Genomic DNA, 57,538 nt, shown 5'->3' on the forward strand with positions numbered 1-57,538 from the left:
CGACCAGACAGAGACAGGCATAAAAAGCAAACAGAGCAACCCATTCAGAGGCACCCCGCAGCGGGTGCCCTCTTTCTCTTTCAAACCCTACTGGAGAAAGGAAGCGATTCAAGAAGAGCATGAATACAACAGCCGCCGCTGTTATCGTTGCCGCCGGGGCCAGTCGTCGCATGGGGCGCGACAAGCTCTGGATCCCCCTTGCTGGCCGTATTACTCTTGCCCGCACCCTTGATACCTTTCAGGAGTCCCCTCTGATCAGCACGATTGTCATTGTGACCAGCGAGGAGCGTCTCTATGACGTACAGCAGCTCTGCCAGCAGGAACGCTGGCATAAAGTGATTGCTGTCGTTCCCGGCGGCCAGCGAAGGCAGGATTCCGTGCGCCACGGGCTGGATGCGCTACAAGAACATGTACCCGGCTGTCGCTGGGTAATGATTCATGATGCCGCCCGCCCCTTTGTCACATCTGCTATACTGGAGGAAGGCCTGAAGGCCGCGCAGCAGACGCAAGCCGCTATTGCTGCTGTCCCGGTAAAAGATACGATCAAGCAGGTACGAGAAAATGTGATTGTCGCGACACCCGACCGCTCGCAGCTCTGGTCGGTGCAGACACCTCAGGTCTTCTCTTTCCCGCTGATTTATGAGGCCCATCACGCTCCCGAAGCACAAGACGATATGACCGATGATGCAACTCTGTTGGAGCGTCTGGGACACCAGGTAACGATCTTTCCCGGATCATATACCAACATTAAGATTACAACACAGGAAGATCTCCTCTTCGCCGAAATCCTTGTTCGAGGTCAGGAAAAATGACAATGCGTATTGGTTTTGGTTTCGATGTTCATGCGTTCGTCAAGGATCGTCCGCTGATCCTCGGAGGTGTGACCATCCCTTATGAGTTCGGCCTTTCGGGTCACTCCGATGCAGATGCGGTGCTTCACGCGATTGTAGATGCCATGCTTGGCGCAACCGCTCAGGGCGATATTGGCTCTCACTTTCCCTCAGAAGACCCCCGCTGGAAAGATCAGCCAAGCACCGTCTTTCTGGAATATGCCTATGAGCTGATTCGCAAGCAGAACTGGAGAATCAGCAATATTGATGTCACGATTGTGGCGCAACGCCCGAAAATGGCTCCCCACACGCCCGCGATGCGCCAGCACATCGCCAGTGCCCTGCGGCTTGAGCTCGATCAGGTGAGCGTCAAAGCCACTACGACCGATAACCTCGGCTTCACAGGCCGCGGCGAGGGCATCGCCTGTTACGCCACCCTCCTGGTAGAACGATAGATAGAACCACGAAGAGGCCGTCTCTCCTACCCGGAAGGCGGCTTTTTCTCTTTCCGGGCCTGTGTGCTTCATCCTTCTGCATGCACGACTATAATAGAAGAAGAAAGATTGAAGAAGGAGCTGCAACTTATGGTAGATTTCACAGGACGCGTTCTGGTTCTCGGCGCCAGTGGCGCTACAGGCCGCATTGTTCTCTCCTCACTTCAAGCAAAAGGCATTCACGCTCGCGCTTTTGTACGCAGCCCACAGAAGGCCCGAGGACTGCAATCACCCACCACAGAGATCTTCGTTGCTGATATACTCGATTCCGCAACATTACGGGAGGCAATGGACGGATGCACGGCCGTTATCAGTGTCATTGGCACGCGTTCTATGAGCGATCGCAGGGTGATTGAGGAAACTGAACATGCCCTGCTCGTTCGGGCAATCAATACGGCCAAAGAGGCAGGCATACACCACTTTATCCTCTGCTCCTCAATGGGCACACAACAACCCGAACGCATCCCGCCTCTGGCACATATTCTTCGAGCCAAGCACAAGGCCGAAGAGGCACTGATAAGCAGTGGCCTGACCTATACCATTATTCATCCCGGTGGCCTGACCGATGATCCGGGCGGACAAAGTATTCTGGTTTTTCCTCATCCCCTCCCGACAGATGGTATGATCCCACGCGCCGACCTTGCCGAGGTACTGGTACAGGCGCTCATCCAGCCGGAAGCCGCCAACAAAAGTGTCGATGTGATCATTTGGCCCGATCAGGGACCAGCCACACGCCCACACCTTTTCGCATAACCTGAAACACGTTACCTGCTTGTTCTCTACTGCCGATGCCTCCATACATGGACCCCATCCGTATACTAATAGAGGATTCTATTTCAGGAGGTAGAAAAAAGCGCTATGACAAAACTCAGACATTTGAAGTGTGAGGCCTGCCGCGCCGATGCTCCCAAAGCCACCGACGCTGAAATTGCTGAATATATGAAACAGCTTCCCGATTGGACAGTTATCGAGCAAGACGGGATTCGTCGCCTTGAACGGGTCTTTACCTTCAAAAACTTTGCTCAGGCTCTGGCATTCACCAACAAAGTAGGAGAGCTGGCAGAGGAAGAGGGACATCATCCCTCGATCGCGCTGGAGTGGGGTCGTGTCGGTGTTGTCTGGTGGACACATGCGATCCACGGGCTTCATCGCAATGATTTCATTATGGCCGCGAAAACTGACAAGGTCTATGATTCTATGCATTAAGCATGGGTGCCCTTCCCTCTGGCGGGTTTGATCCGGGAAGGGCAACAAACATTTATCCACATCTATCAAATAGACAGGTATAGTAAGAAGAGAAGGAGGTTTTCTACCATCATACGTCGGAGAGAGCGCTATGCTACCAGAGGCAAAAACTATTCTCGTCGTTGGCGCAACCGGTAAGCAGGGCGGAGCCGTCACGCATCATCTTCTCGCACAGGGCTGGAAGGTACGCGCTCTAGTACGTGATCCCCGCAAACCAACCGCGCGCGAACTCCTTCAACGCGGCGTAGAACTGGTTCCCGGCAACCTTGACCAAACGGAGACGCTAAGCGAAGCCCTCCATGGCGTTTACGGCGTTTTCAGCATGCAGCCAGACACGCTTCAGAATCCCGCGACCGAGATCACCCAGGGCAAGCGACTGGTGAACGCCGCCAGTGCACAGGGCATACAGCACTTTGTCTATAGCTCGATTGGGGGCGCCGACCGCAATACCAACATCCCTCATTTTGAAAGCAAGTGGCAGATTGAACAATATATCCGCGCTCTCAACATTCCCGCAACCATTCTCCGGCCTGTCTTTTTTATGGATAACTTTCACACAATGTTTGGTTCAGCCATTCAAGAGGGTGTCCTTGCCTGGGCACTTCCTGCCGAGCGCCGTCTACAGATGATTGCCGTCGCAGATATCGGTGCGTTCGCGGCTCTGGCATTTGCGCAGCCACAGCGCTTTCTCGGCCAGGCGCTGGAACTTGCGGGTGATGAGCTTTCTATGCTTCAGATTGCCGAAGCCTTTAGCCGCGTGCTTGAAAAAGAGGTACACTATGTAGAAATGTCGCGCACACAGGGTTACAGCCCTGAGATGGTACGCTATCTCGATTGGCTCAGTACCAGTGGTTTCAGGGCAGATATCCCGGCGCTTCGTGCCATTTATCCGGAACTTATGACCTTCGAGCGCTGGCTTCACGTCACCGGATGGGGTAGCAAGAAGGTTCCTCGCAAAGAGCATAGTACGGCGCGTCAGCACTCATCACGCCGCTGACGCCACTAGTGGTATTACTCGGCTGCCTCCTGCGAGGAGAGAGGGCTTATTCCGCTTTTGCGACCTTGACGTCCTGCTCTTTGGTGTCCTTTGGTGAATCAAGGAGTAGCTTCCGTGCGACATCGCGAGGAGATGTGGGCACATCACGCAGATCACCAACAATATCGTCAACTTTCAGGTCGGCCATCAGCTTGTCTTTCATCACCTTTGCCTCGCCGACCACTTTTCCCGCTCCCTTGCCCATCTTCACCAGATGCTTGGGCCCAAATACGGCCAGCAGGAGCAAGATCAGAATAGCCAGATTTAAATAATGCATCAGTATCACCCCCTGTCCGCAAAAAAGACTGTTCCTCGTGTCTGTATTGTATCATACTGACAAGCAAGAATCCGAGTAAGAACAGCACAAAAATTGAGCTGTTTTCCCGTTCATATACATGAGAGTAGAACGCTCTTCTTACCGGCCCAGGTTTTCCCCCATACCCCCTTTTTCTGGGCTCGCCGATCAAGCCTTCCCCAGGGTGATGATCGGTCTCTTTTTGCGCATCCTACCCATTTGGCCTAATAGGGTACAGCACAACCGATAGCGTGATATCATTAGTAATACAATAACAAACAACAACACAATAACATAGATTTTTCTAGAAAATGCAGAATATGTATAACCAACCGAGCAAAGGTCGAAAGAAAGCCATTATCACAGCTCTCTTTCTCTTTTCCCTTGCAGGCTTACTCGCAGGTTTTACATTTGGTGCTGCCGGAAAAGCGCTCTTTCCTGCCGCAAAACCGCAAGCATCACAACCTGTAGCTCAAACAACCGCCACCACGACACCGGTTTCTGGCCCGAAGGTGCCGCTCAACTGCCCCGTTGTTGACGAAACGGCTTACAGCGGTATCGCGAACGGGGCCATCCAATATACCTTCAAGGCCCATGCGGTCGATAAATCGGGAGAATGCGCCAAATCGGGAAACCCCATCGAGTCCGGAGGGATCACCTGTAAGCTCTGGCTTTCCGAGCATAAAAATGGGCGCATCCAGATTCCCAGTAACCTCTGGCCTCCCGACAAGGTCAAGGAGCCACTCCCCGGTGAAATCTCTGGAGCTCTGGTCTTTGATCCCGGCACACCACAAACCCAGATGTGCAACGAAAAGGGGCAAGGTCATTGGAAGTTTGGCGTTTCCGCCAGCACCAAACCGGGCAAATACTTCCTTGTGATTATCACCGACTGGGACGGCACCTATGCAAACTGGAGCTGGGTTGAGTTTACCGTGACCAAAGAGAAGTAGCGCTCAAGCATGCTCTCTTTCCGATTCCCTACCTATTTTGGCTAATGCAAATAGATAAAACTCTTACCTTCCGGCCCACTCATGATATGATGGTAAAAGGTAAGTGGAAAGTTTATTTTGTGCAGGGAATTTCAAGAAGAAAGCGCGTAGAGCATGCAACCAATAGTACCATCACAACCTGGCCCGCATACGCCACCACCTCACGGCTATTCAGGGCAAGCACAACAGAACGGCAAGAGGCCGAATAAACCACAAAGCGCTGTACTCATCGCCCTTATTTTATTTGCGGTTGCTGGCTTACTCAGTGGCTTCACTATTGGTGCGATCAATCGCCCACAGTCAGCAAATCAGGCAAACACAAAATTGACACCGACGCCATCAACCACAACAGTGCCAACGGCAACCGAAACGAAAACAGCGCCAACCCCAACCCCTACTATCGACATTCTGACGACAGGTTTCGGCTGTCCAGCAGGCAAACTTTCATCCTATGGCCTTATGGAAGGCGATCAAACCCAACTGACTGCCGATATGCAAGCACAGAAGAAACCGGTCACAGGGAGCGGCACCTGTAATAGTCCTGAAGAGCTACACACGGCAGGTATCGCCACCCGTCTCTGGCTCACTAAAAAGGACAGCGACTTCAATAAGAAGCTGGTTGAGCTGACAAACGCACCCTGGGCCTCAAATGACCGCATAGGTCAGGCCTTCCCCGAGGAGATAGAGAACGCCCTTGTTTTCGATCCCTCGACCCCACAGGTGCAAAAGACCGACGATCAAGGACATATTCAATGGAAGTACACAGTAGCACCTACGCTGCCCCCGGGCAACTACTATGCCGTTTTCTTTATGAGTTGGGAAGGGAAACGCTTTAACTGGACATATCTTGAATTAATTGTGGCTCCCAAGAAATAAGCAGCAAGCGTGCATCTCTCAGTAAGATGCACGCCTTTTCTTTTCTCACTACTGAAGTCAATCACCTCCCGCCAGGAGGCTTGTGTCTGAACTCCACCGCACCTCAGCCTTTTCACAGGGGCTGCTTTGTCCTCTTTGTCCGACACATCAGGGACAAGTGACACGTGCCCCATTCTCGCCCGGTCCTGTCGGACGGGAAGCGTTCTCCGTTCGATGCGTGTGGCAATTCGATGTGCGACCCGCTCTTGCTACATGCTCTTGATGGCTCCCTCCGAAGAAGAGCGGGTCAATCATTCCGAAGAGATTGTCATATTTGAGAGGAAGACGCTGCTATTCTCGCTTTGGCGCGCTTGAACATTATGAGCCGCTACTGAAGTGAACGGATAATCCCCCGAACCAGCGCGGTAAACTTCGGACGTGCCGCGTTTGCCGCTTCAAGCACCTCCTCGTGGTTGACCTCGGCCTCTTCATCACCCGTGGCCTCATTCGAGATCAGGCTTAACCCGAGCACTCGCATGCGCATATGCCGCGCTACCACCACCTCAGGCACCGTCGACATACCGACAGCATCGGTTCCGATGGTGCGCAAAAAGCGAAGCTCGGCTGAGGTCTCATAGTTCGGGCCCGTCACCATTGTATAGATACCCTCCTGCAAGGTCAGATCGGGCCAGGATTGTGCGACCGTGCGAGCCACCTCACGCAATTCCACATCATAGGCATGGGCCAGCGGCGGGAAGCGTTCACCAAAGCGCTCATCATTGGGACCAATGAGCGGGTTTAATCCGGCCATGCCAGGGAGGAAGATATGATCTTTCAACAGCATAATATCTCCTGTGGCATATGCGGGATTAACCCCGCCTGCGGCATTCGTCACAATCAGGATTTCGGCGCCAAGCAGACGCATCACCCGAATCGGGAATGTAATTACCTCGGGAGAGTAGCCCTCATAGAGATGAAAGCGCCCCTGCATGACAACCACAGGCACGCCTTCCAGCGTCCCAAGTAACAGACGCCCCGCATGTCCAATCACGGTTGAACGGGCAAAATGCGGAATCTCCGCGTATGGAATAGCGGTCGCGTCGACCAGTTCCGCCGCCAGATCACCCAGACCGGAGCCCAGAATCAGAGCCACACGGGGCTTCAAGGTTGTTCGTGCCTGAATAGCACGCACCGCCTCGGCAACATTCTCGTACTGCATCATTGACAACACCTTTCACTACCGAAATACGCGGGAAAGCGAGCCTTCCCATCCAGCCATCATTGTAGCAGGTCTGCCGTTATGGGGACACGCATCAGAAAAGGAGTGCGGCGTCTGAAGCACGCAGGCATATGTCAATCACAGGGAAAGATGCTATAATGAACTTGCTTCTTGATGTTTCAAGTACAAAGGTAGAATGCAGCACACGGATGAGAAGAAACCGTGTCCATGATAAGGAGATTTTGTTAAAATATGGCAAAACTGCACGACATGTTTACACAGGCACGCCGGGCGCAAAGTGGTGCAGGGATGGGCTTTCTGGGCAAGAACAAGCCCGATTCAAAAGCTCATGCCGCAGCGCTTGTGATTGAGTTTCCGCAGATCGTCGCAGGAAACGCCGAGGCAGCCTTAAAAGCCGGAGCTGATGGCCTGCTTTTTACCTGGAACGGTAAAGAGAATGGTACTCTGGAAACAGTAAAGCAAGAGATCGAAGCCGCAAAGTCTTACAATGATGATGTGGTCAGCGGCCTGCGCATCACAGGCGGGTGGGAGCACCTGAACCGTGAAAGCTTTGCCCACATCAAGGAGCAAGGGGTGCAATACGTCGTGCTGCCACTCACGGCCCCTGCCCACCTCCTGACCCTGGAACCGAAAGACATCGAAAAGGTCGTTACAGTTCCGATGCGCTCAGAAGAACTATTCCCGCTCTTCATCAGAACCTTGAGTTCACTCTTTGGCATCACTGCTGTTGACCTGGACTTTAACACAAATGGCACGCTCAGCATTGAAGAGACGCTACGCTATCAGGCTGTCCGTGAGGCAGTTCGTTATCCCTCGTTCCTTCGTGTCTCGGGCGAGCTGGACCGCGAACGCGCATCACTGCTCAAGCTACTCGGCATTCAGGGCGTCATACTGCAAGCTCAGGCCGACGAAGCGGCAACCCGGAAAGAGCTCCAGGCTGTCCGAACGCTGCTTGAACAGCTCTTTGAAGAAGATAAAGACACAGGGACACAGCCTTTTGGTCGCAACACGAAATAAGCGATGAGGGCGGTCGAATGATCGCCCTTTCTTCTCTCTACGAGAGAAATGACTTCCAGTGCTGTTGCTTCTCTTTACTTGGTGATGCCGAGATCGCCGGAAGTCGTGACAGAGTGGGGTGCTTGAAGAAGTGCGGGCGCGGAACACGACGCAAGAGGTCAAGGGTCAACTCCCAAACCCGCTCGGGATTCTCATTGTTGCGCCAGTAGTAATAGCAGGCGACCTCGTCAGGATCTGCACCGAGTAACATCTTAAAAGAGGACTCTAGCTGCTCTTCATCGCCAGCACTGAGATTATAGTTCTGTAACCAGAGCTGGCTCTGCTTCTCATACTGATGCGCGATTGAGACCAGCGTCTGCCCCCACTCGGCCACCTTTGTCACATCCTCATTCAAGAGCTGCCAGAACAAGTGACACCCGATAATATCCAGTTGGGGGATAGCTGAGGCCAGCTCTTCGGCCAGGTCCAGATCTTCGGGAAGCAACACGACAGCCGTCTTTGCCCCGGGCTTTGCCTGCTTGACGGTCGCGAACATTTCTCCAAAGAACTCAATCATCGAGCGACGCCGAAAATGAGGAAGGTCTGCGATATCAGGACAGAGTGCCCGACAGACAGAGCAAAAACAGGTGATATCAGGGCCACGCGGCTCATCAATCAGGATGCCATCAATGGGGTAGTTCTTGAGAAAGTATTCGATCTCTTTGAAGATGAACGAGCGAAATGGCTCATGGTTATAGCAGGTCTCGCCATGATAGCGCCCATGCCGATCTTTGACCCGGGACTCCATATTCCGAAACGTAAACCAGCTTGGAGTATGTGCAGGACCGGCAAACAGATTTCCATAACGCCCGAGGCTCAGGAACACTCGCAACCCAAGATCCCGTGCTATCTGTAACCCGCGCTCCAAATCTCGCGCCCAGCGTTGCTCTTCCTGTTCATGAATAGCATACACAATGTTTGTTGCGCCCGTTGCTCGTATGCGCTCAAAATCGCGCTTCACCGTTTCCGGGTGAAAGAACGGGTGGAAGTATGCAACAGTTATATCCATAAGTCCCACCAACACTCCAGGTATGATTTATACTCTAAAATTCCTACGACGATTGAGGCATCATTTATACATGCATACGTGACAGTATAACACAGGCCAACTACAATCACTGGAGCAGGGGTAAATTCAGGCTATCGAAGCGGCCATTCTTCCCGCAAGAATAGGCAAAATGGGCGATAAAGAAATGAGATCAGTCACCAGGATGGACAGCGTGCTTGACAATTTTTGCATTTCTAATGTATTCTCTCCACACCTTTTCCAAACAGATCAGGATTGCTGCGTGCAATGTTGATCGTCTTCTGGTTGCGCCTCATCAACATCTATGCTGTAATCAGCAATGAGCGCGTATCAGAATAACCCTCACTATAATAAAAAATTATAGCGTAGACATTCAGGTATCATGACGAACACACACCTTTCTGAACAGCGAGCAGGTCAGACCTGTTTTGCCCGGTCGTACGCCAAGATCAATCTGACCCTGGACGTTCTGAGGCGTCGGAGCGATGGTTTCCATGAGCTGCTGACGATTATGCAGACCATTGATCTCTACGATACCATCTGTGTGACCGCCATCGCTGAGGATGCGGTGCGGCTCACCTGCTCACGCCCGGAACTTAACGGCGATGATAATCTTGTGGTGCGAGCGATCCAGGCACTCCGCCAACGGCTGGCACTGCCTTACGGCTTTGAAGTGGAACTCTATAAGCAGATCCCGGTCGCTGCTGGCCTGGGAGGCGGAAGCAGCAATGCAGCAACTGTACTCACCCTGCTGCAACGGGCATGGCAGTTGCCCATCTCAGCAGAAGAACTGCATGAGATCGCGGCCGCTCTGGGCTCCGATGTACCGTTCTTCCTGGAAGGCGGGCTTGCCTATTGTGAAGGTCGCGGAGAAGTGATTACACCTCTGACACCACACTGGCCCGCTTCCATGCGCTGGCTGCTCCTGCTCAAACCAGCTATCAGTGTCTCGACGGCCTCCGTCTTCCGAAACCTGACGCCTGATGACTACTGTGATGGCTCATGGAGCCGGAAACTGCGCACTGCACTGGAACAGCAAACTCCCGTACGACCTGAAGACCTGCATAACAGCCTGCAACGAGGTGTGCTGGAACAGTATCCGGAGGTTGCCCGAGCCAGAGAAGAGATGCTTCGCGCAGGAGCGCCTCACGTCTATTTATCTGGCAGCGGACCAACCCTCTTCACTGCATTTACCACCCTTGATCCCGCTGTACGTGTACAGCATCAGTTGCGCGAAGCAGGATATGAAGTATACCTGACCCGCGCAATTCATCCTCAGCACGAGGATATCAGCTTTTTCAGCTCTTAACGGATAGAAGGAGGTAATAACACTTTGGCAGACCTGTATTATTGCGTGAAATGCAAGAAAAAGACCGAGATTAAAGACGCACAGCGCGTCACGATGAAGAACGGGAAACCCGCGTTGAAAGGTCTCTGTGTCGAGTGCGGCACAAAAGTGAATGCCATTCTTGGCGCGAGCAAGCAATAGGTTTATACCTTCTATACCAGGGCAAAACAGGTCCGAGGACGTCGTCCAGACGACGTCCTCTCTCTTTTGTACTCTCTGGTACTCCTTTCATCGACTTTTCTCGCTCTTCTCGGTTATAATAAAGCCGACTTGATCGAGAGGGAGGGCTTTTACTCTGCGTCAACAGGTTATCAGTGCGGTCTGCAAGGCACTCCGCATCCCATTTACACTGCTGGATACACTGCGCATCGGAAGCGCCAGCAGACAGCCACGCTCTATTGTGGTGATAAAGCCTTGCTGTCTGGGCGACCTGATTATGACAACGCCACTGCTGGAAACGCTTCGTGCCAGCTATCCCAATGCCACCATCACCTATGTCACGGGTTCCTGGTCAAAGGTCATACCAGAGCATCACCCCGCCGTCGATCGTGTGATTGATTGTGGCTCAGTCGGTATTTTTGGCCGGTATAGCCTTAAAGAATATCTGCAACTGGCTCGCAAACTACGAACCTATCGCTTTGACCTTGCCTTTGTGCTGGATCGCTCGCCACTTCTGACGCTGCTTCCCTGGCTGGCTGGCATCCCTCGTCGCGTGGGACCGGATAGTCTGGGACGTGGCTTCTCACTCACTGATCGTGTGCCGGTATCCGGCTCATCCGAACACCTTCAACATGAGGCAGATATCTATCTTGATCTGGCACGTGCCCTGAAACTTCCTATCAGACAACCACGCATGCGCTTTGTCCCGACCGAGGAAGAACGGCGCAGCGCTCGGCATCTGGGTCAACCCCAGATCGCTGTGTTTGTGGGTGGTGGTAGTAATCCCGGCATGGAGTTGACCGCGAAGCGCTGGCCGCTGGAACGCTATCGTGCCCTTGTCGCGAAGCTGGTTCATGAATTGCAGGCCCATGTGCTGCTTATCGGTGGTCAAAGCGATACCGAGCTGACCCGTAGCCTGCTTGATGGACTGGATGTTCCTGAGGGAAGCGTTGTCAATCTCGCCGGCAAAACCAGTATCGGCGAACTGGCGGCGCAGCTTGAGGCCTGTGCTCTCTACATTGGCAATGATAGTAGCCCGATGCATCTTGCCGCCGCTGTTGGTATCCCGGTGATCGGCATTTTCGGTCCCACCAGCCCACAGGAGTACGGCCCCTATCCAACCGATGACCCGAAGCATATCGCCCTCTGGAAACATCCGACCGGTCAGCCCTGCTTCTTCCTGGGGAAAATGAACGCCTGCCAGAACTGCACCTGTATGCAGGCTATCACCGTAGATGATGTGTGGCAGGCAGTCCTGCGCCTGCTTCCGACACAGCAGAATAGCGAGGTCGTCTCATGAAGCACATGCTCCGTATAGCGCTTCTTGAGGCCGTTCGTGTGGCCGGCCTCCCGGGAGCCATCGCCGCCCGGGCAAAAGCACAGCAGCCGCTTCCCGAGCGCCCGCGCATTCTGTTGATCCGCCCTGACCATCTGGGTGATATGGTAATGACCACGCCCGTGCTAGATGCGCTTCGCGCCTACGTGCCCACTGCACAGATCACGATGATGGTCGGTCCCTGGGCGGCTGATATCGTCGCCCGACACCCGGCCATTGATCACCTGCGCACCTGTGCCTTCCCGGGCTTCCGCCGCACGGCCCAATCGGCGCTTGAGCCCTACACGCTGCTTCGCCAGATAGCCCACGAGCTACGCGAGGAGCACTATGACCTTGCCATCAACCTGCGCAATGACTTCTGGTGGGGCGCAGCCCTGATGTATCTGGCAGGCATACCACGCCGAGTCGGCTATGCTCTTGCTCCAGCGGAACCCTTTTTAACGCACGCCCTGCCATTTCGGCCGCATCGACACTCGACTTTCTATAATCTTGAGCTGACCAGCGCCGGACTGGAGGCCCTCGGTCTGCCGGCGCTTGAGCAACCCTTCGCGCCGGAACACTACCCGCTTGTCTTCACGCCAACCACCGACGAACAGTGCTGGCTTCAGACGCAACTTGAACAGGCTGGCATCGATGAGAAGACAGAAGTGCTGGTGATCCACCCCGGAACCGGAGGCGCGGTCAAACTCTGGCGCAATGCCGCCTGGACCCGCAGCGCGAACGCCCTCCTCAATAGATATCCGACAGCGCGTCTGGTGCTGACCGGCAGCCCCGCTGAGCACGAGATGCTGGAAGCAATCGCACAAGGCATCGAGCCACGCCCCCTGCTCTTGAGTCAGATGACGATCGGACAACTGGCAGCGTTGCTCAAACGGGCCAGTCTGGTCCTTGGCGTTGATAACGGGCCGCTCCATCTGGCTGTAGCTCAGGGTACGCCCACCGTGCGCCTGTTCGGCCCGACTGATCCCGCAATCTTTGGCCCGTGGGGCCCTGCGAACCGCCATATCGTTATTACCTCACAGGAAAAATGTCCGTCCTGCCCATGTATCCCTTGCGGTCGCCTGGATTTCCGCCCCGATGAACTGGATGAGCATCCCTGCGTGAAGCGTATCCCCGAACAGGCCATTGAAGAGGCAGCCTGCACCCTTCTGAATACCTTCTGCCGCCAGTAATGGCTGCGTTTCACGATAGTTGGCGTGATATGCTACCATGAGAGTGCAATATTATTCCAGTTTATGAAGGAGTTTACTCGCACAATGACAGATGCGCTAGCGCTTGCTCACCAGAATTTCAAGCAGCATATCCAGAACAACCCGTATCCTGGACGCGGCCTCGTCATCGGACGTTCAGAAGAAGAGAACGGCTGGTTCATTATCTACTGGATCATGGGACGCAGCGAGCAGAGCCGAAATCGCCGCTTTGTGGCTGATCGCAACGTCTTGAGAACTGAACCGGTTGACGCTCGTCTGGTTGAGGATCCCAGCCTGATTATTTATGAGGCCATGCTTGACCTTCCATATCGCTACCTTGTCAGCAACGGAGACCAGACACGCACTATCTTTGAGACCCTGCAAGCGGGAGGCACCTTTGATGAGGCACTGGCGAAACGCGAGCGCGAACCGGATGCCCCTCACTACACGCCGCGCATCAGTGCAATGCTCGATTTGCAGCAGCAAACGGGGAGCGTGTGCTTCAGCATTCTCAAGGCAAGCAAGATTGATCCTGCCTATACAGATCGCTTCACCTATCGCCCGGCTATGCCTGAGGCGGGATTTGGCTTCGGCCTGACCACCTATCAGGGCCCCGGAAATCCACTGCCGAGCTTTAGCGGCGATCCGCTGCTGCTCCCCTGTCAGGGCAAAGCTGAAGATGTGCTAAAAACCTACTGGGAAGCACTGAATGCCGAGAACCGCATCTCGCTGGCAGTCAAAAGCATCAGCCCCAATGGAACAAGCAGGCTTATTCTGCACAATCGTTTTGGGAGCTAGGAACCAGTTGGAACAGCGCGGGCGGGAGAAAGAACAGATCAACTTTCTCTCGCTTCTTGCCGCTCTATAAGCTCTTCTTCCCAGTCAAAGGGCTGCATATTTGCAACTTTACCTCGCACTCTCTATAATGCAGCAAAGAGAGTTAGATTTGAACACCTGAAAATAGAGGAAAATATGTTGCAGCCAGGGATAGATGAATACGGCTACCCGACACGACCGGCTTCACAGCGGAAACTTCGCAATGTGCTTGTTCATAGCATCAGAGACGCGTTACTGAAGACGATCTACAGCGGCCTGAGTGTGGCAGGGCTCGCACTCCGTCTCAAAGAAGCAGGGAAGCGCAAGCAGCCACTCAACCCGGCCACCTTTCACCCCCGACGCATCTTGATCTTACGGCTTGACCTCATCGGGGATCTGGTGATGTCAACAACGGTGCTCCGTCTGCTCAAGCGCACCTATCCAGATGCAGAGATCGATTTGATGGCGACGCCCTCCAGCGCTGCACTGCTACGCAACGACCCGGATATTGCCGATCTGATCTCCTATGATCCCAATATCTGGCGCAGACCACGCTCGCTCTTCCAGCAAAAGAACTGGCAAGAACTGCGCTCATTGCTGAAACGTCTGCGTGATCGTCACTATGATCTTGCAATCAGCGTCTATGGCCCGTGGGCGGCTATCCTGTCCGTGTTGAGCGGCGCACCCAGACGCATCGGGTTCGCGGAAGAAGGATACCCTGGCTTTATGACCGATCCAATCGCAGGAAGACACTGGCGGCCCGGTGATCGCAAACACGAGGTTGATTACTGTCTGCAACTAGGGCGAGCGGCCGGTGCACAGCCCACCGAGGCCGATCGTATTCCACACATTTTTGTAGAAGAACAGGCTCGTCAGGAGGCTCGAGCGCTGTTACAGCAGCATGGATGGAGGCCCGGCACACCCCTGATTGCCTGTCACGTCAGCTCTCATAACGGACAATCCAAGCGCTGGCCTATCCCGTACTGGGCCGCATTGGTCGATCGCCTGATCCACGATGATGGCTATACTGTGGTCTTTACTGGAACGCCACAAGATCAACCGATTATTGAGGCTGTGCTTCAGCGTATGCGCGAACGCCCGCTGAACCTGGCGGGAAAGACCAATCTGATCCAGCTTGCGGCCCTGCTGCAACAGGCTGATATCCTGATTACAGGTGACAGCGGCCCCATGCACATCGGAGCCGCGGTCGGCACAAACGTCATCGCCATTCATGGTCCGACCGATCCCACCCTGAGTGGTCCCATCAGCCCTCGGGCAACCGTACTGACAAGCGATATCTGGTGTCGTCCCTGTTATACCGCCGAAGGACCGGCTGATTGCCGCTTCTTCACTACCCAATGTATGAAAGACATTTCTCCGGCTCGCGTTCGTCATGTCGTACATGCTCGCTTACAGCCAGCCGCGAACGAGGCAAATGCATGAAACCACTTCAAGACACAACCGATTTCACCTTCGCAACCGCCGTTGATGCTATCATCTGTGAGGAGATGGCCGGCTTCGGACGAAGTATGCCAGAAGGTGAGCTCCACGAGACAGCGGAACTCACCTGGCTCTATACCGGAGTGCCTATTCTGAACGCCGTCCTGCAAACGCATATTCTAGACAATGACGAGCGCACCATTTCTGCCTACATCGACAGGATGTCCCGCTACTTCACAGAACGGAATACAGGCTTTGCCTGGGTGCTGGGAGCGGCAACCCGCCCGGTTCACTTCGCCCACTTTCTCAAGCGTCGCCGCTTTGTGCATCTGGTGAACAAGAGCTGTATGGCACTCAACCTTTCCGAGTTCGCCCGGGACGAACCTACACCCGAGGGCCTGACTATCCAGAAAGCACAAGATGCGGAGAGTCTGGCCCCATTACAAAAAATCGAGCAGCAGGGATTTGGCAACCCGCCAGACATCGCAGCACTGTACTATAAGAAGTATCTCTATGAGGGCTTCAACGCTTCGTGGCACCACTATATAGGGTATCAACACGGGGAGCCTGTCGCTATCACCTCCCTGCTGCTGCATGCGGGGTTAGCAGGCATCTTCGGCGTAGCAACCCTTCCTGAGGCGCGGCGACAAGGCATCGCCACGGCAATGGTCCGGCACGCACTGCATGAAGCACACCGCTTTGGCTATCAATATGCAGTGCTCTCTCCGACCTCAATGAGCGAGAAAATATATCGTCGTCTCGGTTTCCGCGACTACAGCACAATCTCTATCTGGAAAAGTTCATGATGCATACAACACAGATTACGTTACCAGAGAATGCCCGCATTCTTGTTGTGAAACTGGCCGGGATTGGCGACCTATTGCTTGCGACTCCGGCCCTTCGTGCGCTGCGTGAGAGCTATCCCAATGCCCGCATTGATCTACTGGTTACACCTGACTCTGCTGGATTGCTCAACGGATGGAATGCAATCGATCATATTATTGTTCTTGATAAATACTTGTTTGACTATCCCAAGCAATTTATCAAGCACCCCGGCAATCTCAAGCGCCTGTTACACCTGTTGCGCCCGCTGAGAGAGGGCAGATATGACGCAGTACTCCTGTTCCACCACCTGACGCTGCTCTTTGGCAGGCTGAAACATCAGGCATTGATGCGCGTGACGGGGGCAAAGTGGCGCGTTGGGCTGGATAACGGTCACGGCTGGTTCCTGAATGTTCGTGTCAAGGATGAGGGCTTTGGCGCGATGCACGAAGCTGACTATAATATGGCGGTTGCCGCAGCCGCTGGCGCAACTATTCGCGATAAGTCGCTGTTTCTTCCATTAAGCGACGAGGAACGGACAGCCGCCCGATTGCTCGTCTATGGTGAGGCGACCGAGGAAACGCTCCAGCGTCCTATCATTGCCATGCACCCGGGCAGTGGTGGCTACAGTACAGCGCGACGCTGGGCCCCGGAAAAATTTGCGCAATTAGCAGATACCCTTTATCATGATGTTGGGGGACAATTACTTCTGATGGGGGGTCCAGAGGAGGCCGAACTGCATCAACAGATCATCAGCCTGATGCGCTCAGAGATGCCGGTGCGTAGTCTGGCAGGGAAGGGAAGTATCAAAGTGACGGCTGCTGCCCTGGAGCTAGTTGATCTCTTCGTCGGCAACGATTCCGGGCTGATGCATCTGGCCGCCGCAGCCAGAACGCCGACCGTTGCTATTTTTGGCCTTTCCAACTATAAAGCCTGGGGGCCATATACCGGCGAACCGCAACCAAAGCGGGCCACCGTTGTACACCTGGATCTTCCCTGTATGCCTTGCTTCTATCGCGAGCATATGCTTGGAACACCGGAAGGCTGTGCCACCCGCGATTGTCTGGCCTTGCTTGGGGTCGATCCGGTCGCGGTTGCAGCTCGCAGGCTGCTCCGTGAAACAGGCAAGGTGCAGCGCTAGCAGCAATCTGTTTGTCGTTGTGATAGAACCAGTGGAAGCAAAGGGATCAGAACATCTTATGAGTCGTGAGAATGAAACATCTTTTATTGCTCTGGCCTCATACTCGCCCGAAGAGTATGCGAAACTCCTGCGTGTCGCAGACGATGCGGATGATATGCACCCGACCTGGAGAGAATGGTACTGGGAATCCCAACGGATGACCGATCAGCTCCGAGGCCAGGGATACGCGGTTCTGCCCATCTTTATTATTGTCGAAGATCTGCTTGAATTCTGCCGCGAACACAATCTCCCGGTCAATTCACAGACCCGTTCGCGCTTCGTTTCGGAGCTTGCCAAACGGCTGCAAGGAGAAGAGCGGCCGAAGAAGCGCAGAACCACTCGAAAGAAAACGCAAGAAGCAGATGGGTAAACTCCTTGCTCACCTGCTTCTTACTTTTGTGCTTATGCTTGTACGCTTGATATCGGTCGTTGAATGGGTCGCGTAAAGTTGCCAAGCTCCACCTCAGGAACCTCGCGCCGTAATACTTCCAGAAATGTTTTCATGCCAAGCGCTTTCCCCATCGAGTCGAGCGCGGGCATCCGCGGCAACAGGACTTCCGGATCAATATTCAGGTTGCGCAACTGGATCAAACACAGCTTTGTCTCACGCACAAACGCAAGCAGAGATTCAACCTCGCGCTCTCGATCAATCATACCCGGGAAACAAAGCAGGTTAATCGACGTATACAGGCCAGCATCTCGCGCCCGAATCAGCGATTCCTTGATATCCTCAAAGGTGTAACCAAGCGGGCGATAATAGGCGGTATAGGTCTCAGGGTGAGCCGAGATCGTACTGACCCGAATGGTATCCAGCCCGGCATCATAGAGCTTCTGGAGCCAGCGGGGCCTGCTTCCATTCGTGTTGATATTAATCACACCTTTATCAGTGCGAGCACGCATTCCCTTGATCGCCTGCTCGATCCGCCGAAACTGTAGCAGCGGCTCCCCTTCGCACCCCTGCCCAAAACTGACAATCGCATCAGGAGCGCTCTCAAGGTGTGGAACCGCAACTTCAACAATCTCCTCAACCGTAGGAATAAAGGTCAGGCGATCCTGTGGCGAGATCAGTTCCTCCTCCTCTTGCTTGGAGATACAACCAACGCAGCGAGCATTACAGCCCGGCGAAACCGCAATTGCCATTTCCCAACGCGAGAAAAACAGGTTACTGGCAGTCGGGCAGGAATAGTCAAGCGCACAATGTGCATGCTGCTTGATCACCCGGTTCTCGGGATATGCGCGTAACTTCTCACGCACCAGCCGCTCCAGCTTGCGCCGGGGGAACGAGCGCGGATGCCACTTATATGGATCATCGGTCTTGACGGCCGCGACATACTGCCGCCCGTTTAGCCCGGCGACGGCGCTATAGCCAAAGAAGGGCAAGGGCTCAGTGTTCGGGATCTTCTCGTACGCGGGGAGAAGCGTCCGAGTATAGCCAATCGGGAGCAGCGCCGCCAGCGCCCACCCACGGGATTGAGGCAATACTTTCCGTTCTCCGTTTTTACGCAAACCAACAGCCAGCCGATCCGGCATCATCGAGAGAGTGACGCCATCGGGAAGCGGGATCAAATCTTCGGCCCGCAAAGGGTGTCCATCAAAGGAAAGCGCCTGTAAGCTACGATCTTCGCGAATTTCACCCTCGGGCGTACAGTACAATACGTATGGAAAAGACATTCTAACCTACACTATCAACGCAACATGCTGCTCAAGCAAAAGGAGTTCAATGCATCGGGGGAGGTGTGACCGGGATCCTCGGGCTGGTCGGACATTCGTCAATCAGATCCTCGTCGTATATTCGCGGCAGCCCACCGGTTACCCCTGTCTGCGCCTGAGTAGCAACACGTTTCTCCAACTCACGTGTGTCCTCATAGACGAAGCTTAGCAGGATATGCTCGCCGCGCATACTCTGGCACATATAACGGATGCGCGGGCGCTCCGCTTCCATCCAGGCGTTGACCAGAGTTTCCAGTGCGGACATACTGTCCCCACATTCTGCACTATCAAAGCCTTTAAACCTATACACATTCCTTTCCTTTCGGTTATTACTGGAAGCATCCTCTATTCCCTGCTATGCTTTGAGCAAAACGCCTTACAATTGTTGGCTATTGTATCACTCCGACAACCATTTTTCCATAGGCCGATACAGCGTTTGCTATAATAGAGTACACACAAGAAAGTCAAGGAAAATATTGACTTTACTGACAAAGACGCAGTGCTCCCCGGGAAAGGAAAGGTGCAAGTAATGAGAACCTGGAATCAGCGCTTCTTCACAAGCACACGCGGACGCATCATCGAAATTCTTCGCCAGGAGAGTTGCACGGTTGATGATCTGGCCCGAAAACTTCAGCTTACCGATAACGCAATTCGTGCCCATCTGACCACACTCGAGCGCGACGGCCTCGTACAGCAGAACGGTGTTCGACGCGGCTCCAGCAAGCCCGCCAGCGTCTACGAGTTGGCCCCGTCTGCCGAGCAGTTCTTCCCCAGAGCTTACGGAACTGTGCTCCATACTTTGATTACTACCCTGGCCGAACAGATGGATGAGGAAGAGTTGATAGCACTCCTTCGACTGACAGGCGAACGCCTTTCGCACCGGCTCGGATTACCTTCAGGCGATGTACCCACCCGCCTGAAGGCAACAGTCCGCATTCTTCAGGAGCTTGGCGGCGCGGCGCATCTTGAGCAGCATGAAGATCACTACTGCATTCAGGGGCAACAGTGTCCATTGGCCGCCGCAATTGAGGCGCACCCGGCTGCCTGCCAACTCGCAGAGGCTTTTGTTTCTGAACTGGTAGGAGTTGCCGTACAGGAACAATGCGAGTTGGATGAAACAAAGCCCCGCTGCCGCTTCCTGATCCCTCTCACCCCTTAATACAGGTTCGCGCCCAGAGCTCGCAACACAGCAAAGAAATGCGGGTAGCTTTTGACAATATGCTCGCCTCCGGTAATCGTCAGCCCGTGGCGACTTCGCATGCCTACGATTGCCAGCGCCATGAGCAGACGATGATCGTTATGCCCATCGACGGTAACACCGCCCTCGATCCCCTCTGGTCGGCCATTCACAATAATGGCATCTTGGCGCGGCTCAACATCACAGCCCGCCCGCTGCAACTCGGCACACAGATCATCAATCCGGTCGGACTCCTTGTAGTGCAGGCTCTCGATATTGAAAAAAACACTTCTCCCCTCGGCAAAGCAGGCAGCCGCCACAAGCACCGGAATGCAGTCAATCACGACGTCGCCATCAAGCTCGATGCCGTGCAAGGGCCGCCCCCCTCGCAGCGTAATCTGCTCACCATCACGGACGAGGTCGGCGCCCATTGCCCGAAACGCGCTCAGCAGCGCCTCCCCGATCTCTTCTCCCGGACGCAAGCGCGTCAGCCGCAGTTCACTGGCTGGATCGGTCGCGACACTGGCCGCAGCAAGCAGTGCAGCCGCCGATGGATAATCGCCAGGAATGACATACTCACGTGGCTGATAACGCTGATTGGGCTGAATCTTGAAGTGACGTAACGCAGCATCATGCTCGATCACAATACCAGCCTCTTGCAACACCTCTAGCGTGGCCCGGGCCAGCGGTTGCGACTTGAGCATATCCACCACCTCGATTTCAACCGGCTCCGTCAGCAGTGGACATAGAAACAGCAGAGCACTGAGATACTGCGAGCTCCGTGCACCTGAAATACGAATGTGCCCTCCGCGCAGGTTGCCACCGTGGAGGGTCAGGGGAACACAGCCCTCAGGTCCGGTCGCCTCGTAGGCCACACCAAGCGATGCCAGTGCTTCCAGCAATTCACGGTTTGGACGTTTGCCCAGCGAGAGAGGATGATCCGTCTCAAATGTCACCTGCGGCAGCAACGCGCCCAGACCGAGGAGCAAGCGCAGAACTGCCCCGGCATTGCCTACCTCTATCGTGACCGGGCCCTGTACCGGAGGCCGTCCACCGATACCCTTGATACGCAGCACGCGCCGTTCAGCATCATCCCAGGCCAGTTGTGCCCCAAGCGCCCGGCATCCTCGAAACAACGCTTCGCTATCATCGCTCTGGGCCGGATAATAGATGACACTCTCTCCATCGGCCAGAGTCGCGGCCAGGACATAGCGCAACGTGTAATACTTTGAAGAGGGAATCTCTGGTTGCCCGCTGATCCGTAGAGAGCCAGCAACAGGTGCAACAGTGAGCGTCTGTCCTGGCACAGGAGACGTGATGAGTGGTTCTTGCATTGCAACTCCTTTGGTTGATGATACGATGCCTCCATTATATGCGATTCAAGGCCACATCGTCAGGTACGCAGGAGGAGGAAGACAGAGCAAATACTTTTCAAATCATAGAGTTCCCTGAACGAACTACAAATATTCTACAAAGTTATTACACTTTCACTACATAAATATATCAAAGATATGCATAGTAAAGTTCAAGGCGTTTCTATACTATAAGAAGCTCTTTCGTTGATTCCAAGTTTATTCTCTGTTATAATCATACCAACTCTTCTATACACAAGAAAGAAAACAGGAGGCAGAGTTACCGTGTTCCGTGAGAGATTTGTCATCGTCGGAGCCGGAATTGTAGGATTGGCGGCAGCATATGCCCTGTTACGACAGGGAAAACGTGAGGTCACGGTGCTGGAACAGGCGACCGTTGCTCATCAGCGTGCTACGTCATCTGGCCTTTCCAGACTTCTGCGTTTTGAATATGGGATGGATACATTCTATCCGCAAATGGTGCAACTGAGCCTGCAACGCTGGCATGAGCTCGAGCATAGTACGGGTCGCACGCTTTACACCAGAACCGGGATGCTCGTTCTGGGACATGAAAACGATCCTTCTTCTGAAGGAAGCTATCATAGCTTAAAAGACCTTGGCCTCCCCATACAGCGTATCAGTTCGCAGACCTGCCGTCAGCGTTTCCCGCAATTTCAGATTGAGCCTTTTTCTTTTCTGACATACAACATCGAAGCAGGCATGCTCTATGCATCGAAATGCTTACATACATTGCGTGATGCCATCCGTGACCTGGGAGGAACCATCGTACCCAATACTCGTGTTACGCATTTTTTCTCAGATCAGCCGCTGCAACCAATTCGTCTGATTACCAATAAGCATGACACTATATATGCAGAAAAGGTCATCCTTGCAACTGGCCCCTGGGTCCAGCACTTACTTGGATCGTTACAGCTCCCTATTCGTATCACACGTCAATATGTTCTGTACTTTACTGGCCTGCCCATTTCTCCCTTTGCGTTGAACTCCTTTCCGGCCTTTATGGCTGATGATCTGTACGGAATGCCAATTCATAACACCTGTCAGGGAGATGGTCCCGCCTGGTTGAAAGCCACCTCTCATAGTTTTGGGACGCCTATTGATCCTGATGAGCCCCCGAATATTGATCCGCTCACGATCGAGCACATTACCACAAAGCTTCAGCACCTGATCCCGCTGCTGCAAAACGCAACACTGGCACACGTTGATACCTGTATGTATGATGTCAGCCCTGATGAGGACTTTATTCTTGACTTTCTTCCCGACGATCCACGTATTGTATTTGCAACAGGTCTGACGGGCCATGGTTTCAAATTCGGCCTGCTTCTGGGCGAGATACTCAGCAATATGGTGCTTGATCGTGAGCCGATCATTCCCCTGCAACGCTTTCAGGTCTCCCGCTTCGCACAACCCCGTGTCCATGCAGGCTTATTGGCCTGAAAAGCGCTCTATCTGTGAGGTATCACCCCTCACAGATAGGTCAGAACATAAATGCCAAGCATCACGCCGATATTGAGCAGCGAAAGCGTACAGCCTATAATCGCCAGCAAAAGACTCCAGCTTGCAAGCTTCTGAAACGCCCCGATACGCCTCCCGAGCAAACTCAGCACCAATCCTGCCAGCGCCATTGGCAAACCACAAACCGGGAAAATAGACGCCGCGATGCTGAAAATACCTAAAACAAGTCCGGTAAAGAGAATATGGTACTGATTGGCATCTGGAGCGACATAGGAGGAACGCACAGGCGGCGTTGCAGGCGCTCTGTTCCACAAGAGATTGTGCACTTCCAGCGGCTCATGTCGAACTGGCTGAATCTGTCGATACGCAGCATGTGGCTTGATTGGTCGTGTTGTCATTCTTCCCTTCTCCTCTCGACCAGAACAAAACCGGGATGCATTTTCACCTCAAGCGAACTCAACGGTCTCTTCGGCATAGCTTCAACGGTAGACAACATGAAAAGCCCACCTTTCCAGCGATCCAGTTTTCAAGCCCCGGACTCACTCCCCGCATCACCGCATCTGGATCTATTTCCAGTATAGAGCTCTTACTGAGCCCAATAGATCTATATATTTCAAGCAATCAGCCCGGCATCACCTGAAAGGAGAGGCAGAACACGCTTCTCCTTCCCTGGCCGTGAACATTCATGTATAGCTTTTTATGGTTGAGATGATTGACAAAATGGCATGATGCTTGTAAAATCCGCATTAATCAATGTGTGTGTGGATTGGATTGTAGAGGAGGTTCATTTTTCATGCCGTCAATCTGTCCTCATTGCTCTCGCGTCAATTTCGATCAGGCTTCCAGTTGCATTCATTGCGGCACAAAACTCCCTATGAGGAGCAAAATGACAGGCTCTTTCGCCAAACTGCCCGCCCTGAAGCGCAATCATTCGCCAGCCCCAAACACGGCCGATCAGTTGCGGTCTAAAGATGCCCTGCTTCATGAGACCACGTCTCCCGTGTCACAGTCTTCAGGCTCTCATCCTACCCTGCCAACGACCCCGCAACCGGGAGCCCCGACCGAACAACCTGCCAACAGAGAGCTTCTCTCGGAGAAGGGCAAGCCAACTACAGCCCGGAGCACGACGAGCAGCCCCGGGATTGTGGTCTCCCATCATTCCTGGCTCGTCAACAAGTCACCGCTTGATACTGTCCCGATCAAACAGGAGATTGTACGAGCGGTCATCACCGAAAAAGTCTATCAGCAACAGCTTGAAGAGACTCGCGTCTCGCTTGAAGAGTACCATCAGAAAGATGGCAGGGAAGAGCGCACGCTGATCACCATCCGCCGGAAAGCAACCAGTGGCTCCATCTATGTGACCACCGTGGGCAACAACCTGTACATCTCGCGCACCATCAGCATCTGTATGCCCTTTAATCCCTTACGCGTTATACTGCTGATCGTGTTGACTGCGCTGGTCCTGCTGGCTCCACTCTATGGCTATATCGTGCTCCAGCAAGCGCTGACCACCTCGTTTACGCAACAGAATTTTGAGCAGTTCTATCAAAGTCTGATCTTTTCCTGGGATCTCTGCTTTATTCTCTCCATTCTCTATGTCCCGCTCCTGTTACTCTTTATTGCAGCGCTTGGTATCATTTGCTCGCACTGGATCAGAGAAAAAGATCCGTTCAGGCTGCTGCGGTCCAGTACGCTCCACCCTTTTCAATATGACGACATCGCGATTCTGGAACACATTATTGATACGCTACTGCATGAATCGCTCGACTATTTAGGGCTCCCCGCTGTCACCATAACACCAGCGCGGCGCATCTATCAGCCTGGACAACGTTTTCCTCTCTTCTGACCTTCATATGGACAGAAAGAAAGGGGGAACGGCTTCTTGCAAGCTTGTTCCCCCTCTCTCTCAGATCTCAGCATCGATTCCATAGTAGCGCACATCCTCACGATAACCACCCTGTCCGTTGCCGAACGGGCGATACGATTGCACCAGTTCGATCGAGCGCAGGTATTTCACCATCTTAAAGCCGAGCGTCGTTTCCACTCGCAGGCGCAGCGGTGCTCCGTGCGGAATCGGTAGCGGTTTCCCGTTCATCTCATACGCCAGAATAGTCTGTGGATGGCAAGCCAATTCTATATCAATGACCTCATAGTATGGGCGCCCCATAGAATCCTCTTCCAGCGAAGTGAAGACCAGATACTTCACATCGGGCAGAGCGCCACAGGTCGCCAGAATCTCGCTCACACAGACGCCCTTCCACTCCGCAACTCCTGTCCAACCCTGGATACAATTATGCAGCGTCCTTTGTTTGGTCACGGGCATACGCTTCAGGTCATCCAGAGAGAAATGCATAGGGTTCGCAACCATCCCTTTCACCTCAAGCCGCCAATCTTTGAAACCTTCCTCAAGAAGCTGCTTGTATTCTTCCGTATCGGGCGGACGGCCATTCACCCAGAAGTAGGGCGTGAGGTCAGCCCGGCTATAATCCTGTGCTGAGGTCACTCGCCGGAGGAACAGTTTTTGCAGTCGATCCACAAAATGGCCCAATGTGTGCTGCACCCCCCGCTTATGGCGCAAGGTGAACCACGATGCCCAGGCGTAAAAGAGTAGCACAAAGGCTAACGCAACAACCGCTATTGCGATCGCAAGGCCAAGACTGCTTTGTGTTGTTCCAAGAACAATATGGCGAATGTTGTCATCAAAATAGACAACCAGCACCAGAAGCGTATGCACAATGGTAAACAACACAAAGATGACCAGCATGATAAAGTGGAGGCTCCGTGCAACCTGTCGATTACCAAAGAGCCTGGGATACCAGGGAAACCGGCCCTCAATCGCCGGTGACATCGCTGCCCCGGTCAGAAGCGATAACGGAGCGACCAGAAACACAATCGCGGCGTAGGCAAGCTGCTGCAAGGGATCATAGGGCTGAAAATCCCCTTTCGGCGGAATATGGAAGGTCAGATAGGTACCCATTGTATGGATAGCTCGCGGGATAATATCCCAGGATGTGGGAATCAGCCGGCTCCACTCGCCCGTTGCAAAGAGTAAGATCACATAGATCAGCCCGTTGAGAAGCCAGAACGTGACCGAGAAGAAGTGCCAGTGCCGCCCCAGTCCCAGATTTTCGCCTCCCGGTAAAGCCAGAAGAGGCGATGCCTTCACCTCTTCATCCATTGAGGTCCACAGCTTGTCGCGAGGGACTTTCTTTTTCGTGAAGCGCAGCCACTCGCTTCCGGGTTTACAGGCGATATTCCAGTATAAACGGGGGTGCGCCGCCAGAATCTGAATGCCACTTCGCATCAATAAACCGATAAAGAGAATATTGATAAAGTGCGTAATCCGAAGCCAGGCCGGAAAACTGACCGCAGCCAGAATCACAGAGATATCCATTGGTATTCCTGCTCCTCGTCTCTCTCGTAATACAGTTTCTGCTTTGATGAGTTTGCCCTACTAAAGACACGAGGAAGCAGGAATCACTGTTTCTCAGCGATTACGCAGCAGGAGTTCAGGGAGCAAGGCGTTCAGCCAGGTAGCGCAACGAAAGCGGATAGCGATACTCGATAGAAGAGTGCGTTCCCTCAAAAAGCTCGAAGAAGACATCCCTGACACCAATCAATTCCAGCGCCTGCCGGAACGCTTCCGCCCCCAGATCAAGGTAGAACTGATCATGCCTGCCGGCGTCAATATAGATGGCCTTCATTGAGCGCAACGCCTTCGCATAGCGTGGTACCATCCGCACCGGGTCCCATTGAAGCCAGCGCTCCCAGATCTCGGGAATCAGCTCGCCTGTTGTCGTATCATAGGGAAGCTTCACCGTGCCATCTTTCTCCGCTGAGTAGCAGGCAGCCATCCCCCAATCATTCAACAGATTAAAATCGCTCTCGCGAGTCAGCGGAACCCGGCTCCGGAAAACCTGCCAGAACTTTTCATAAGAGCCATCATAGTGCTCGCGCAGCGCCCGCACAGAAGCCGGAAACATGGGCAAATAGCACATCTCAAAGAGGGCATCCCCGGCATGGGTAGCAAAGCCTCCCCAGAGATCCGGACGCAACATCGGCGTTATCATCGCGCCATAGCCGCCGCTCGATTTTCCGGCAATGCCCCGATGCTCCCGAGAAGCCAGCGTCCGATAGTGGAGATCAACCCAGGGAACAACCTCATCACACAGGTACGTATGGTAGCGCCCAACCGCGGGAGAATCCAGAAACTGACTGCCACCATACGAGGTCCAGCAATCGACCCAAACCACAATGCAGGGAGGAGTTTCCTGCTTCGTAAAGAGCTCGTCTACCATTTCGGGGAAGTTCTTGCGAAACGCCGTCCGATTCCGCCACATATCCAACTGACCGGTAAAGCCTTGAATCATATAAATAGCCGGATACCGTCGGGCGGGGTCGTCATCATACCCGGGAGGCAGATACACCCAGAGCGGGCGTTCATAGGGGTCATGCAGCGGGTTCCCTTTCAGCACTTCACTCATGAAAACATGCTCTACGAGACGGCCTTTCCACTCGATGGACCAGGGTTGCATAGAAGCTCCTTTCTTTCATCTCTTCCCGGCAAATTGATAGTCGATCATTTGCCTCTCAGAGAGGAACACCAGAGACAGAGTTTTGTACGCTCTTTCAAGTAGTATATCCCATTGCAAACAAAAAGGTCTGATCTATTCGGCCCACCAGCGCCACTCTCACGAGAGAGCGATACAAAAAGCGATACCATCGCACACCTTATTCTCTTTTCACCAATAATAACATTGATTCTTCTGAAATTGCATGTTACAGTAAGCCAGACAATGGAGAGGCGGCTTCCGACTCTGTTTCCGTTCATCTCTGTTTCCTGACATAAAACGTATAAAAGCTACTCTGTCTCTAAAAAGGAGCATATACCTTATGAAGAAGAAACCTATACTGCTTCTCTCACTTATCATAGTGCTGGTACTGGGAATGCTGGCCTCTGTCCTTGCCTTCACCTCCGTTGCGAACCCGTTGCTCGCGTCTTTTGGGCTCCGGAAGGTTCAGGTAACACCAACCATCATGCCACACCCGACGGCTACTCTGACGCCATCACCACCCCCCTCGCCTTCACCTACCCTGGAGATAACACCCACTGTACCATCAAAGCAGAACGCACCAGCCATTCAGGCTGAAGCGGCCTATCTTTTTGAGGTCAACAGCGGTAAGGCACTTTTCCAGCAGAAGAATGATATGCCGCTACCCGTTGCCAGTACGACCAAAATGATGACAGCGGTGCTTGCGCTGGAAAACGGAAACCCCGATCAGCGCATCACGGTGCCAGAAGCAGCAATCGACCATGTGCAGGGAACCGATGCCAGTACTGCACAACTTGTGGCCGGGGACGTGCTGACCCTGCTCGATCTCCTCTACGGATTGATGCTTCCCTCTGGCGCTGATGCCGCCTATACCATCGCGCTGGTGATCGGCGATGGCTCCGTTGATACCTTCATCCAGATGATGAACGCGAAGGCACAGGCGCTCGGCATGACACAAACACACTTCGTCGATGCCGATGGTCTCACTATCGAGGGCGACGTCAGCACATCGACCGCAGACGATCTTGTTACTCTGGCCCGCTACGCGATGACAATTCCACTCTTCGCCGAGATCGCCAAATCTCCCGCATACGAAGTACAAGCAACCAGCACCAATCACAGGTACACCTGGCCAAGCCGGGTCACACTCCTATCGTCCTATGAAGGGCTGCTCGGCATCAAAACAGGCTATACAGGAAGAGCGGGCTACTGCTTTGTCTTTGCAGCCGTTCAGGACGATCACTATATCATTGGAGCAATTCTACACGATACCAGTCTGAGCCAACGCGATATTGACGCCACTGCGCTGCTCAACTGGGGCTTCGCGAAGCTGAAGGGCACCCTGTAGGGCTCGGGCATCGGGCCTCTTAGCTTGCAATCCAGGAGAGCAGTTTGTTACAATGACTGGTGGAACACCCCCGCGTCTGGCGTTCCACCACCCTGCACCCGGGACACCAGAAAGAGACAGCGCCACCCTCCGTCACTCTTTCGTGTCCACGCATTATTTTCCTGGAGGCAATGATGTCTGACAAACCAAAGATCCTGGTCACACAAAAGGTTCCTGACGCTGCCTATCCAATCCTTGAATCCTTCGGGATCGTCGAGGCCAACGAAGAGGAGGGGGTCATCTGGTCGTATGATGAATTACTCCACCGTGCTCCCGGTCATGACTATCTCTTCTGCCTGCTCACAGATACCATCGATGCACGTTTCCTGGAAACCTGTGCAGCCGCCAATCCGCGCCTCAAGATGATCGCGAATATGGCTGTTGGCTTTAACAATATCGATGTTGCCACCGCGACCCGACTTGGCATCGCGGTCAGTAACACCCCTGGAGTGTTGACCGACACCACCGCCGACCTTGCATTTGGCTTGCTTCTGGCAACCGCGCGCCGCATCCCCGAGTCTGAACGCTTCTTACGTGCCGGACGCTTTACCGGTTGGGGACCACTGCTGTTTTGTGGGGCAGAGGTTTACGGCGCGACACTGGGCATTATCGGGGCCGGCAGGATCGGTCAGGCGATGGCCAGGCGTGCCTCGGGCTTTAACATGCGGGTGCTGTATCACAACCGCTCGCGCCTGTCAGCGGAAGAAGAACAGCGCTATAACCTTACCTTTGTCTCGTTCGAGGAGCTGCTGAAGGAGTCCGACTTTATCAGCCTGCATTGCCCCTATACGCAAGAAACACATCATCTGATCGGTGAGCGCGAGTTTGCACTGATGAAGCCCGAAGCCATTCTCATCAATACCGCCAGAGGCGCAATCATCGACGAAAAGGCACTTGTCCGAGCGCTCCAGACAGGCCAAATTGCCAGTGCAGGACTGGACGTATTTGAAAACGAACCGGCGATTGAACCAGAGCTCTTGCAGATGGAACACGTCGTCCTGGCTCCCCATATTGGTAGCGCCTCCCTGAAAACGCGCTCCCTTATGGCAACCACAGCCGCAAACAACCTGCTGGCATTTCAGAAAGGGGAGGTACCGCCCAATATCCTGAATCCTGATGTGCTGGATCAACAATAGCACAATCATCAGCTCTTTCGTGATATGCTGACAAATGTATCGAAAATCACAAATCATGCAACGGATGCCACGCTTCAGTGTCGAGGTGTGTTCTTCAGTATGCAAGGAAAGGTAGGCTCTCATTACAATGACCCAGATAACCCCATCCCGATCGCAAATACCTGAACTCAATCCACCCTATCGCCTCTTGCTCGGCCCTGGCCCCTGCAATGTCGATCCACGCGTGTTACGAATCTCCTCTGCGCCCCAGCTCGGGCACCTCGATCCCGAGATGTTCACCATTCTGGAAGAGACAGCCGCCCTGCTACGAGAGGTGTTCCAGACAAAGAATGACATGACGCTCTGTGTTTCTGGCTCAGGCTTTTCGGGTGCGGAAGCTGTGCTCAGCAATTTACTCGAAGAAGGCGACACCCTGATCGCTGGTAGCCTGGGCTTCTTCAGCGGACGCATTGTGGACATCGCCTCACGTGTCGGTGCAACAGTCATCAATCTGGAAACTGAGCCAGGCCAGCCGCTTGAAGCTGCAACACTTGAAAAGGCGTTTCAGGAGAACCCGGGTGTCAAGCTCTTTGCGACCGCTGTCGCCGAGACCTCGACCGGCTTAAGGCAGCCACTTGAGGAGCTGGAACGTGTCACGCACGCGCACGGAGCACTCTTTGTGGTTGACGCGGTTTGCGGCCTGGGCGGTATCCCTGTCAAAGTCGATGAATGGAAAATTGACGCCTGCTATGCGGGCAGCCAGAAATGTCTGGGGGCGCTCCCCGGCCTTGCACCCGTTACCTTGAACGAACGAGCGCTTGAAACCATCAAGAAACGCCGCAAGCCAGTTCAAAGCTACTATCTGAATCTGGAAGCCCTGAACCGCTACTGGAACGGAGATCACACCTACCATCACACGATCTGCAGCAATCTGGTGTATGGCATGCGCGAAGCCCTCCGCATCACCTGTGAGGAAGGATTGGAAGCCCGTTTTGCTCGACATCAGTTGCATGGAGATGCTCTAAAAGCAGGAATCAAGGCGCTTGGCCTGCGGATTCTCACCGAGCCCGGCTATGAGTTACCTGTCCTGACGGCTATCCTGCTCCCGAAAGGCGTTGACGAAATGCATATCCGCAAAACCCTGCTCTCGCGTTACAACATCGAGATCGGCGGTGGTTTTGGCGCCCTTCAGGGTCGCCTGATCCGCATCGGGCTGATGGGCTACAACGCCAATAGCCAGAACGTCTATACCGTGCTGGAAGCGCTGGAACATGTGCTCCCTGAGAGCGGTTATCCCGTTACCCGAGGCACTGCAATCCAGGCCGTCGATGATTTCTACGCGTCTCAGCACTAAGACAGAAAAAAGAGAGCAGACAGTATCCCTCGAACAGGATTTGTCTGCTCTCTCTTCTAGTTGCCCTAGCGGGGCATCGCCACCTTGCGCTCATCGCCAAGCACAATGCGATGCTCTTCCAGCTTGTCAGCAAACGATGTTCTGATACGGTTCAGGATCTCTTCGGGCGACAGCGTAACGCCGCCAGAATCTAGAATACAGAAAGGTGAACCGACCATATTATTCATAAAGCCGCGCACCTTGCGTGTTACCAGACTCCCACGTTGAAGGAACGTCTCCTTGTTTCTGGGAAGCACACAGAGCACTTTCTGTGCCTTGCCCTGCTGTAAAGCCGAGATATCAGCAAGATAGAGGCCGACTATCTCGTTCCACGGCAGAAAGCCACCAAGCTCTATCGGCCCAAGCGCAGGGAGATTGTACCGGATACCCTCCTCATCCACGACTACCAGAGGTTTTGTACTCAACATATGAAACAGGGCCGGCACATTGCCCAGACCCCAGACCATCAGGAGACCCCGCGATGTTGAGGAGATTGTTTTGATCAGGAAGTTCGCGCCTTTCCGTGTTGCCAGAAACGCCAGTCCGGCTCCGGTAGCCAGATTGCGCACATTCGACTTAACCCAACGCCCTCTATCGGTATACGCAACGATACTGCGTCCTTTTGCTTCGTTCCCTGTCTGTTCACTCATATAATTATGCTCCTTCCGCTCATAGATTGCGCTCCTTCCGTTGATCGCTACTTCATTTACGGATAAGGAAGAAAAAAGGTTCGTTTTTTCCATATTTCCACTTTACGAAATAGAACATCTCTTCTATAATAGAAAAATAGCAAAAGAAAGGAAAGCAGGCAATGCATTCATCTCATGACCTGATAGAGCGCTTCTGGCAGACTATGAGCGAGAGACGCTTCGAGGATCTGGCAGTATTTCTTCATGATGACTTCACCTGTGAGTGGCCGCAAACGAGGGAGCGGATTCGCGGCAAGGAAAATTACATTGCCGTGAATGCAAATTACCCCGGAGAATGGACCATCACCATTCACCGTATTCTGGCAAGCGAGAACGAAGCGGTGACCCTCTGCACAATGGCCTTTCAGGGACAACAGGAAACCGCGATCTCTTTTTTTGAGCTACGGGATAGTCTGATTGTCAAAGAGGTTGATTACTGGCCTGAACCGTATACTGCTCCGGATTGGCGAGCACAATGGGTCGAAATAATGAAGTAACTGGGTGAAAAAAAGAAACCTCTCTGTGTGAGATGAGAGAGGTTTTTCTGGCAGGGGAGACAAGACTCGAACTCGCAACCGCCCGATTTGGAGTCGGGTGCTCTACCAATTGAGCTACTCCCCTAAGGGAACTAAAGAGCACATATTGAATATGCGCTCTTTCTGGCGGAGAGGGAGAGATTCGAACTCTCGGAGGGGGAATACCCCTCAGCGGTTTAGCAAACCGCCGCACTAGGCCACTATGCGACCTCTCCGTACGTCAGGCTCATCACCTTTCTCCAACATATTAGCAGGTTCTTTAAAGCTTGTCAATAGCTTTGTCTGGGAATTTTTCAGACTTTTCGCAGCGCTCACCTGCAAGAGAAGGGATTCACCCGGAGCGATCTTATTGTACCATGCCCCGTCAAGCTTACCGCTGGTATGTCCAGCTCAGGCACTCACCATTGCGGAAAAGCATATGACCATGAAAAGGACGCTCATCCTGATCGAACACCATCGGCAAAAAATATCTGTCGCTTGGCCACATAGGAAGCGCAGCCAGAGAATCCAGCGGAACCCATACTAGCGAGCCTTCAGCGTTCCCAGAATGCTGCTCGCCATGCCAGCGATCGATACGGAAAATGAAGCCGAACCAGTCCTGCCCCTGTTTACCGAAGCCCTGCCACATAATCGACCCCCGCAGGGTCATCTGATCCACTTCCAGACCAGACTCTTCACGAATTTCCCGCTTCATGCAGGTTGCCACATCCTCTCCGACCTCAAGCCGTCCACCCAGGCCATTATATTTCCCATAATGGAGATCATCAGGCCGTTTGTTCCGGTGGATCATCAAAACCTGCTTGCCATCAGGAGACAGAATATACCCGAGCGTAGCCAGAACCGGTGTCACCATGACCCGAGTTACCCCTCTTTCTACTTGAGATTGACCGTCACATACAGACGCCCGAAGAGCAGTATAGCAAAAAGCACATGTTCCCTACAAGCGTTCACCCGACCTTCAGCCGACTCACGGTGCTGTCTTGAAACATATTGACATATTTCAGAAACAAGGAGAGACGAAACGGCAACTTGCGGAGAGCCGGAACCCCATATTCCTGAGCCATAATAATGTTCCAATCGTAAAAGGTCAGAATTACGACCGGAACTCGATAATACTCGATACAGTGTAAGACCACCTGAAAATGCTGCCCGTATTCTCCCGGCTCGATAATGACAAGATCGCACGTAAGGAACTGATCTGGGATACACGCATATATATCAACCCGGTGTCCTTCCAGTTCTAATGCATAGCGCAACATGTCCTGTATGGACAATTCGTTCTCGATGACAGCGATACGCATAGTGTCCGCCCTCCTCGGCTTCAAGCGATACATAGCAGATTTCCATTCGTTATTAGAAACTATAACACACTTATGGTCCAAATCCTATTAAAATGATATTAGAGTATCTTCTATGTCACATATCTGATAAACAACTGAGAAATGAAAGAGTGACATTTGTGAACTTTTGTTTGTACATTGTAGTAAGAAGCCAACAGAGACATCCTCGCTCCCCAAAAGAAAAAGCGAGGCCAGAGCGACCCCGCTTCTCCTGATAGCCTTTCAGGCTTCAGGAAGCAACAGCTTCAAATCGCGGCGCACCAACTTGCCAGAAGCGGTACGCGGCAACTGAGAGACAAAGTAAATAGCCTTCGGCACCTTATAGCGAGCAAGCCTCTGTTCAGCATAGCGTTGAAGCTCACTTTCTGAGAGCTGAGCCCCGGGATGCAGGCAAACACAGGCCACAGGTACCTGTCCCCACTGGACATGTTCTCGGCCACAGACTCCCACCTCTGCCACGGCGGGATGAGACAGCAGAGCCGCTTCTACCTCGGCTGGATAGACATTTTCCCCACCAGAAACGATAAGATCTGTACGCCGATCAAGCACATAAAGATAGCCTTCGGCATCCACATATCCAATATCTCCGGTCGAGAACCAGCCGTCAAAAAACGCCTCACTGGTCGCGTCAGGGCGATGATCATAGCCGGGGGTGATTGTTGGCCCTTTCAGGTAGATAGTTCCCGGCTCTCCGGGCTTTGCTTCCACTCCATCGTTCAAAATGCGCAACTGCACAGGCAACAGAGGTTTACCAGCGGACCCGAGCTTGCGCAAGGCATCCTCGGGGGCCAGCGTTGCCGCCTGAGAACAGGCTTCGGTCAGGCCATACGTCTGCACCACGGGCACATTGCGTGCCGCACACGCTTGCAGCAAAGGTAAAGGTGCAGGACCTCCGCCGAGTAGCGCACAACGAAACGTCTCAGGATAGCGCTGTCCCTCATCTAACGCGTTCAGCATGCGCTGAAGCATGACCGCCACCACCGAGATAATCGTCACACCATCCTCGCAAATAGCCCGATTGACAGCCTGAGCGTCAAACTTTTCCATCACATAAATCCTGATACCATAGATCACACTGCGCATCAGGATCGAAAGGCCACCAATATGAAACAATGGCATGCAGGCAAGCCAGCAATCACGCGCATGCAGCCCCATATTCAACGCCGAGCCAACAGCATTCCACCATTGCATAGCATAGGTAATCAGAACACCCTTTGGATGTCCGGTAGTACCTGATGTGTACATAATAGCCTGTGTTGCGTTTAACGAGATCTCTTCGCTTAGCGGGACATCCTGCTCGGTCGCCGCCTCAAGCCATACGGCATAGCGCTCGTCCTCGCTCCCGGTCAGCAGCGCGTGCTGCTTTAATCCCGGCACCATCTCGGCAATGGTCGCGACCGTCGTTGCGAACCGCGGCTCATACAGCAGCAGATCAGCTCGAACATCCTGTAACTGCCAGCACAGTTCTTGAACCGACAAACGAATATTCAGCGGGACAAGAATAGCCTTCAAGCGTGTCAGGGCATAGACACAGATCACCAGCGCCGGGCCATTCATTGCCATACACGCGACACGACTCCCCTCCTGCACACCAGCCCCGGCAAGCTGCCGCGCCAGCCGTTCTACCTGCGCATTCAGCTCAGCAAAGCTCCAATGAACAGAACCATAGGTGAGAGCACAACGCGTGGGGTAATTCTCGGCACAGCGTTTGAGCCAATTGGGCAACACAGTTGTTGTTGTCATGGAAGGAGTTTCTACCTTCACTCTCCCCTCACCTCTTTCACTGCATATTTTTTCAAAGCATCTTGATCAAGAGACATTCCCAGACCAGGACCAGCAGGTACTGTCATAGATCCCTGCTCGACCGGCAGGGCTTCCAATAGCAGGTCATCAGCCAACAGATCCAGCGTCGCCAGCCCACAAGGCAGTGTCACTTCGGGCGAGGCCGCAGCAAGATGCAGGGTTGCGACAACTCCGATTCCACTTTCCATCGCATCCGTTACCACACACTGAACATTATGGCGCGTTGCCTCATGAATAATCTGGCGCGACATATAGAGACCCCCTGTCATCTGCGGCTTGATAATCAAAATATCAGCCGCCTCCCAGGCCACAATACGTCGGGCATTCTCAAGGTTATAGACGGCCTCATCAGCAGCAACGGGAATCGCCACCTCCTGACGCAAGCGATACATGCTGTCCAGATCATAGGCTCTGAATGGCTGCTCTACATACTGAATATCGTACGAGGCGCAAGCATTCAACACCCTGACAGCACGCTCAAAATCCCAGTGCTCATTGGCATCAAGACGTAACCCCACATCTGATCCAACGGCCTGCCGAACCGCCGCGATGCGAGCAATTTCATCTTCTTCGCTCAATCCATTCGCCACCTTGAGCTTCAGACACCGAAACCCACGTTGGACCGCCATTCGAGCGGCCTGCACTGTCTCATCAATGCCACTCGCCCCGATAACTGCATTGACAGGAATGGCACTCTTTCCTTTCCCGGAATCGTGCAAGAGCTGGCTATACAGCGGAACGCCGCGCATCTTACTGACCAGATCGAGCAGGGCCACCTCCAGACCAAACACCGTGGCAGAAGGCAACTTGACGGAATCGAGCAGGTTATAGAGCGTCGAAAGGGCGGAGAGAGGCTCACGTCCTTGAAGTTGTGTCAGCAATGGAGTCAGCGACTGCAAGACAGAAGCGAGCGTTTCAGCATGAAAATCTGCGAGAGGGGCAGCATCGCCATAGCCAATGTGCCCACTCGCAGAACGTACCCCAAGAATTGCACCGCTGCGCACAGCTAGCTTTCCATGAGCAGTTGAAACACCCGTGCGTAGCGGTATCCGGTACGGATGACAGAGAATATCAACAATACTCATGGGTTACCTTATGGCAGGCGTGGGAACTTCGAGAAGTCGGGCTTGCGCTTCTCAAGGAATGCGTTTTTGCCTTCCTTGCCTTCCTCAGTCATATAGTAGAGCATGGTCGCGTCACCGGCCAGATCCTGAATACCAGCCAGACCATCGGTATCAGCATTGAAGGCAGCCTTAAGGAAGCGAATCGCAATGGGGCTCTTCGCCAGAATCTCTTTCGCCCATTTCACGGTCTCTTCTTCCAGTTGCTCCAGAGGCACAACTGCATTGACGAGACCCATGTCCAGCGCTTCCTGAGCGCTATACTGGCGGCACAAATACCAGATCTCGCGGGCCTTCTTATGGCCGACGATGCGGGCCAGATAGGTAGCTCCCCAACCGGCGTCAAAGCTGCCGACTTTCGGGCCTGTCTGACCAAAACGAGCATTGTCAGCAGCAATGGTCAAGTCACAGAGAACATGCAGCACATGTCCGCCACCAATCGCGTAACCTGCAACCATTGCGATAACGGGCTTGGGAAGATATTTAATGACACGCTGCAAATCAAGCGCATTGAGGCGGGGCACGCCGTCACCTCCAACATATCCCCCCTCGCCGCGTACACGCTGATCGCCACCGGAGCAGAAGGCACGACCGCCAGCACCGGTCAGAATCACAACGCCGATCTCCTGATCCTCACGACAGCGATTAAAAGCATCGATCATTTCAGACAGCGTTTCTGGACGGAAGGCGTTGTGCACCTCAGGACGATTGATGGTGATCTTCCCAATGCCCTCAGCCTTCTCGAAAATAATGTCCTGATAATCACATACTTTCTGCCATTCGACAGCCATAATACTTCATCTCCTGACTAAACTAGGAATTTCCAGGGTAGCAGGGGAAACTGCCCCCCTTCTTCATCTTAGCACCTTTGTGCAGAATTGTCCTACATACTGGTTGTATGCCTCTGGTCGTTCGAGATGAATAGCATGGCCTGCTCCCGCAACCCGTTGCCATTCGACTCGGGGAAGCCGACCGGCCATCATCTCCGCAATTGTGCAGAATTTGGTATCCAGCTCACCGGTTAACAAGAGCGCCGGGATGGTTAATGACGATAGCCGCTCATGTAAAGCTGGCTGTACGCCCGTGCCCACACCACGCAGGCTATTTGCCAGTCCCAGGGCACTGTTCTGGAGCCGCTGAGCCCGAAGCGCCTGCTGTCGCGCCTCCGAGAGCGATTGCTGTGAAGCAAACAACGGGAGCCGCTCCCAGTAGTTGACAAAGGCAGGCACGCCCTCGCGCTCAATCCGCTCCGCTAGAGCCTCATCGCTGCGCTGCCGTTCTATTCGCGCCTGAGGATCTGCCAGCCCGGGCGATGCACTTTCTAGAATGACCGCACGGAAGAAGCCAGAGAAAGCGCAATAGAGGGCGATGCGCCCCCCCATTGAATAGCCCAATAGTGCAGCCTCGCCTTCGCGAATGCCAAGCGTGCGCAAAACGGCCAGAATATCTTCAAGACAATGCTCCATCCTGTAGCGCTCTGGATCGGCAGGCACGTCAGAGGCTCCATGCCCGAGCATATCCAGCGCGATCAGGCGAAGCTGATACCGAGCCAGCCCGGCAAACAGGGGGCGCCACGTCGCCGTGCTCCCGGTAAAACCATGCAACAGCACCAGTGGCGGGTGTTGCTCATGGCCATACCATTCCGCGTTGAGATGGACACCATTTACTGCAATCCTCATCGGTCATCTTGCTCCAACAGATCGAAGTCGTCGTCGCCCTCCTGTACTGGCTCGAAGATGGCCTCCCCGGAGATGACGTCGGCCTCGTCCAGTTGTTGTTTTTCGGGTAGGCGCTCTTCCTCGTACAGGCTCTCAGTATTGGTATCATGCAGTTGCGCCAGCGCCCCGCTGACCGCCTGCCAGAGCTGTCGATGCATCTGCACATTGCTCTCGCGCTCGGTCCGAAGCTCAATTACGTGCAGACCACCCATTTCAACACTCTGCTCAACAAAAGCGCGGAACTCGCTCCAATCAGAGACAAGCGCATAGTTTCCATTGTACATCTCAACGACATGATGGAATTCCAGTCCAGTTGGCGTCCCGAATAACGCCTCAAAATGCTCGGGGTGCGCGGCCTGAGGCAGGAACGAGAAGATACCACCACCATCATTATTCACCAGAATGATAGTCAGATCGAGTTTATGCAAATGCGCCGCGAGCAGACCATTCATATCGTGAAAAAAGGAGAGATCACCGATCACCAGAAAGACCGGTTCTTTTTCTCCGGTCGCCGTGGTCGCAGCACTGATACCAAGCGCGGTCGACACCACGCCATCAATGCCATTTGCTCCCCGATTGCCATAAATCGCGACCGGCTTTTCAGTATGCCAGAAGAAGGTATCCAGGTCACGCACAGGCATACTGTTGCCCGCAAAGAGAATCGAGTTCGCGGGAAGTGTTTCGGCCAGCTCAGTGAACAATCGCCCTTCAAATGGCTCCTCAAAGTGTTCCATTGTCTGTCGCAAGGTCTGCCTCGTCACGCTATCGGCGCGCTGCCAGAGCCGCAGCCATGCGATATCACCCGGGCTCTGCTGTGGCTCTTCCGCATAGGATTTGACCGCGTGGAAGAGATATTGCGCCACCGCCACCGGGTCAGCCTGAATCACCTCAGAAGCGAGCTGCGTTGGCTCAGGCCAGTCACTGTACCCATCAATCACAACCTGAGGGCAGTCTTTATAGCGCTTCATGTAGAGCAGCAGAGGCTTTGAAACAGGCATCGCCCCAAAGCGGATAATTAACTCGGGAGCCGCCTGTTCAATAAAGGCCGCATCGCGCAAGAACGCGTCATAGCTGGTGATGATATGATCATAGAGCGTTGGGCCGCCTCGCAACTGGGACAGAGGATCAGCCAGCACCGGAATCCTCCAGGCGCGAGCCATTGCCGCCAGCATGACCGGAAGCCGTGGGTGCAGATGAGGACCGACCACAATCAGGGTGCGCGGTGTCTCTGCCATCTTCCGCGCAAGCTCAACAAAACGATCGCCTGCGGTGATCTCCACATAGGGGCTGGAATGCGCCTCGCTTACGGTGACATAGGGCTCACCATCTGGACGCCCATTCCAGGCGATCGGGTCACGTTGCTCAAGGGGCGGCAACGGTTGCGGATCGGGCGTCAACGGCTCACGGAAAGGGAAGTTCAGATGTACTGGGCCAGCCGGAAAAGCCATTGTAAGTGCTGCTGCGCGACAGGCCAGTGTCCGAATATAGCGCAATCCTGTGTTGGTTGCTTCGGGTAAGGCCGCCTCCTGATACCATTTCACGTGGGTGCCATAAATGCGATTCTGGTCGATTGCCTGCGGTGCACCACACTCACGCAACTCATGGGGTCTATCAGCAGTCAGAATCAACAGAGGAATATGCGTCAACTTCGCCTCGACAACCGCAGGCAGAAAATTGGCAGCCGCAGTCCCCGACGTACAGAGCAACGCAACGGGCGCGGTCAGGCGCTTCGCCAGGCCCAATGCAAAGAAGGCAGCAGAACGCTCATCAATATGCAGCCAGGTGCGAATAGTTGGATGTTGCGCGAAAGCGATGGCTAATGGCGTTGAACGTGACCCCGGGCAGAAAACGATGTGATGCACACCTGAACGTTGCAGTTCATCAACAAATGCCCCGACATAGGCAAAGGTGGGGTTCTCGGGTTGGTTCTTCGATTGAATCTCAGTCATAACGCCTTTACTTCTTTCTTATTCGCATTCACCACCGAGACCACGTAACATAACAGGGGTTTTCAAACAGGTCTCGCGGAATTCGCTTTCTGGATCGGAATCGGCAACCATACCATTTCCAACAAAGAGCGTTGCTTTCTGCCCATCGATCAGTGCAGAGCGCAGAGCAACAGCAAACTCACCGTTCCCGTTACCATCTACCCAACCAATCGGACCGGCATACCAGCCGCGATCCAGCTTCTCATGCAGGCGAATCTCTTCCAGAGCCTTTTCACGAGGAAATCCACCCACAGCAGGCGTCGGATGCAGGTCTTTCATGACATCCAGTACATAGCACCCCGGCAACAATCGACCGGCAATATGCGTGTGCAAATGCTGAATATTCTTGAGCTTGAGCAACTGCGGTTTTTTATCAACCGTGACCTCAGAGCAAATCTGTTCCAGGGCAGAACGGATCATATCAACTACAATCAAGTGCTCATGCATGGTTTTGGGTCGTTCCAGCTCACGCTCAAACATCCGGTCTTCTGCTTCCGTCTTCCCTCGTGGTGCAGAACTGGCCAGGGCCATTGTCTCGATCAAACCGTTGTGGGCACGCGCCAACCGCTCGGGCGTCGCTCCAACAAAATACTTGTTCCCTCGCTGGATCGCGAATACAAAGGTATTCGGATAGTTCACGCGCAACCGGGCCAATGTCGCTTCAATATCAAAGGGAAGTTCGCGGCTGGCCTCAACTGCGCGCGCCAGCACAACCTTCTGATACTCACCCCGTTGCATCTTCTCGACAGCCTTCGCCACAATGCCCATCCACTCCTGTGGCGGCAACACATTGGAGATACGAAGCGGCGTAACTTCGTCATTTGCTTGCAGGAATCTGTGTACAGGTATCGATGCAACTATTGCGTTAAAACGCCGCAATTGTTCAATGAACAGAGTAGAGAGAGGTTCAATCGCGGTCTCAGGCTCGATCAGCATATGCAACGTGAGTGTTGCCTGCTCACGCCCGGGGTGACACTGATACAGAAAACGCGGCAAGATCAGTAATCCTTCCGGGAAACCATGCCAGAGCTCAGTAGGGGGACGTTGCGGATCAAAGCGAAAACCACCAAAAAAGAGCGGGCTGTACTCATCACCCGCTACTAATGCATGATCTTGATAGAAGCGTACCGCCTCAGCGGCATCGTCGAAACGGTTCGCCCCCTGTGCGTTAATCGTTACGGCGCTCCCTACACCAATAAGTGCCTGACCGGTTGCCGGAACCTCCCAGAAGAAGCGTTCCCCCATTTCCATACGCCGAAAAGCGTAAAATACATGGAGCGGATCATACCGTTTGACTGATAGAGTAAAACACGCCAGCACGCTCTGTTGTAGATGCGAGGCACGAGCAGAAGCCTCTTGACAGAGGAAAAACAGACGCTCTACAACATGTTGTGACAACCCATCTTCCCCGGTCTCACTCTCACTCATAGCCGGTATATCAGTAAAAACAGTCTCCATAATTCACCTGTTTAGATAAAAGTTCCTCTTTTTTTCTTGCCCATTCTTTTATTATCGAATCATAGCAGCTCCAGACGCCATATGCACAGGCAAAAAAATAACGTACATGCCTGGATACGAGCAAGCAAAAACAAATGGGCATAGATAAATTAGCATCAAAGGGGTTGGCGCTCATCTATCCTACACAAATACACCATAATCACCACATACCTTTCATTCACCACTATTCGTTTTTCTAGATGAGCTTCTCTTTTGTAGTCCTGAGAAACGGCCAGTATTCGTCAAACAATTCTTCTGTATTATAGCATGCCAGTATCACGCCTACCAACTTTCTCCCCGCTTCACTCCTCCCTCAAAAGGCACCCAGACCGTGTTTATCAGCATTCTGACTGGTGAGACTACGCGAAAAGCAGTATACTTTTTATAGACTCATACACTGGCTTTTACCGAAAATGAGAAGGGGAAAAGTGATGATATCAGGCGCATCGACACAGGGTCAGACCCTTCCAATGGGTCAACAAATTGAAATCCGTCGCGGAAATATGCAGGCAGTGCTCACTGAGGTCGGGGCCGGGCTGCGCTCTCTGCGTGTCGCGGGCCGCGAGTTTCTGGACACCTACCCTGAGCAGGAGAGCGCTCAGGCAGGACGTGGACAGGTGCTCTTACCCTGGCCTAACCGTGTAGAAGACGGACGCTATACCTTCCAGGGAAAGACATATCAGCTTCCCATCAATGAGCTTCCACGCAATCACGCCATCCACGGCTTTACACGCTGGATGAACTGGCACATCAGTCAGCGCGAAAAGGATCAGGTCACGTTTGCGCTGACGCTCCATGTTCAGGAAGGCTACCCCTTTCTGCTTGCGTTACAGCATACCTACAAACTCACCGAGCGGGGCCTGGAAATTGAAACAACCGCGCAGAATGTCGGCCCGACACCGCTTCCCTATGGCATCGGGCACCATCCCTACTTTACGGTAGGCACCGAGCGAGTCAACTGTGCAACCTTGCGCCTTCCAGCACGCTCTTATTTTCAGACCAATGAGCGTATGATTCCCGATCCGAAGCCTCTTCCCGTTGAAGGAACCAGCTATGATTTTCGCCAGACACGCAAAATCGGGGCTCTTGAACTGGACACCGGTTTTGCTGATCTGGAACGCGACACGGATGGCTTCGCCCGCATCAGCCTCTCGACCGCTCAGGGCCACCCCACAGTGACCCTCTTTCTGGATGAGTCGTACCGTTATGTGCAAGTCTTCACCGGCGATCCTCTGCCCGAAAACGAACGGCGGCGCGGCCTTGCCATTGAGCCATACACCTGCGCCGCCAACGCCTTTAATAACGGTCTGGGCCTCCAGATTCTGCAACCAGGCGAGACCACGCGAAGCCTGTGGGGGATCACCGTTACCCTTTAAACGGTCCGGGCGGTATTCCTGTCAGGGGAATACCGCCTGTAACAAGCCGACACGGGAAGCCTTGTGCTTTAAGCACAGATCAAATGGTCTCCTCACGCTTCAAAATGGGCTGAATACACTCAAGCGGTCGCTCAAAGATCCCATCAAACAGACCTGGCTGCTCATTGCTGAAAAGCGCATGATAATCCTCGGGGGTAAAAGCCTTCTGTAGGCGCTTCGCGTAGGAGTTCTTCAGCACCTGAATATAGTGCTCTGTATCATAATCACGGCGGTCTCGAAGCTCGTTCGCATTCCCCGGAGGCTGTTCCCAGTCGTTATGTGTGGCGGTCTCGGCTGTTTCCTCTGGAATCCAGACATACTGACGATTTCTGGCACGATAGAAGCGCACCCGCTCTCCTGGAAACCATTTCCGCCGTCCGGCCTGAAGCAGAGCCTCGTAGGCGGGTTCCAGATGCTTCTTGCGCTGCGCCAGATACTCTTCTGGCGTCTTGGAAAGCCGAACCCGGGTCGCAACATCAATTGCGGGGAGCCGCTTCATGCGAAGCGCGTCAACCGTTTCAAGGTAGGCGTTGCGCACCCCGGAAATATCACCCAACAAGGTACAGCGAAGCGCCTGCAACAAAAAACGCTCGCCAAATGGCTCCACCCGGCTTGACCGCAACGCCACCCCACGCACGATCAGCTCCCCCGAGTAGGTAAGCAAAGCATAATTTTTCACCTCGTGACTGAGCATAGCCTGATAGCGCCCTTCATATTCCAACCGAATGCCCGCCGGCAGCTCCGCGCCAATCTCAGCCACAAGACGCTGCTCCTGCTCGGCATTCCAGTGATCTGGTACAGCGAAATAGACACCATCAGTATCGGCCTCAATCAGCACCATACCTCGCTTCTCCAGCGCCTGCAAGACCTGAGCAAGGATCGCCCGCCCTCGACGTGTCACCTCCGACGCCGCCTGACTATCAGCAAAGAGCGCCATTGAGCCAGCACCCATGTAGCCATAGGCCGAATTGATGAGGATCTTCATCGCGGCCTGCGTCGCCTCATAATGGTTTGCCTCAATCGAGTCTGGCACCGCCTCTCGCGCCGCGGCTTTCTGCTCTAAACGTAAGTCGGTCAGCCGGTCCAGAATGCTGAGAAGAACGCCCAGGCGATCACACGAGGGCCCAATCTGAAATGTACGCATCAGCGATGGATAGAGTGAAGCAACATCCGCCTTGACCACATTACGGGCCACGCCGCTGGCAAAGAGCCGCACCGCACCGCCTTCGTGCAGGTCTCCACTCAACACCCGTTGTCCCGAACCCGGCAAAGCTGTTTCTCGACGCAGGTAGGCCCTGACCAACATTGGCTCTAAAATGCCCATAGCAGGCCCGGCAGAGGCCAGGCGTTCATAACGACGGGGTGCCATACCAGCGAGGGCAAATGGCGCCCCCTGAAGGCGTTTTGAGAGGCCATCAACTTCGGAGACATCATCGAGGGCATAGCGCCTGACCCGCTCCGGCTCGCGTTGATACCGTGCGAAAATCTCGCTCCCCTCAATATAGACGCGTTCCTGCGAGGCCAGCCCAAAATAACGCGCCACATCTTTCAGGCCATAGCTCGGGAGTGCCCGCACCACAAAATCATGGCGACGCACCGCGTCAAGCGTATCGATGAGTTCGCGCCCGCCAACACTATAGCGCGTTCGCTTGCGTGCCTCCGGGCCGATTGCCAGTGTTTCTTCATAGCGCTCAAGAAGCATAGGAGCACCATCAAAACCTGTACGCCCGATATCAAGCGAAATATCATGGATCAGTGCTCGATGCTCAAGAAATGGAAGATCAAAGCCAAAGAGGTTATGGTTTTCCAGAATATCAGGGTCACGCTCGCGCACAAGCTGACAGAAGGTCTGTAGCAAGCGCTTCTCATCTTCGGGATGCGGCGCCTCCAGCACCTCAGCAAGACCCCGATTGTCACGAACTGCGATCAGGAAGATACGCCCGCGATGTGGATCCAGCGCTGTGGTCTCAAGATCAAATTGGAGCCGATGCAGATCGTCATAGTGCAATCCCCGAAAATAGACGCGTCCGCTTCCAATCAGATATTGCTCGACCGGGCCAACTCTGTAATAGGCGTCGGGCAACTCCTGTACCGTTTTGACTGCACGTTGCAAGCGCAGCGAGGCCCCCTCAAGAATAGCCTGTTCCAGCGTGCGCCCATCAAAGGCGGAGAGCAAAAAACGATAGCTCCCCTCTTCCCCCTGCAGCTCCCGATACCAGACCGTCCGACTCGTTCCCCCGCGCCCTTCCTCCACCAGATCGGACCCCAGGTGCGAGACGTCATCCAGCGAGGTTGCCAGAATCCAGGGACGAAACCGATCTCGTACACAAAGCACCCGCTCGTTTCCCTCCTCATCCCGCACCCTGCGCCAGTACAACACTCTACCCTGGCGATTCGCCCAGACCGAAACAATACCGGGCGTCGGGTCCCATCCAAATACATATTCATCGTGATGGGCCTGCACAGTCTACTCCTTCTCCTGAAAATGAGAACATCTATTCCAGAGCATACCATGTTTCCCGACAACAAACAACCTGGGCCTCACCAGCATCTCCTATAGGGATCTCACTCGTGTATGACAAAGCGGCTATTTGCTTTCAAAACATATCCATATATCAATACAATAGCACTCATACAGATTCTGAGATCATCGCAATGAAGGAAAGCCACAGTAAAAAGAGGGAGATCATATGGTTATTCATCGCAAGCAGTTGCTGTTTCTCGGGAGCGCACTTCTAATTGTGGCTGCCTGCCTTCTGTTACTCTTGCTGGTCGCGCCGATGTTTCCCTACACGGAGCGTCCTCTGTATGCCTTTCCCACGCCCGGACCGACCCCAACCGCAACCCAGTTACCGTTGAAATGCCAGTTCTGCCGATAAACAAAGCAGGCCTGTAGAGAGAGAAGGCCTCCCTACAGACCTAGCCAGCTATTATTGCTGTTGTTGTAAGATATCATATAATACTGCTGCGCTGCTATGCTCTGCATCTTTCGTGGCATAAACCAGCGTGACAGGCTGTTGCTGTATCATTTCCCGCAAACGATTGAGCGCATCATGTGCTGCGCCCTCATGTAACTCGGCTTCGTAGCGCTGCCGAAACTCAGGGAACTTTTCTGGCTCATGGCCATACCAGTGGCGCAGGTCGGTACTGGGCGCAATGTCTTTCAGCCAGAGATCAATATGCGCCTTTGCCTTTGAAACACCTCTGGGCCAGAGCCGTTCTACCAGGACACGCGTGCCATCGCTTTCGTCAGGCGCTTCATATGCTCGCTTTAAACGGATCGGATACATGATTCGCCTCACTCTCCAGGTCTCCAGACAGCAAGCCATTCAGGCTGACAATTTATTGATCCAGAGCCGTATTTCTTCTTCCAGCCGATGCCCACCATTCTCCACATAGCGCAAGCATGTTTTTCCTCGCTCTCGGGCCTCGTCGATTTTGCCACGCGCCTGAGCCACCCGCGCCAGTCCATACCAACCGCCAATATGGAGCCCTTGATCACTCTTCGGCATTTCTTGCAGTGCTTGCTGAAATGCCTGTTCTGCTTCTTCCAACTCGAACTTGTACAGATGGAGTTCTCCATATCCGAGTAAGGCAGCGGCGATCGCCCGGCGGTTCCCGATCTGGCGTGCCAGTTGCAAGCCCTCCCGAAAATAGGGCTCAGCCTCATCAAAATGGCTCTGTCTGATTTTGAGTTCACCTCTATTTATTGTAAGGAGACAGACCCATTCACGCAGATCAATACTCTTTGCGATCGTCAAACCCTCTTCCAAAAACGTGTCAGCATCCTGGTAATTGCCCCCCTCATAGGAAAGTGTTCCGAGGTTGAGCAAAATCATACACAACAGTTCGCGATGTCGCAATTGCCGCGCCGTTTGCAAGCCCTCCCGAAAATAGGGCTCAGCCCGGGCGAAATCTCCGGTCTCTGCATACGTCACCCCGAGATTCATCAGGATATAGCATTCCATATCGCGATAGTCATATTGTCGTGCCAGTTCCAGCCCTTCTTGAAGGTACCCGATAGCGCGATCATACTCACCCTTCGTGCAGGTCAGTGCGCCAAACGCTTTATAGATACGGACAAGGTATTTGTGATAGCCCCCTTCACGGGCAATCGCCAGCCCCTCTTGCAGAAATACCTCAGCCTCCTCATAGGAACCCATGCGCCACGCCAGGCTTCCCAAACTGCTCAGAAAGGCCGAAATGAACAGGCGATTGCTCTGGTCCCGGGCGAGCTGAACGCCCTGAAGATACAGGATATTTGCTCGCGAGAAATCTCCCTTACGCGAAGCGATCTCCCCGCGCCAGTAGATCGCCTCCATCACCTCCTGCTGACTCTGTATCTCCATTGCAGCCTGATGACTTCTGTCGGCAAGCTGCTCGGCCAGCACATATGACCCACGCATCAACAAGAAGGGAAGAAAGGCCATGCTCCCCTGAATAAACTCAGGGAACATGCCGAGCCGAAACGCAGCCTCAAGCGCGACCACGATTGTCGCACTTTCTCTCTCAAACGCGTCATACTCGTGCGCTTGCTCCTGCAAGAATGCAAGCACATAGCGGATCAGGCGCAGAGCAGGCCCCTGCTCAGGAGCAAGCGCCAGCTTCTTGAGCCGAGCACTCGCATAATCAGCTATCGTCTTATGCAGGGTAAAGCGATCAAAATTCCGGCATTCAAGCAGTCCGGCATCAACCAGCATATCCAGGGTATCACTATCACAGTCGGCCACCATAAGTGCGGCCTCTTCTGAAAAGGTATCCGGCTTGGGCGGAAGCACAGATAAGGCGTAAAGCGCCATACGAGCTTGTTCGCATAACTGTTGATCGGTAAGCGCAATCACCGATTGTAACGAAAGTGTACTGGCAGGCAAGCGCAAAGGGTCTTGATCTTCTCCTCGAAGCTGAAGCCGCTGTTCTGTATCCCTCAGCAGCCGCAGGATTGTTTCCAGTTGCTTTTCTTGCGTTTCCCCTATCGCCTGTTGCTTGAGATAATTTCCAATCAGGTTCAAGGCCAGCGGTAGGCCACCTACGGCCTGAACCAGCGCCGAAAGATGCGGCCTTTCCTGTTCGACCAAATGGGGAGCCAGCATCTGTAAGAGCTGCATACCCTGTTCATCATTCAGCTCTTTCAACAGCATCGGGCCGTCAACGGTGAAATGGCTGGCAATGGTCGGGAAGCGTGTGGTAATCAAATGAGAACAGAGTGGTCCACCCAGTTTGAAAGGCATGGCGTCTTCCACGCTCCATGCATCGTCGATGACAAGTAACATGCGTCGAGAACCCAGAATGTGATGAAGCGCCTGGGCCCATTCCTCATAGCTCTTTAATGGCTGTTCTTGTGGATAATCCAGGCCAAGCAGACGACCCCACCGACTGAGCGCCCCACTGATATTGGGAGAAGTGCCCAGCCCGACCCATAAGACGCCATCACAGAAGTGTTCTCTCACCTCAGGATCATGAGCTAGAGCCGCGGCCAGAGAGGTCTTTCCAACACCTGGCAGCCCGTGCAACACCGTCAGGGATGCATTCCCGCCTTCCCAGACTCGCTGTTTGAGCGCTTCCAGATCATCTTCTCTTCCGACTAAGGGCAGGGACGATAGCGGAGGAATCGCAGGATCATAGACCGGTTGTGGCTCAAACCATTCACGGCTAAAAACTATTGCTGTCCGATACACATCAGTTTCTATTTTCGCCATGTGGAGAACTCCTCTGTAGCGGCCCGCTTCTCACATATTGACGCACATATGAGAAGGTCGCCATCCTTGACTTTTTGCACTCGCATCCTCTGCGTTCTTCTTAATTGTACTTCTTTACGGCATCTCACCGACATGCGTTCATACAGCCTAGATTTTCATCTAGTAGAACCGGGGCAGACGAGAAACAGCCCTGCAACATGTCCAACCTATATAACATTCTGATAACCCGGGACAAAGGAGTACGAATGGTCCACAACAGAAGTAGACGCTACAGGCGCCCATTTCTTAAATAAACATCGCCACTCGTCCTTCTGTTTTCCTGCTGATCCGCTTTTCCCCTTTCAAATACCGGCTGACTCCTATCATACCATAAGCTGATGCATTGATGAACAACAAATACACACAGTTCTTTTTCTTGACAGTCCATAACTATTTATTGTGAATGCTTCATTCTTAATGTATTCAACCATTTTCTAGCTTCTTGCGCATTTCTATGCCCGATCGATTCCAGCATAGATACGGCCAATCATCCCCATCGCTGTGCCTCTCCCAGATGACCGCGCGCGCCATAACACGAGCAATTCCATAGTAGGCCAGCGCAAGTAATTCTTGAGCCCCATACGGCGCCAATGTATACATCCCGCGAAAAAGCGCTTCCGCTTCATCGAGCCGGCCCTGACGCAGTTGCATATTGCCATATTCGTAGAAACCAGTGGCAAGAACAAATACATAGCCGAGTTGTCGTGCGTGTTTGATAGCTTCTTGAAAAGAAACCTCTGCCTGTTCACGGTCTTCTTCAAGCATAGCCATCGTTGCCAGATCACTATAAACTCCACAAATCCATTCGCGAAGTCCCAGTTGTTGAGCAAGCACCAATGCATCTTGAAAATATTTTCTGGCCGCTTTATAGTTCTCTAATGCAAGTTCGCATCCACCAAGATTGAGCAAACAATTACATACTTGCTCCTTGTAGCCTATCTGCTCGGCCAATATCAACGCCTTTTGCAAATTTTCTCTCGCCTCCCCATGCCTTCCCTGCTCCCTCAGATTTACGCCTGGATTCGCTATTAAAAGGCACATTAACTCTCGATCATGAAGAAGTTCTGCAAGGGATAACCCCTCCTGTAAACAGGCTTCTGTCTGCTTATAGTTCCCTCTATAAATAGATAAAGTTCCTAAATTTTAAATATAAAACACAAATATCGCTTTTTATACTTACTTGCCATATAAAGTCCGTCCAGTAGATGTCGCTCTGCTTGCTCATATAGTCCTCGCTTTGACTCAATCCATCCTAGATCCGTTAGAGCGCTACAAATATATTCTTCATTATTCATCTGCTGAGCGAGTTCGAGAGCACCACGAAAGCATTCTTCGGCTTGAGCAAGATGTGCCAACTTTTGTAATACCTGTCCCTGATAAAAGAGGGCCCGAACAACAAGTACCGGAGCCTTGTACTCCCAGCCAATCGCCTCAGCGCGTAAAGCAAGCTGTCTGGTAATTTCATAATGAGCAGTGCTCATTAAAAACGGTACATACATCAAAAAGAGTTCCGCAAACTCTTTCCCTTTCCCCACACCGACTATTTGTTCCAGGCAGGCAAGAGTAGTGACGCACTCCTGTTGTAATAGCTCATATTCTTTTTGATACATCTCACCAAACTCCATCAAATAAGCGAGCAAGCGGCAGTACGCCTTCTCAAGTCCACCAACCTCGTGCAAACGCTGCCAGGCATAATCATGTACCGTTTGCTGGATGGTATAGCGTCCCTGAGAACTGAGTTCCAGCAATCCACTATCACGCACGAGATGAAACTGCTCAACAGTACAATTCATTACTGCACATGCCATCTCCTCCGAGAATGTATTTGGCTTGGCAGGGATCGTCTCCAACGCATAAAAAGCTCGCTGCAACTGTTCTGGCAATTGGTGTTCAGAGATTGCAATAACTGCCCGTAAAGAAAGCGGTAGATCAGCGTTCAAGCTGGGATGTTGTTTGGTCGGAGCTTGCGGCTCCTGAATACTCAACCGTTCATCCAAACGCTCAATACGTTCCAGAGCCGCAATAATCCGGCGGGTACGCCCACTATAGGCCTGCTTGCGCACATAATTTCCGAGTAATTCAAGCGCCAGCGGCAAGCCAGCGACCGCTTGAACGAGTTGTTGGGCCTTCTCAGTCATATCCAGCCCAGGAACAAGCATTTGCAACAATTGTACGCCCTCTTCCTGACTCAGTTCCTCAACTTTCACAGCCCCCCCTCACCGGCCAGTGTGGCAGCAACTTCTGAAGAACGCGTCGTAATTAGATACGCGCAGTAGGGGCCACCAATTTGTAAGTTTCGTGCATCCTCGATCCTCCAAGCATCATCAAGGACAATCAGAAAAGCTCTCTCCCCTATCGCCTCCTGCAACAGACGTCTCCACTCATCACTCTTTTGCTTTGCCTGAACAGTGGGAGAAACATCAAGCAATGTGCCCCACCTACTCAAAATAGTGGTCGGCTCAGGCGCTAAGCCTAACCCTGCCCACAAAACGCCATCAAGAAAATCCGCTCTTACTTCGGGGTCATGCGCCAGCGCTGTTTTTCCCACGCCCGGCATCCTATACAGAGCGCCTGTCCCTCCACCATCATTCAATTCATCGTTAGCGGTCCAGATCCACTGCTTGATTGCTTCCAGTACCTCGGCGCGCCCGACCAACGGAAATGGAGGTAACTGGGGGATTGCAGAATCATAGATCGGTTCTCGTTCTTTCTGCACCAGTTCTTTTTTTGTCACCGGATCGACTTCCTTGCAAGCTCCATTGCTGCTTTTTCGAGCATTCTTCCTGATCCCTCTTTTCTGCCTGCGGCCTTTACGCGCCCATACTATTTATCATTACCTATAATAACACAGTTCTTCACCCCTAAAAGGCATAACTTCTGTCAAACTTTTTTCATTCGAGATAATTTAAAACACTCCTCTTTACCTTGTACTAATTATAGCCTGATACAAGTATGAATGCCCAAAAAGAAAATGTCTATCCGAAAAACCGCCGAATTTTCACACGATTTTCACGGAAACTCATTGAAGGCAAAACGGGCTTTATATTATAATGCTGCTTGAAATAGCTTTTCGGCTTCTTGTTTTGATGGCAACAATCCGCTTCCGGGTAGTACTTTTTTGTCGAGAAGACAAAATTTGTTGAAAAACATCGATACATCTTATACTATCTTCAATAGAAAGATAGTACATTAACAGGTATCGTCTGTGCTAGACCAGAAAAGCGGAGGGACAGTATCTACGCCACTGCATTTCCAGATGAGAAGTAGAACTGTGTTTGCCAGCAAATCCCGGCACTAGCAGGCAGTCCAGCATAATAATATATTGTCTGCTTTCTCTTTATACAGGGAGAACCTGGAGGGAGCCAGGGAAACAGACAATTCGCTTTTGCCGTTCATATGAAGCCGAGGGAATGGCTCCACTGAACAAATATAAAGCACCAGGTATTTTAGGGGAAAAGGAACAGAAAAGCTTGAAGTAGTAAACCTGGATATAGTAAGCTAGTACCTGTCCTGTAGATATACGCTGCGTGGGCAGCAAGGGATCGGACGAATTCAGATAAGTTGCCTTATAGTTAAGGCAAAGGCTCGATCCTAGTAACAAATAGAGGTTCCGGATACCACACTACTTTATCTAAAGGCTTTCTGTTCGCTCCCACTTGAAGAAAGGAAGACACGCACATGAACAAAAAGAAACTCATGCTCTGGATTATACCGGCACTGGTTCTGTTGCTGGCGCTTACGCTTGTAGCTATTCAAGTCACAACCGGCGTTCATGCAGCAGGGGCTGGAACACCCAGTGATCCCGGTGTCATTCACCCATTTGCATTCTTCCCAGAATAATATCTAAAAAGCAGGGGCGCTTTTGTGAAGAAGCTCCCCTGCGTCCCAAGCAACCTACAGTGAAGCTAACCAATCCCTCACCTCATGTGCATTACGGTGCCCCATGTTTTCCAGACTTACGGCACTTTCAGAACCAAGCGCTTTTGCTTTCTCTATTTCTCCGCGTGACGCCGCTATCTTTGCAAGCCCATATTGAGCAAGGGCCAGAAGATCAGCAGCCCCTTTAGGGGTAATAGTCAATACATCCTGAAACACTTCTTTTGCTTTCTCTATTTCCTCAAGATCAAGCAACAACGTTCCATATTCACACAGAGCAAGAGCTATCATAAAAGGGTTTCCTATTTTTCTTGCCAATTTCAGGCTATTCTCAAAACTTCGTTTTGCCCTTTCAAATTTCCTCTGTCCTCGAAAGGCTATTCCCTGATTAATAAGTAATGCGCTTAAACGTTCCTTATGTTCGATCTGATAAGCTATCTCAAGACCTTCTTGGCAGCTATTCTCAGCTTGCTGATACTTTCCCAGTTCTATTTCAACCCCACTAAGATTTGTTAATAACGAGCAAATTCGATCCTTCTGCCCAATTTTTCGGGCAAGTGCCAAACCTTCACGGAAATACTGGGCGGCTATAGAAAAATCCCCTCTCTGACCTGCATTCACCCCTAAATTCGACAACATAAAACAGGTTAATTCTTGATCTCCGATCTGCTGAGCCAGCCTCAACCCTTCTTGCAGGTAGGCTTCACTTTTGGCATAATCTCCCAGGTAAATCGAGACCGATCCAAGCACCATCAAAATAGAACTGATACGTTTGAGATCTCCTATCTGGCGGGCAATGGTTAAGCCCTGTTGAAGATAGTCTTCCGCAAGGTCGTATTTCCCCATTTTGGTATTAACCCAACCGAGATCATTGAGAAATGCGCTGATAAGGCTCCGATCTTCGATCTGCCGGGCTACCTCTAATCCATCCTGGAAGGTCGTTTCTGCCTGCACAAAATCGCCCTGCTGCTGCAATACCTGTCCATAATAGAGCTGTAACAACGCTATATCCTGCTTTCGGCTCAGCGCCTGCGCAGCTTCGATCGCATGTTGCAGATGCAGACCAGCCAGCGCATAGGAACCATGCCGCATAAAACGAGGTATAAAGGCAAGGGCACAGCGTACCAGCGTTTCCCATACTTGCAGGTTATAGGCCATCTCCATCGCGGCAAGGATGTTGGTACTTTCCTGCTCCAGTTGTTGATAATCGTCCTTATTTGTTTCAACGAAATCAAGCACAAAGTCCAGCAGGCGCCCCCGCGCCGCCCTCTCAGCCGCGTTATCCAGTTCAAGCTGATAGGCTGCATAGTCACGAATAACCTGATGGATCATATAGCGACTGGTCCCATTGCTTTCCAGAACACCGGAGTCACTTAACATGTCCAGCACTTCAACGTCACAGGCAGCCACCGCCAGCGCCATATCTTCAGAGAACGTATTTGGTTTGGCAGGAATGACCGAGAGGTTATACAGAGCCGCACGAGCCTCTTCCGAGAGTAATTGATCTGTGACAGAAATAACCGAAACAAGCGAGATATGCTGGTTGCTTTCCAGACTTGAATGGCCTTCCACCGGACCATGAGGCTCTTTAACCATTAAACGGGCCTCGGCATCGCTCAGGCGCTCAAGAGCAGCGGCAATTCGGCGGGCATGTCCGCTATAGGACTGTTTCCGCAAATAGTTTCCCATCAACGTCAGGGCCAGCGGCAGACCGCCAACAGCCTGCACAAGATCCAGCGCCTTCTGCGGCTCACGATCAACCACCATCGGGGCCAGAGAGCGTAGTAACGTCATACTCTCTTCTACCCCAAGTTCCTCAATGCGAGTTGCGCCATCCATCGCGATAAACGTCGCAATATCAGAATGGCGTGTCGTCAACAGGTGAGCGCAATTCGGACCGCCAACTTTAAACGCCAGCGCCTCTTCAACGTTCCAGGCATCATCAATAACTAGCAACATCGCGCGACTTCCAATCGCATGATGAATTGCCTTTGCCCATGCCTCACCATCACTCAAACTTGCCATCTCAGAAGGGGCAATTCCTAAAAGCGTTCCCCACCGCCCGAGTAAGCCAAGCACATTGGGTTTCGGGCCAAGTGCAGCCCAGAGAATCCCATCACGAAAATGGGCCCGTACCTCCGCATCGTGCGCAAGCGCAACGGAGAGCGCTGTTTTGCCAACACCGGGAAGCCCATTCAACGCGGTTAGCGCGACATTGCCCCCGGTAAACAAACGCTTCTTGATCAGGGCCATCTCTTTATCACGCCCAACTAGACGGATAGCGGGCTGAAGCGGAATCGCAGAATCATAGATTGGTACACGCTCATGCGGCTTGCTCGCTTCTTCTCTTGCCGCCTGTTGCCGCTCTGCTGCTTGCTGTTCCGCCTTCTGTTCCTCAGGTGAAGGCACCAGATCCAGTTCTTGCGCCGTTTTCCCAAATAGCTGACACAGCTTTCGCCGAAAGTACGGATTGGGCTTGGTAATACCACGCTCCCAACGGCTCACATTCACATGGGTCGTTCCAATCTTTTCTGCGACTTCTTGCTGAGAGAGGGCAAGACTGACGCGAGCTTCAGTGAGCCGTACACGTGGTAATGGCTCATGCTCTGGATGATTGCGCTCCACTATTCTCAAGTCCTTCCTGACTGCATGCATTTGCGTCCCACTGGCGCATACATAGCACTACGCACCCGTAATCTGATTACACATCCTTCTTTCCTTCACTTGTATAAAACGAGAGGAAAAGAAAAAAAGGAACAGCATCGTTACTCGCACGCTCGTGTTCAGTGCATTCATAGTTTCCGTCTGGATCATCCGGGAAAAATGATCAGCTTATTATACCCGCCCGGAGCGGCCCCCACTGTTTATTTTCCAGGGCAAAAGACAGCCAATCCCAAAAATGATAAATATGTTTAAATGAATGATAACATATGATCTTTCCTTTGTGTACGGCTATGGTCCATAATTTTAACAGAAGGTCCGCTAGCCAGAAGTAAAGGAATACAAAGGCAAGAGTGGATACGGTAAGTGGGTCTGGAAGCAGCTTAATCCGAGAGAGGATGTTATTCTCGGTCCATATCAGCAGGGACGACTGATAGTTTGACGGTCAGCAGAACCGGCAGGGATGCCGTGCTGCTCCACCCACCTTACCACCTATTATTGACAAATTTCAATGTAGGATGCCGGTATTGAGCGAGACGGGGCACGCTCTCCAGAGGAGGACGCCAACATATGCAGGATCAACAGACAGGGAACGTCACAAACCGGACTCCCTTCTCGCACTCCGCACAAAACGTCCAGACGGGACTTTCGCCAGATGATATGGCAACCCATCCCGCGAGACACATCACCCGATCGCTACACAGTATGTCTCTCGTCCCAATGGCGCAACAGAAGCGAGCAGCACGTTACCAGCGTCTTCGCACATCACGACGACAGGGAGCCGCCCCGATCACAGAACCATTGCATCGGACGGATATCCTGCCCGGAGGAACGGCCAGACAATATACCAGACAATATACAGATAGCTCCAGATTCACAGCTATTCATGTTCCTCCTCCCATGACGAAGCGGTTACGTGCAAAGCCCGAGGGCCAAGCTCACCCTCGGGTTATGTCCCTTCCCTATCAGGGGGTGGTGCCTGTGGAGACGAGAGCAGCGGCTTCACAGGCAGTACCTTCTGTTATCGCAAGCGCCAGCATGAGAGATGTGCAGAACAGAAGCTTTTACTACCTTCTGGCCCTGCTGACACTCAGCACAATCGGTATTCTCATTTGCGGATATCTTTTCCATATCACAAACTAGAAAACAGGAGAGAGTAGAGCGACAATAACAAAGCCCGGGAGCGGCAAGAGAGGACGGAGCAGCCATGACTTTGCAAAAGATCTATGCGCGTAAAAGTAAAGCTGCGACCAGCGAAGTGAAAAAAGACCCTGAGATTCTCCATTTCTCATTGCAAGATGCGCTCCCGACAGGGCATATTCTGGCGCTGAATACCAAATTCGGTACGCTGTCGTATCTTGCATACGATGGGGACCGGCTTCAGATGATCGCTCAAGAACAGTTCACCGGAACCGAGATGAGCGTCCTGCTGCCGCTATTGGATATGTTCCCGTACTTTTGCCCGTATGAAGCGCTGTACGCCAGCTTCTACAACGGACGCGTGAGTGAAGAGGCTGTGGCTCAGGCCCGACGACACCTGAATCGAGCCCAGGAAGAGAACAGTTGGGATCAGGAAATGCGACCCATACGTGACGCACTCTCACGGACACGCCTAAAACTGAAGCACTTTGGCTTTGA

Annotated in this window: 55 protein-coding genes and 2 tRNA genes (2 of these 57 only partly in view); 30 read left to right on the forward strand and 27 right to left on the reverse strand. The window is 52.9% G+C overall.

Translation table 11 applies throughout. The features are described 5' to 3' along the window. From EI42_RS03080 to EI42_RS03105, 6 genes are all read left to right on the forward strand, one after another. Window positions 1-23: the final stretch of a PIN/TRAM domain-containing protein gene (locus EI42_RS03080; RefSeq protein WP_170142308.1), read on the forward strand. It extends 1,162 nt beyond the left edge of the window; 23 of the gene's 1,185 nt are visible here — the last part of the coding sequence; its start codon lies beyond the left edge, outside the window; the stop codon is at window positions 21-23. Window positions 24-119: 96 nt separating this feature from the next. Next, the gene (ispD, locus tag EI42_RS03085) at window positions 120-812 is read left to right on the forward strand and encodes a 2-C-methyl-D-erythritol 4-phosphate cytidylyltransferase (protein WP_111318694.1); all 693 of its coding nucleotides are present in this window, start codon (window positions 120-122) and stop codon (window positions 810-812) included. Between the two features lie 2 nt (window positions 813-814). After that, entirely contained in the window at window positions 815-1,285 is a 471-nt protein-coding gene (gene ispF / locus EI42_RS03090) for a 2-C-methyl-D-erythritol 2,4-cyclodiphosphate synthase (RefSeq protein ID WP_111318696.1), read from the forward strand. A gap of 129 nt (window positions 1,286-1,414) precedes the next feature. Continuing rightward, a complete protein-coding gene (locus EI42_RS03095; protein ID WP_111318698.1) occupies window positions 1,415-2,077 on the forward strand; it encodes an SDR family oxidoreductase in 663 nt (220 codons plus the stop codon). 105 nt (window positions 2,078-2,182) lie between these two features. After that, window positions 2,183-2,530, forward strand: a complete 348-nt coding sequence (locus EI42_RS03100; protein ID WP_111318700.1) for a 4a-hydroxytetrahydrobiopterin dehydratase — start codon at window positions 2,183-2,185, stop codon at window positions 2,528-2,530. Window positions 2,531-2,660: 130 nt separating this feature from the next. Then, on the forward strand, window positions 2,661-3,566 hold the full coding sequence (locus tag EI42_RS03105) for an NmrA/HSCARG family protein (RefSeq protein WP_111318702.1): 906 nt from the start codon (window positions 2,661-2,663) through the stop codon (window positions 3,564-3,566). 46 nt (window positions 3,567-3,612) lie between these two features. On the opposite strand, the gene EI42_RS03110 is transcribed toward EI42_RS03105, so the two are convergent. Next, the gene (locus tag EI42_RS03110; RefSeq protein WP_111318704.1) at window positions 3,613-3,882 is read right to left on the reverse strand and encodes a twin-arginine translocase TatA/TatE family subunit; all 270 of its coding nucleotides are present in this window, start codon (window positions 3,880-3,882) and stop codon (window positions 3,613-3,615) included. Between the two features lie 338 nt (window positions 3,883-4,220). On the opposite strand from EI42_RS03110, the gene EI42_RS03115 reads away from it, so the two are divergent. Together EI42_RS03115 and EI42_RS03120 are read left to right on the forward strand one after the other, a co-directional pair. Continuing rightward, complete coding sequence (locus EI42_RS03115; protein ID WP_137686105.1) at window positions 4,221-4,850, forward strand: hypothetical protein; 630 nt, start codon at window positions 4,221-4,223, stop codon at window positions 4,848-4,850. Between the two features lie 153 nt (window positions 4,851-5,003). Beyond that, window positions 5,004-5,765, forward strand: a complete 762-nt coding sequence (locus EI42_RS03120) for a hypothetical protein (protein WP_111318708.1) — start codon at window positions 5,004-5,006, stop codon at window positions 5,763-5,765. 367 nt (window positions 5,766-6,132) lie between these two features. On the opposite strand, the gene EI42_RS03125 is transcribed toward EI42_RS03120, so the two are convergent. Then, window positions 6,133-6,963: a purine-nucleoside phosphorylase gene (locus tag EI42_RS03125; RefSeq protein WP_111319557.1), complete on the reverse strand. Its 831-nt coding sequence runs from the start codon at window positions 6,961-6,963 to the stop codon at window positions 6,133-6,135. A 252-nt stretch (window positions 6,964-7,215) separates the two neighbouring features. Between EI42_RS03125 and EI42_RS03130 the strand changes: the two genes are divergently transcribed. After that, window positions 7,216-8,001 carry a hypothetical protein gene (locus EI42_RS03130; protein ID WP_111318710.1) on the forward strand — a complete coding sequence of 262 codons (786 nt, stop codon included), beginning with the start codon at window positions 7,216-7,218 and terminating at the stop codon, window positions 7,999-8,001. A 37-nt stretch (window positions 8,002-8,038) separates the two neighbouring features. Here EI42_RS03130 and EI42_RS03135 read toward each other — a convergent pair whose 3' ends face one another. Beyond that, window positions 8,039-9,049 carry a hypothetical protein gene (locus EI42_RS03135; protein ID WP_111318712.1) on the reverse strand — a complete coding sequence of 337 codons (1,011 nt, stop codon included), beginning with the start codon at window positions 9,047-9,049 and terminating at the stop codon, window positions 8,039-8,041. Between the two features lie 400 nt (window positions 9,050-9,449). On the opposite strand from EI42_RS03135, the gene ispE reads away from it, so the two are divergent. From ispE to EI42_RS03175, 9 genes are all read left to right on the forward strand, one after another. Further along, window positions 9,450-10,376, forward strand: coding sequence for a 4-(cytidine 5'-diphospho)-2-C-methyl-D-erythritol kinase (gene ispE / locus EI42_RS03140; RefSeq protein WP_111318714.1), 927 nt, complete (start codon window positions 9,450-9,452; stop codon window positions 10,374-10,376). 24 nt (window positions 10,377-10,400) lie between these two features. Further along, window positions 10,401-10,556: a DUF5679 domain-containing protein gene (locus EI42_RS32260; RefSeq protein WP_170142310.1), complete on the forward strand. Its 156-nt coding sequence runs from the start codon at window positions 10,401-10,403 to the stop codon at window positions 10,554-10,556. A gap of 259 nt (window positions 10,557-10,815) precedes the next feature. Next, window positions 10,816-11,874 carry a lipopolysaccharide heptosyltransferase II gene (waaF, locus tag EI42_RS03145; protein WP_137686106.1) on the forward strand — a complete coding sequence of 353 codons (1,059 nt, stop codon included), beginning with the start codon at window positions 10,816-10,818 and terminating at the stop codon, window positions 11,872-11,874. After that, window positions 11,871-13,082, forward strand: coding sequence for a glycosyltransferase family 9 protein (locus tag EI42_RS03150; RefSeq protein WP_111318718.1), 1,212 nt, complete (start codon window positions 11,871-11,873; stop codon window positions 13,080-13,082). Before waaF (EI42_RS03145) ends, EI42_RS03150 begins: the two co-directional genes overlap by 4 nt. An 84-nt stretch (window positions 13,083-13,166) precedes the next feature. Next, window positions 13,167-13,898 carry an IMP cyclohydrolase gene (locus tag EI42_RS03155; protein ID WP_111318720.1) on the forward strand — a complete coding sequence of 244 codons (732 nt, stop codon included), beginning with the start codon at window positions 13,167-13,169 and terminating at the stop codon, window positions 13,896-13,898. Window positions 13,899-14,072: 174 nt separating this feature from the next. Then, window positions 14,073-15,359: a lipopolysaccharide heptosyltransferase II gene (gene waaF, locus EI42_RS03160; protein WP_111318722.1), complete on the forward strand. Its 1,287-nt coding sequence runs from the start codon at window positions 14,073-14,075 to the stop codon at window positions 15,357-15,359. After that, on the forward strand, window positions 15,356-16,162 hold the full coding sequence (locus tag EI42_RS03165) for a GNAT family N-acetyltransferase (protein WP_170142311.1): 807 nt from the start codon (window positions 15,356-15,358) through the stop codon (window positions 16,160-16,162). Before waaF (EI42_RS03160) ends, EI42_RS03165 begins: the two co-directional genes overlap by 4 nt. Then, on the forward strand, window positions 16,159-17,319 hold the full coding sequence (locus tag EI42_RS03170; RefSeq protein WP_111318726.1) for a glycosyltransferase family 9 protein: 1,161 nt from the start codon (window positions 16,159-16,161) through the stop codon (window positions 17,317-17,319). The genes EI42_RS03165 and EI42_RS03170 overlap by 4 nt, the downstream gene beginning before the upstream one ends. A gap of 58 nt (window positions 17,320-17,377) precedes the next feature. Beyond that, window positions 17,378-17,728, forward strand: a complete 351-nt coding sequence (locus EI42_RS03175) for a hypothetical protein (protein ID WP_111318728.1) — start codon at window positions 17,378-17,380, stop codon at window positions 17,726-17,728. Between the two features lie 32 nt (window positions 17,729-17,760). On the opposite strand, the gene EI42_RS03180 is transcribed toward EI42_RS03175, so the two are convergent. After that, window positions 17,761-19,029, reverse strand: a complete 1,269-nt coding sequence (locus EI42_RS03180) for a radical SAM family protein (protein ID WP_111318730.1) — start codon at window positions 19,027-19,029, stop codon at window positions 17,761-17,763. A 46-nt stretch (window positions 19,030-19,075) separates the two neighbouring features. After that, entirely contained in the window at window positions 19,076-19,333 is a 258-nt protein-coding gene (locus tag EI42_RS03185; RefSeq protein WP_211326005.1) for a hypothetical protein, read from the reverse strand. A 264-nt stretch (window positions 19,334-19,597) separates the two neighbouring features. On the opposite strand from EI42_RS03185, the gene EI42_RS03190 reads away from it, so the two are divergent. Further along, window positions 19,598-20,227, forward strand: a complete 630-nt coding sequence (locus tag EI42_RS03190) for a helix-turn-helix transcriptional regulator (protein WP_111318734.1) — start codon at window positions 19,598-19,600, stop codon at window positions 20,225-20,227. Here the strand turns inward: EI42_RS03190 and aroA are convergent. Next, window positions 20,224-21,579 carry a 3-phosphoshikimate 1-carboxyvinyltransferase gene (gene aroA, locus EI42_RS03195; RefSeq protein ID WP_111318736.1) on the reverse strand — a complete coding sequence of 452 codons (1,356 nt, stop codon included), beginning with the start codon at window positions 21,577-21,579 and terminating at the stop codon, window positions 20,224-20,226. The genes EI42_RS03190 and aroA overlap by 4 nt on opposite strands. Before the next feature lie 303 nt (window positions 21,580-21,882). Between aroA and EI42_RS03200 the strand changes: the two genes are divergently transcribed. After that, complete coding sequence (locus EI42_RS03200) at window positions 21,883-23,055, forward strand: FAD-dependent oxidoreductase (RefSeq protein ID WP_170142312.1); 1,173 nt, start codon at window positions 21,883-21,885, stop codon at window positions 23,053-23,055. 29 nt (window positions 23,056-23,084) lie between these two features. Here EI42_RS03200 and EI42_RS03205 read toward each other — a convergent pair whose 3' ends face one another. Continuing rightward, complete coding sequence (locus EI42_RS03205) at window positions 23,085-23,471, reverse strand: hypothetical protein (RefSeq protein ID WP_111318740.1); 387 nt, start codon at window positions 23,469-23,471, stop codon at window positions 23,085-23,087. Between the two features lie 488 nt (window positions 23,472-23,959). On the opposite strand from EI42_RS03205, the gene EI42_RS03210 reads away from it, so the two are divergent. Then, complete coding sequence (locus EI42_RS03210) at window positions 23,960-24,919, forward strand: hypothetical protein (protein ID WP_111318742.1); 960 nt, start codon at window positions 23,960-23,962, stop codon at window positions 24,917-24,919. Window positions 24,920-24,979: 60 nt separating this feature from the next. On the opposite strand, the gene EI42_RS03215 is transcribed toward EI42_RS03210, so the two are convergent. Then, window positions 24,980-26,467: a molybdopterin-dependent oxidoreductase gene (locus EI42_RS03215; RefSeq protein ID WP_111318743.1), complete on the reverse strand. Its 1,488-nt coding sequence runs from the start codon at window positions 26,465-26,467 to the stop codon at window positions 24,980-24,982. A 115-nt stretch (window positions 26,468-26,582) separates the two neighbouring features. Continuing rightward, window positions 26,583-27,608: an alpha/beta hydrolase gene (locus EI42_RS03220; RefSeq protein WP_111318745.1), complete on the reverse strand. Its 1,026-nt coding sequence runs from the start codon at window positions 27,606-27,608 to the stop codon at window positions 26,583-26,585. A gap of 358 nt (window positions 27,609-27,966) precedes the next feature. On the opposite strand from EI42_RS03220, the gene EI42_RS03225 reads away from it, so the two are divergent. The 3 genes from EI42_RS03225 (at window position 27,967) to EI42_RS03235 (ending at window position 31,482) form a co-directional block, all read left to right on the forward strand. Next, a complete protein-coding gene (locus tag EI42_RS03225; RefSeq protein WP_111318747.1) occupies window positions 27,967-28,974 on the forward strand; it encodes a D-alanyl-D-alanine carboxypeptidase family protein in 1,008 nt (335 codons plus the stop codon). Between the two features lie 59 nt (window positions 28,975-29,033). Further along, window positions 29,034-30,149 carry a 2-hydroxyacid dehydrogenase gene (locus EI42_RS03230; protein ID WP_249033442.1) on the forward strand — a complete coding sequence of 372 codons (1,116 nt, stop codon included), beginning with the start codon at window positions 29,034-29,036 and terminating at the stop codon, window positions 30,147-30,149. Window positions 30,150-30,276: 127 nt separating this feature from the next. Next, a complete protein-coding gene (locus EI42_RS03235; RefSeq protein WP_111318750.1) occupies window positions 30,277-31,482 on the forward strand; it encodes a pyridoxal-phosphate-dependent aminotransferase family protein in 1,206 nt (401 codons plus the stop codon). A 65-nt stretch (window positions 31,483-31,547) separates the two neighbouring features. Here EI42_RS03235 and EI42_RS03240 read toward each other — a convergent pair whose 3' ends face one another. Further along, entirely contained in the window at window positions 31,548-32,171 is a 624-nt protein-coding gene (locus EI42_RS03240; protein WP_111318752.1) for a hypothetical protein, read from the reverse strand. A 161-nt stretch (window positions 32,172-32,332) separates the two neighbouring features. On the opposite strand from EI42_RS03240, the gene EI42_RS03245 reads away from it, so the two are divergent. Further along, window positions 32,333-32,707 (forward strand): nuclear transport factor 2 family protein, encoded by a 375-nt coding sequence (locus EI42_RS03245; RefSeq protein ID WP_111318754.1) that lies wholly within the window; start codon window positions 32,333-32,335, stop codon window positions 32,705-32,707. A gap of 48 nt (window positions 32,708-32,755) precedes the next feature. On the opposite strand, the gene EI42_RS03250 is transcribed toward EI42_RS03245, so the two are convergent. The 10 genes from EI42_RS03250 to EI42_RS03295 all read right to left on the reverse strand — a co-directional run bounded on the left by EI42_RS03250 (window position 32,756) and on the right by EI42_RS03295 (window position 42,174). Then, window positions 32,756-32,831 (reverse strand) — tRNA-Trp (locus EI42_RS03250). 39 nt (window positions 32,832-32,870) lie between these two features. Beyond that, window positions 32,871-32,961, reverse strand: a tRNA-Ser gene (locus tag EI42_RS03255). A 155-nt stretch (window positions 32,962-33,116) separates the two neighbouring features. Further along, window positions 33,117-33,599, reverse strand: coding sequence for an NUDIX hydrolase (locus tag EI42_RS03260; protein WP_111318756.1), 483 nt, complete (start codon window positions 33,597-33,599; stop codon window positions 33,117-33,119). Between the two features lie 94 nt (window positions 33,600-33,693). Further along, a complete protein-coding gene (locus tag EI42_RS03265; RefSeq protein WP_111318758.1) occupies window positions 33,694-34,047 on the reverse strand; it encodes a response regulator transcription factor in 354 nt (117 codons plus the stop codon). A 261-nt stretch (window positions 34,048-34,308) separates the two neighbouring features. After that, entirely contained in the window at window positions 34,309-35,829 is a 1,521-nt protein-coding gene (locus EI42_RS03270) for an o-succinylbenzoate--CoA ligase (RefSeq protein WP_111318760.1), read from the reverse strand. Between the two features lie 17 nt (window positions 35,830-35,846). Continuing rightward, window positions 35,847-36,974 carry an o-succinylbenzoate synthase gene (gene menC / locus EI42_RS03275; protein WP_111318762.1) on the reverse strand — a complete coding sequence of 376 codons (1,128 nt, stop codon included), beginning with the start codon at window positions 36,972-36,974 and terminating at the stop codon, window positions 35,847-35,849. An 8-nt stretch (window positions 36,975-36,982) separates the two neighbouring features. After that, entirely contained in the window at window positions 36,983-37,801 is an 819-nt protein-coding gene (gene menB, locus EI42_RS03280; protein ID WP_111318764.1) for a 1,4-dihydroxy-2-naphthoyl-CoA synthase, read from the reverse strand. A 63-nt stretch (window positions 37,802-37,864) separates the two neighbouring features. After that, window positions 37,865-38,689 (reverse strand): 2-succinyl-6-hydroxy-2,4-cyclohexadiene-1-carboxylate synthase, encoded by an 825-nt coding sequence (menH, locus tag EI42_RS03285; RefSeq protein WP_111318766.1) that lies wholly within the window; start codon window positions 38,687-38,689, stop codon window positions 37,865-37,867. Further along, window positions 38,686-40,677, reverse strand: coding sequence for a 2-succinyl-5-enolpyruvyl-6-hydroxy-3-cyclohexene-1-carboxylic-acid synthase (gene menD, locus EI42_RS03290; protein ID WP_111318768.1), 1,992 nt, complete (start codon window positions 40,675-40,677; stop codon window positions 38,686-38,688). Before menD ends, menH begins: the two co-directional genes overlap by 4 nt. Before the next feature lie 18 nt (window positions 40,678-40,695). Next, window positions 40,696-42,174 (reverse strand): isochorismate synthase, encoded by a 1,479-nt coding sequence (locus EI42_RS03295; RefSeq protein ID WP_111318770.1) that lies wholly within the window; start codon window positions 42,172-42,174, stop codon window positions 40,696-40,698. 470 nt (window positions 42,175-42,644) lie between these two features. Here EI42_RS03295 and EI42_RS03300 point away from each other — a divergent pair, with 470 nt between their 5' ends. Beyond that, the gene (locus EI42_RS03300) at window positions 42,645-43,589 is read left to right on the forward strand and encodes an aldose 1-epimerase family protein (protein ID WP_170142313.1); all 945 of its coding nucleotides are present in this window, start codon (window positions 42,645-42,647) and stop codon (window positions 43,587-43,589) included. Between the two features lie 79 nt (window positions 43,590-43,668). On the opposite strand, the gene EI42_RS03305 is transcribed toward EI42_RS03300, so the two are convergent. Continuing rightward, window positions 43,669-46,092 (reverse strand): DNA polymerase domain-containing protein, encoded by a 2,424-nt coding sequence (locus tag EI42_RS03305; RefSeq protein WP_111318774.1) that lies wholly within the window; start codon window positions 46,090-46,092, stop codon window positions 43,669-43,671. Window positions 46,093-46,318: 226 nt separating this feature from the next. On the opposite strand from EI42_RS03305, the gene EI42_RS03310 reads away from it, so the two are divergent. Beyond that, window positions 46,319-46,507 carry a hypothetical protein gene (locus tag EI42_RS03310; RefSeq protein ID WP_111318776.1) on the forward strand — a complete coding sequence of 63 codons (189 nt, stop codon included), beginning with the start codon at window positions 46,319-46,321 and terminating at the stop codon, window positions 46,505-46,507. Window positions 46,508-46,558: 51 nt separating this feature from the next. Here the strand turns inward: EI42_RS03310 and EI42_RS03315 are convergent, their stop codons facing one another. The 5 genes from EI42_RS03315 to EI42_RS03335 form a co-directional block, all read right to left on the reverse strand. Further along, on the reverse strand, window positions 46,559-46,918 hold the full coding sequence (locus tag EI42_RS03315) for a DUF488 domain-containing protein (RefSeq protein ID WP_111318778.1): 360 nt from the start codon (window positions 46,916-46,918) through the stop codon (window positions 46,559-46,561). A gap of 39 nt (window positions 46,919-46,957) precedes the next feature. Then, a complete protein-coding gene (locus EI42_RS03320; protein ID WP_111318780.1) occupies window positions 46,958-49,324 on the reverse strand; it encodes a tetratricopeptide repeat protein in 2,367 nt (788 codons plus the stop codon). Between the two features lie 462 nt (window positions 49,325-49,786). Continuing rightward, complete coding sequence (locus tag EI42_RS03325) at window positions 49,787-50,404, reverse strand: tetratricopeptide repeat protein (protein WP_111318782.1); 618 nt, start codon at window positions 50,402-50,404, stop codon at window positions 49,787-49,789. Between the two features lie 95 nt (window positions 50,405-50,499). After that, window positions 50,500-51,570 carry a hypothetical protein gene (locus EI42_RS03330; protein ID WP_111318784.1) on the reverse strand — a complete coding sequence of 357 codons (1,071 nt, stop codon included), beginning with the start codon at window positions 51,568-51,570 and terminating at the stop codon, window positions 50,500-50,502. Further along, the gene (locus tag EI42_RS03335; protein ID WP_170142315.1) at window positions 51,567-52,097 is read right to left on the reverse strand and encodes an NB-ARC domain-containing protein; all 531 of its coding nucleotides are present in this window, start codon (window positions 52,095-52,097) and stop codon (window positions 51,567-51,569) included. Before EI42_RS03335 ends, EI42_RS03330 begins: the two co-directional genes overlap by 4 nt. Window positions 52,098-53,041: 944 nt before the next feature. On the opposite strand from EI42_RS03335, the gene EI42_RS32265 reads away from it, so the two are divergent. After that, window positions 53,042-53,203: a hypothetical protein gene (locus tag EI42_RS32265; protein ID WP_170142316.1), complete on the forward strand. Its 162-nt coding sequence runs from the start codon at window positions 53,042-53,044 to the stop codon at window positions 53,201-53,203. 54 nt (window positions 53,204-53,257) lie between these two features. Here the strand turns inward: EI42_RS32265 and EI42_RS03340 are convergent, their stop codons facing one another. Further along, complete coding sequence (locus EI42_RS03340) at window positions 53,258-55,864, reverse strand: tetratricopeptide repeat protein (protein ID WP_170142317.1); 2,607 nt, start codon at window positions 55,862-55,864, stop codon at window positions 53,258-53,260. Window positions 55,865-56,470: 606 nt separating this feature from the next. Between EI42_RS03340 and EI42_RS03345 the strand changes: the two genes are divergently transcribed. Together EI42_RS03345 and EI42_RS03350 are read left to right on the forward strand one after the other, a co-directional pair. Beyond that, window positions 56,471-57,043 carry a hypothetical protein gene (locus EI42_RS03345; protein WP_111318790.1) on the forward strand — a complete coding sequence of 191 codons (573 nt, stop codon included), beginning with the start codon at window positions 56,471-56,473 and terminating at the stop codon, window positions 57,041-57,043. A gap of 64 nt (window positions 57,044-57,107) precedes the next feature. Next, window positions 57,108-57,538 carry the 5' portion of a hypothetical protein gene (locus tag EI42_RS03350; protein ID WP_246046314.1) on the forward strand. Its footprint extends 73 nt past the window's final position, so only the first 431 of its 504 coding nucleotides appear in the window; its start codon is at window positions 57,108-57,110; its stop codon lies beyond the right edge, outside the window.

The sequence above is a fragment of the Thermosporothrix hazakensis genome, assembly GCF_003253565.1.
Classification (GTDB): domain Bacteria; phylum Chloroflexota; class Ktedonobacteria; order Ktedonobacterales; family Ktedonobacteraceae; genus Thermosporothrix; species Thermosporothrix hazakensis.

Bases quoted from the DNA above. Each gene is read 5' to 3' on its own strand.
- EI42_RS03220 (WP_111318745.1), bottom strand. From the start codon at position 27,608: ATGCAACCCTGGTCCATCGAGTGGAAAGGCCGTCTCGTAGAGCATGTT.
- menH (WP_111318766.1), bottom strand. From the start codon at position 38,689: ATGAGGATTGCAGTAAATGGTGTCCATCTCAACGCGGAATGGTATGGC.
- EI42_RS03115 (WP_137686105.1), top strand. From the start codon at position 4,221: ATGTATAACCAACCGAGCAAAGGTCGAAAGAAAGCCATTATCACAGCT.
- EI42_RS03315 (WP_111318778.1), bottom strand. From the start codon at position 46,918: ATGTATCCGATCCGTTTAAAGCGAGCATATGAAGCGCCTGACGAAAGC.
- EI42_RS03095 (WP_111318698.1), top strand. From the start codon at position 1,415: ATGGTAGATTTCACAGGACGCGTTCTGGTTCTCGGCGCCAGTGGCGCT.
- EI42_RS03155 (WP_111318720.1), top strand. From the start codon at position 13,167: ATGACAGATGCGCTAGCGCTTGCTCACCAGAATTTCAAGCAGCATATC.
- ispF (WP_111318696.1), top strand. From the start codon at position 815: ATGCGTATTGGTTTTGGTTTCGATGTTCATGCGTTCGTCAAGGATCGT.
- EI42_RS03265 (WP_111318758.1), bottom strand. From the start codon at position 34,047: ATGCGTATCGCTGTCATCGAGAACGAATTGTCCATACAGGACATGTTG.
- EI42_RS03320 (WP_111318780.1), bottom strand. From the start codon at position 49,324: ATGGCGAAAATAGAAACTGATGTGTATCGGACAGCAATAGTTTTTAGC.
- menC (WP_111318762.1), bottom strand. From the start codon at position 36,974: ATGAGTATTGTTGATATTCTCTGTCATCCGTACCGGATACCGCTACGC.
- EI42_RS03235 (WP_111318750.1), top strand. From the start codon at position 30,277: ATGACCCAGATAACCCCATCCCGATCGCAAATACCTGAACTCAATCCA.
- EI42_RS03105 (WP_111318702.1), top strand. From the start codon at position 2,661: ATGCTACCAGAGGCAAAAACTATTCTCGTCGTTGGCGCAACCGGTAAG.
- EI42_RS03345 (WP_111318790.1), top strand. From the start codon at position 56,471: ATGCAGGATCAACAGACAGGGAACGTCACAAACCGGACTCCCTTCTCG.
- EI42_RS03300 (WP_170142313.1), top strand. From the start codon at position 42,645: ATGATATCAGGCGCATCGACACAGGGTCAGACCCTTCCAATGGGTCAA.
- EI42_RS03180 (WP_111318730.1), bottom strand. From the start codon at position 19,029: ATGTCTTTTCCATACGTATTGTACTGTACGCCCGAGGGTGAAATTCGC.
- EI42_RS03270 (WP_111318760.1), bottom strand. From the start codon at position 35,829: ATGACAACAACAACTGTGTTGCCCAATTGGCTCAAACGCTGTGCCGAG.
- EI42_RS03110 (WP_111318704.1), bottom strand. From the start codon at position 3,882: ATGCATTATTTAAATCTGGCTATTCTGATCTTGCTCCTGCTGGCCGTA.
- EI42_RS03190 (WP_111318734.1), top strand. From the start codon at position 19,598: ATGAGAACCTGGAATCAGCGCTTCTTCACAAGCACACGCGGACGCATC.
- ispD (WP_111318694.1), top strand. From the start codon at position 120: ATGAATACAACAGCCGCCGCTGTTATCGTTGCCGCCGGGGCCAGTCGT.
- EI42_RS03165 (WP_170142311.1), top strand. From the start codon at position 15,356: ATGAAACCACTTCAAGACACAACCGATTTCACCTTCGCAACCGCCGTT.
- ispE (WP_111318714.1), top strand. From the start codon at position 9,450: ATGACGAACACACACCTTTCTGAACAGCGAGCAGGTCAGACCTGTTTT.
- waaF (WP_111318722.1), top strand. From the start codon at position 14,073: ATGTTGCAGCCAGGGATAGATGAATACGGCTACCCGACACGACCGGCT.
- EI42_RS03170 (WP_111318726.1), top strand. From the start codon at position 16,159: ATGATGCATACAACACAGATTACGTTACCAGAGAATGCCCGCATTCTT.
- EI42_RS03125 (WP_111319557.1), bottom strand. From the start codon at position 6,963: ATGCAGTACGAGAATGTTGCCGAGGCGGTGCGTGCTATTCAGGCACGA.
- EI42_RS03260 (WP_111318756.1), bottom strand. From the start codon at position 33,599: ATGGTGACACCGGTTCTGGCTACGCTCGGGTATATTCTGTCTCCTGAT.
- menB (WP_111318764.1), bottom strand. From the start codon at position 37,801: ATGGCTGTCGAATGGCAGAAAGTATGTGATTATCAGGACATTATTTTC.
- EI42_RS03325 (WP_111318782.1), bottom strand. From the start codon at position 50,404: ATGTGCCTTTTAATAGCGAATCCAGGCGTAAATCTGAGGGAGCAGGGA.
- EI42_RS03130 (WP_111318710.1), top strand. From the start codon at position 7,216: ATGGCAAAACTGCACGACATGTTTACACAGGCACGCCGGGCGCAAAGT.
- EI42_RS03135 (WP_111318712.1), bottom strand. From the start codon at position 9,049: ATGGATATAACTGTTGCATACTTCCACCCGTTCTTTCACCCGGAAACG.
- aroA (WP_111318736.1), bottom strand. From the start codon at position 21,579: ATGCAAGAACCACTCATCACGTCTCCTGTGCCAGGACAGACGCTCACT.
- EI42_RS03240 (WP_111318752.1), bottom strand. From the start codon at position 32,171: ATGAGTGAACAGACAGGGAACGAAGCAAAAGGACGCAGTATCGTTGCG.
- EI42_RS03295 (WP_111318770.1), bottom strand. From the start codon at position 42,174: ATGGAGACTGTTTTTACTGATATACCGGCTATGAGTGAGAGTGAGACC.
- EI42_RS03175 (WP_111318728.1), top strand. From the start codon at position 17,378: ATGAGTCGTGAGAATGAAACATCTTTTATTGCTCTGGCCTCATACTCG.
- EI42_RS03185 (WP_211326005.1), bottom strand. From the start codon at position 19,333: ATGTCCGCACTGGAAACTCTGGTCAACGCCTGGATGGAAGCGGAGCGC.
- EI42_RS03245 (WP_111318754.1), top strand. From the start codon at position 32,333: ATGCATTCATCTCATGACCTGATAGAGCGCTTCTGGCAGACTATGAGC.
- EI42_RS03215 (WP_111318743.1), bottom strand. From the start codon at position 26,467: ATGGATATCTCTGTGATTCTGGCTGCGGTCAGTTTTCCGGCCTGGCTT.
- EI42_RS03120 (WP_111318708.1), top strand. From the start codon at position 5,004: ATGCAACCAATAGTACCATCACAACCTGGCCCGCATACGCCACCACCT.
- EI42_RS03210 (WP_111318742.1), top strand. From the start codon at position 23,960: ATGACAGGCTCTTTCGCCAAACTGCCCGCCCTGAAGCGCAATCATTCG.
- EI42_RS03310 (WP_111318776.1), top strand. From the start codon at position 46,319: ATGGTTATTCATCGCAAGCAGTTGCTGTTTCTCGGGAGCGCACTTCTA.
- EI42_RS03205 (WP_111318740.1), bottom strand. From the start codon at position 23,471: ATGACAACACGACCAATCAAGCCACATGCTGCGTATCGACAGATTCAG.
- EI42_RS03150 (WP_111318718.1), top strand. From the start codon at position 11,871: ATGAAGCACATGCTCCGTATAGCGCTTCTTGAGGCCGTTCGTGTGGCC.
- EI42_RS03100 (WP_111318700.1), top strand. From the start codon at position 2,183: ATGACAAAACTCAGACATTTGAAGTGTGAGGCCTGCCGCGCCGATGCT.
- menD (WP_111318768.1), bottom strand. From the start codon at position 40,677: ATGACTGAGATTCAATCGAAGAACCAACCCGAGAACCCCACCTTTGCC.
- EI42_RS32265 (WP_170142316.1), top strand. From the start codon at position 53,042: ATGAACAAAAAGAAACTCATGCTCTGGATTATACCGGCACTGGTTCTG.
- EI42_RS03225 (WP_111318747.1), top strand. From the start codon at position 27,967: ATGAAGAAGAAACCTATACTGCTTCTCTCACTTATCATAGTGCTGGTA.